The organism is Flavobacterium sp., from assembly GCF_036759525.1.
Classification (GTDB): domain Bacteria; phylum Bacteroidota; class Bacteroidia; order Flavobacteriales; family Flavobacteriaceae; genus Flavobacterium.
On record NZ_DAIOUN010000003.1, the window covers coordinates 214761 to 272431 of the forward strand.

The 57671-nt window shown below is 35.2% G+C and carries 52 protein-coding genes and 1 tRNA gene (1 of these 53 only partly in view); 32 read left to right on the forward strand and 21 right to left on the reverse strand.

Going from position 1 to position 57671, the window contains the following annotated elements; translation table 11 throughout:
* From V7M80_RS04090 to V7M80_RS04100, 3 genes are all read left to right on the forward strand, one after another.
* Positions 1 to 1662 (forward strand): class I tRNA ligase family protein (locus V7M80_RS04090; protein WP_333694213.1); only part of this gene is annotated, 1662 nt, incomplete at its 5' end.
* A 141-nt stretch (positions 1663 to 1803) separates the two neighbouring features.
* Positions 1804 to 2478 (forward strand): hypothetical protein, encoded by a 675-nt coding sequence (locus tag V7M80_RS04095; RefSeq protein WP_333694214.1) that lies wholly within the window; start codon positions 1804 to 1806, stop codon positions 2476 to 2478.
* Between the two features lie 79 nt (positions 2479 to 2557).
* On the forward strand, positions 2558 to 3253 hold the full coding sequence (locus V7M80_RS04100) for a zinc metallopeptidase (protein WP_333694216.1): 696 nt from the start codon (positions 2558 to 2560) through the stop codon (positions 3251 to 3253).
* 108 nt (positions 3254 to 3361) lie between these two features.
* Here V7M80_RS04100 and V7M80_RS04105 read toward each other — a convergent pair whose 3' ends face one another.
* On the reverse strand, positions 3362 to 3832 hold the full coding sequence (locus tag V7M80_RS04105; RefSeq protein ID WP_333694217.1) for an Lrp/AsnC family transcriptional regulator: 471 nt from the start codon (positions 3830 to 3832) through the stop codon (positions 3362 to 3364).
* A 190-nt stretch (positions 3833 to 4022) separates the two neighbouring features.
* Between V7M80_RS04105 and V7M80_RS04110 the strand changes: the two genes are divergently transcribed.
* Positions 4023 to 4610, forward strand: a complete 588-nt coding sequence (locus V7M80_RS04110) for a hypothetical protein (RefSeq protein WP_333694219.1) — start codon at positions 4023 to 4025, stop codon at positions 4608 to 4610.
* A gap of 2 nt (positions 4611 to 4612) precedes the next feature.
* Here V7M80_RS04110 and V7M80_RS04115 read toward each other — a convergent pair whose 3' ends face one another.
* Positions 4613 to 5983 (reverse strand): saccharopine dehydrogenase family protein, encoded by a 1371-nt coding sequence (locus V7M80_RS04115; protein WP_333694220.1) that lies wholly within the window; start codon positions 5981 to 5983, stop codon positions 4613 to 4615.
* Positions 5984 to 6103: 120 nt separating this feature from the next.
* Between V7M80_RS04115 and V7M80_RS04120 the strand changes: the two genes are divergently transcribed.
* Both V7M80_RS04120 and pckA read left to right on the forward strand, forming a co-directional pair.
* Positions 6104 to 6490 (forward strand): DUF423 domain-containing protein, encoded by a 387-nt coding sequence (locus tag V7M80_RS04120; RefSeq protein ID WP_333694222.1) that lies wholly within the window; start codon positions 6104 to 6106, stop codon positions 6488 to 6490.
* 78 nt (positions 6491 to 6568) lie between these two features.
* Positions 6569 to 8194 carry a phosphoenolpyruvate carboxykinase (ATP) gene (pckA, locus tag V7M80_RS04125; RefSeq protein WP_333694224.1) on the forward strand — a complete coding sequence of 542 codons (1626 nt, stop codon included), beginning with the start codon at positions 6569 to 6571 and terminating at the stop codon, positions 8192 to 8194.
* A gap of 76 nt (positions 8195 to 8270) precedes the next feature.
* On the opposite strand, the gene V7M80_RS04130 is transcribed toward pckA, so the two are convergent.
* Both V7M80_RS04130 and V7M80_RS04135 read right to left on the reverse strand, forming a co-directional pair.
* Positions 8271 to 9020 carry a uroporphyrinogen-III synthase gene (locus V7M80_RS04130; protein WP_333694225.1) on the reverse strand — a complete coding sequence of 250 codons (750 nt, stop codon included), beginning with the start codon at positions 9018 to 9020 and terminating at the stop codon, positions 8271 to 8273.
* Between the two features lie 19 nt (positions 9021 to 9039).
* Positions 9040 to 9702 carry a DUF4271 domain-containing protein gene (locus tag V7M80_RS04135; protein ID WP_333694227.1) on the reverse strand — a complete coding sequence of 221 codons (663 nt, stop codon included), beginning with the start codon at positions 9700 to 9702 and terminating at the stop codon, positions 9040 to 9042.
* A 105-nt stretch (positions 9703 to 9807) separates the two neighbouring features.
* Here V7M80_RS04135 and V7M80_RS04140 point away from each other — a divergent pair, with 105 nt between their 5' ends.
* From V7M80_RS04140 to V7M80_RS04150, 3 genes are read left to right on the forward strand one after another with little or no spacing between them, the layout of a single operon-like run.
* Positions 9808 to 10533: a polyprenol monophosphomannose synthase gene (locus V7M80_RS04140; protein ID WP_333694229.1), complete on the forward strand. Its 726-nt coding sequence runs from the start codon at positions 9808 to 9810 to the stop codon at positions 10531 to 10533.
* Between the two features lie 9 nt (positions 10534 to 10542).
* Positions 10543 to 11880 (forward strand): dihydroorotase, encoded by a 1338-nt coding sequence (locus tag V7M80_RS04145; RefSeq protein WP_333694231.1) that lies wholly within the window; start codon positions 10543 to 10545, stop codon positions 11878 to 11880.
* 4 nt (positions 11881 to 11884) lie between these two features.
* Positions 11885 to 12313: a DUF4296 domain-containing protein gene (locus V7M80_RS04150; protein WP_333694233.1), complete on the forward strand. Its 429-nt coding sequence runs from the start codon at positions 11885 to 11887 to the stop codon at positions 12311 to 12313.
* Here V7M80_RS04150 and V7M80_RS04155 read toward each other — a convergent pair.
* Positions 12297 to 13304, reverse strand: a complete 1008-nt coding sequence (locus tag V7M80_RS04155) for an NAD-dependent epimerase/dehydratase family protein (RefSeq protein ID WP_333694234.1) — start codon at positions 13302 to 13304, stop codon at positions 12297 to 12299. The genes V7M80_RS04150 and V7M80_RS04155 overlap by 17 nt on opposite strands.
* A 75-nt stretch (positions 13305 to 13379) precedes the next feature.
* Between V7M80_RS04155 and tyrS the strand changes: the two genes are divergently transcribed.
* Complete coding sequence (gene tyrS / locus V7M80_RS04160) at positions 13380 to 14687, forward strand: tyrosine--tRNA ligase (protein ID WP_333694236.1); 1308 nt, start codon at positions 13380 to 13382, stop codon at positions 14685 to 14687.
* Positions 14688 to 14772: 85 nt separating this feature from the next.
* Here tyrS and V7M80_RS04165 read toward each other — a convergent pair whose 3' ends face one another.
* From V7M80_RS04165 to V7M80_RS04190, 6 genes are all read right to left on the reverse strand, one after another.
* Positions 14773 to 15753, reverse strand: a complete 981-nt coding sequence (locus V7M80_RS04165; protein WP_333694238.1) for a LuxE/PaaK family acyltransferase — start codon at positions 15751 to 15753, stop codon at positions 14773 to 14775.
* A 68-nt stretch (positions 15754 to 15821) separates the two neighbouring features.
* Positions 15822 to 17570, reverse strand: a complete 1749-nt coding sequence (locus tag V7M80_RS04170; protein ID WP_333694239.1) for a T9SS type A sorting domain-containing protein — start codon at positions 17568 to 17570, stop codon at positions 15822 to 15824.
* 100 nt (positions 17571 to 17670) lie between these two features.
* Complete coding sequence (locus V7M80_RS04175) at positions 17671 to 18015, reverse strand: T9SS type A sorting domain-containing protein (RefSeq protein ID WP_333694240.1); 345 nt, start codon at positions 18013 to 18015, stop codon at positions 17671 to 17673.
* Between the two features lie 74 nt (positions 18016 to 18089).
* Complete coding sequence (locus V7M80_RS04180) at positions 18090 to 18659, reverse strand: hypothetical protein (protein ID WP_333694242.1); 570 nt, start codon at positions 18657 to 18659, stop codon at positions 18090 to 18092.
* Between the two features lie 69 nt (positions 18660 to 18728).
* Positions 18729 to 20138, reverse strand: coding sequence for a hypothetical protein (locus V7M80_RS04185; protein ID WP_333694244.1), 1410 nt, complete (start codon positions 20136 to 20138; stop codon positions 18729 to 18731).
* A 41-nt stretch (positions 20139 to 20179) separates the two neighbouring features.
* Complete coding sequence (locus V7M80_RS04190) at positions 20180 to 22981, reverse strand: TonB-dependent receptor (RefSeq protein WP_333694246.1); 2802 nt, start codon at positions 22979 to 22981, stop codon at positions 20180 to 20182.
* 183 nt (positions 22982 to 23164) lie between these two features.
* On the opposite strand from V7M80_RS04190, the gene V7M80_RS04195 reads away from it, so the two are divergent.
* Together V7M80_RS04195 and V7M80_RS04200 are read left to right on the forward strand one after the other, a co-directional pair.
* Positions 23165 to 23848 carry a response regulator transcription factor gene (locus V7M80_RS04195; protein WP_333694247.1) on the forward strand — a complete coding sequence of 228 codons (684 nt, stop codon included), beginning with the start codon at positions 23165 to 23167 and terminating at the stop codon, positions 23846 to 23848.
* A 63-nt stretch (positions 23849 to 23911) separates the two neighbouring features.
* Positions 23912 to 24955, forward strand: coding sequence for a sensor histidine kinase (locus V7M80_RS04200; protein WP_333694249.1), 1044 nt, complete (start codon positions 23912 to 23914; stop codon positions 24953 to 24955).
* A gap of 1 nt (position 24956) precedes the next feature.
* Here V7M80_RS04200 and V7M80_RS04205 read toward each other — a convergent pair whose 3' ends face one another.
* A complete protein-coding gene (locus V7M80_RS04205; RefSeq protein ID WP_333694250.1) occupies positions 24957 to 25985 on the reverse strand; it encodes a LacI family DNA-binding transcriptional regulator in 1029 nt (342 codons plus the stop codon).
* Between the two features lie 153 nt (positions 25986 to 26138).
* Here V7M80_RS04205 and V7M80_RS04210 point away from each other — a divergent pair, with 153 nt between their 5' ends.
* The 5 genes from V7M80_RS04210 (at position 26139) to V7M80_RS04230 (ending at position 32733) form a co-directional block, all read left to right on the forward strand.
* On the forward strand, positions 26139 to 28775 hold the full coding sequence (locus V7M80_RS04210) for a TonB-dependent receptor (protein WP_333694252.1): 2637 nt from the start codon (positions 26139 to 26141) through the stop codon (positions 28773 to 28775).
* A gap of 120 nt (positions 28776 to 28895) precedes the next feature.
* On the forward strand, positions 28896 to 29243 hold the full coding sequence (locus V7M80_RS04215; RefSeq protein WP_333694253.1) for a glutaredoxin family protein: 348 nt from the start codon (positions 28896 to 28898) through the stop codon (positions 29241 to 29243).
* Positions 29244 to 29295: 52 nt separating this feature from the next.
* Positions 29296 to 30630, forward strand: coding sequence for an MFS transporter (locus tag V7M80_RS04220; protein ID WP_333694348.1), 1335 nt, complete (start codon positions 29296 to 29298; stop codon positions 30628 to 30630).
* Positions 30627 to 31802: a glycoside hydrolase 100 family protein gene (locus tag V7M80_RS04225; protein ID WP_333694254.1), complete on the forward strand. Its 1176-nt coding sequence runs from the start codon at positions 30627 to 30629 to the stop codon at positions 31800 to 31802. The genes V7M80_RS04220 and V7M80_RS04225 overlap by 4 nt, the downstream gene beginning before the upstream one ends.
* A 1-nt stretch (position 31803) precedes the next feature.
* The gene (locus V7M80_RS04230) at positions 31804 to 32733 is read left to right on the forward strand and encodes a carbohydrate kinase family protein (protein ID WP_333694256.1); all 930 of its coding nucleotides are present in this window, start codon (positions 31804 to 31806) and stop codon (positions 32731 to 32733) included.
* On the opposite strand, the gene V7M80_RS04235 is transcribed toward V7M80_RS04230, so the two are convergent.
* A complete protein-coding gene (locus tag V7M80_RS04235; protein ID WP_333694258.1) occupies positions 32714 to 33796 on the reverse strand; it encodes a glycosyltransferase in 1083 nt (360 codons plus the stop codon). The genes V7M80_RS04230 and V7M80_RS04235 overlap by 20 nt on opposite strands.
* A gap of 86 nt (positions 33797 to 33882) precedes the next feature.
* Here V7M80_RS04235 and trmB point away from each other — a divergent pair, with 86 nt between their 5' ends.
* From trmB to V7M80_RS04250, 3 genes are read left to right on the forward strand one after another with little or no spacing between them, the layout of a single operon-like run.
* Positions 33883 to 34557 carry a tRNA (guanosine(46)-N7)-methyltransferase TrmB gene (gene trmB, locus V7M80_RS04240; RefSeq protein ID WP_333694260.1) on the forward strand — a complete coding sequence of 225 codons (675 nt, stop codon included), beginning with the start codon at positions 33883 to 33885 and terminating at the stop codon, positions 34555 to 34557.
* A gap of 40 nt (positions 34558 to 34597) precedes the next feature.
* Complete coding sequence (locus tag V7M80_RS04245) at positions 34598 to 35230, forward strand: LysE family transporter (protein ID WP_333694261.1); 633 nt, start codon at positions 34598 to 34600, stop codon at positions 35228 to 35230.
* Between the two features lie 9 nt (positions 35231 to 35239).
* A complete protein-coding gene (locus tag V7M80_RS04250) occupies positions 35240 to 35563 on the forward strand; it encodes an MGMT family protein (protein WP_333694262.1) in 324 nt (107 codons plus the stop codon).
* Positions 35564 to 35596: 33 nt separating this feature from the next.
* On the opposite strand, the gene V7M80_RS04255 is transcribed toward V7M80_RS04250, so the two are convergent.
* Positions 35597 to 36937 (reverse strand): Fic family protein, encoded by a 1341-nt coding sequence (locus V7M80_RS04255; protein WP_333694263.1) that lies wholly within the window; start codon positions 36935 to 36937, stop codon positions 35597 to 35599.
* 349 nt (positions 36938 to 37286) lie between these two features.
* Here V7M80_RS04255 and V7M80_RS04260 point away from each other — a divergent pair, with 349 nt between their 5' ends.
* From V7M80_RS04260 to V7M80_RS04275, 4 genes are all read left to right on the forward strand, one after another.
* Entirely contained in the window at positions 37287 to 38432 is a 1146-nt protein-coding gene (locus V7M80_RS04260) for an Mrp/NBP35 family ATP-binding protein (RefSeq protein WP_333694264.1), read from the forward strand.
* Positions 38432 to 38671: a NifU family protein gene (locus V7M80_RS04265; protein WP_026712115.1), complete on the forward strand. Its 240-nt coding sequence runs from the start codon at positions 38432 to 38434 to the stop codon at positions 38669 to 38671. Before V7M80_RS04260 ends, V7M80_RS04265 begins: the two co-directional genes overlap by 1 nt.
* Before the next feature lie 283 nt (positions 38672 to 38954).
* A complete protein-coding gene (locus tag V7M80_RS04270; protein WP_333694266.1) occupies positions 38955 to 40013 on the forward strand; it encodes an NAD(P)/FAD-dependent oxidoreductase in 1059 nt (352 codons plus the stop codon).
* A 71-nt stretch (positions 40014 to 40084) separates the two neighbouring features.
* A complete protein-coding gene (locus tag V7M80_RS04275) occupies positions 40085 to 40417 on the forward strand; it encodes a ferredoxin (RefSeq protein ID WP_333694267.1) in 333 nt (110 codons plus the stop codon).
* Between the two features lie 72 nt (positions 40418 to 40489).
* Here the strand turns inward: V7M80_RS04275 and V7M80_RS04280 are convergent, their stop codons facing one another.
* From V7M80_RS04280 to V7M80_RS04310, 7 genes are all read right to left on the reverse strand, one after another.
* On the reverse strand, positions 40490 to 42535 hold the full coding sequence (locus V7M80_RS04280; protein ID WP_333694269.1) for a T9SS type A sorting domain-containing protein: 2046 nt from the start codon (positions 42533 to 42535) through the stop codon (positions 40490 to 40492).
* Positions 42536 to 42645: 110 nt separating this feature from the next.
* Positions 42646 to 43347: an SGNH/GDSL hydrolase family protein gene (locus V7M80_RS04285; RefSeq protein ID WP_333694270.1), complete on the reverse strand. Its 702-nt coding sequence runs from the start codon at positions 43345 to 43347 to the stop codon at positions 42646 to 42648.
* 19 nt (positions 43348 to 43366) lie between these two features.
* Positions 43367 to 44149, reverse strand: a complete 783-nt coding sequence (locus V7M80_RS04290; protein ID WP_333694272.1) for a DUF3050 domain-containing protein — start codon at positions 44147 to 44149, stop codon at positions 43367 to 43369.
* A gap of 118 nt (positions 44150 to 44267) precedes the next feature.
* A complete protein-coding gene (locus V7M80_RS04295) occupies positions 44268 to 45446 on the reverse strand; it encodes an acyl-CoA dehydrogenase family protein (protein WP_333694274.1) in 1179 nt (392 codons plus the stop codon).
* Positions 45447 to 45568: 122 nt separating this feature from the next.
* Positions 45569 to 46276: a tRNA1(Val) (adenine(37)-N6)-methyltransferase gene (locus V7M80_RS04300; protein ID WP_333694276.1), complete on the reverse strand. Its 708-nt coding sequence runs from the start codon at positions 46274 to 46276 to the stop codon at positions 45569 to 45571.
* Positions 46277 to 46355: 79 nt separating this feature from the next.
* Positions 46356 to 46880, reverse strand: coding sequence for a ribosome maturation factor RimM (gene rimM, locus V7M80_RS04305; RefSeq protein ID WP_333694277.1), 525 nt, complete (start codon positions 46878 to 46880; stop codon positions 46356 to 46358).
* Between the two features lie 12 nt (positions 46881 to 46892).
* The gene (locus V7M80_RS04310) at positions 46893 to 47456 is read right to left on the reverse strand and encodes a 30S ribosomal protein S16 (protein WP_333694279.1); all 564 of its coding nucleotides are present in this window, start codon (positions 47454 to 47456) and stop codon (positions 46893 to 46895) included.
* Positions 47457 to 47666: 210 nt separating this feature from the next.
* Between V7M80_RS04310 and V7M80_RS04315 the strand changes: the two genes are divergently transcribed.
* The 8 genes from V7M80_RS04315 to V7M80_RS04350 form a co-directional block, all read left to right on the forward strand.
* The gene (locus V7M80_RS04315; RefSeq protein WP_333694281.1) at positions 47667 to 48149 is read left to right on the forward strand and encodes a DUF6252 family protein; all 483 of its coding nucleotides are present in this window, start codon (positions 47667 to 47669) and stop codon (positions 48147 to 48149) included.
* Between the two features lie 133 nt (positions 48150 to 48282).
* Complete coding sequence (locus tag V7M80_RS04320; protein ID WP_333694282.1) at positions 48283 to 48636, forward strand: RNA recognition motif domain-containing protein; 354 nt, start codon at positions 48283 to 48285, stop codon at positions 48634 to 48636.
* Positions 48637 to 48808: 172 nt separating this feature from the next.
* Positions 48809 to 53326, forward strand: a complete 4518-nt coding sequence (gene dnaE, locus V7M80_RS04325) for a DNA polymerase III subunit alpha (RefSeq protein WP_333694283.1) — start codon at positions 48809 to 48811, stop codon at positions 53324 to 53326.
* 124 nt (positions 53327 to 53450) lie between these two features.
* Positions 53451 to 53768, forward strand: a complete 318-nt coding sequence (gene trxA / locus V7M80_RS04330) for a thioredoxin (protein ID WP_333694285.1) — start codon at positions 53451 to 53453, stop codon at positions 53766 to 53768.
* A 139-nt stretch (positions 53769 to 53907) separates the two neighbouring features.
* The gene (locus V7M80_RS04335) at positions 53908 to 56061 is read left to right on the forward strand and encodes a prolyl oligopeptidase family serine peptidase (protein WP_333694287.1); all 2154 of its coding nucleotides are present in this window, start codon (positions 53908 to 53910) and stop codon (positions 56059 to 56061) included.
* Between the two features lie 113 nt (positions 56062 to 56174).
* A complete protein-coding gene (locus V7M80_RS04340) occupies positions 56175 to 57101 on the forward strand; it encodes a DUF58 domain-containing protein (protein WP_333694288.1) in 927 nt (308 codons plus the stop codon).
* An 86-nt stretch (positions 57102 to 57187) separates the two neighbouring features.
* Positions 57188 to 57261, forward strand: a tRNA-Asp gene (locus tag V7M80_RS04345).
* Between the two features lie 379 nt (positions 57262 to 57640).
* A protein-coding gene (locus V7M80_RS04350; RefSeq protein ID WP_333694289.1) for a pseudouridine synthase crosses the window boundary here: on the forward strand, positions 57641 to 57671 show its 5' end (the start). 542 nt of this gene lie beyond the right edge of the window; the window shows 31 of its 573 coding nt (coding positions 1–31); its start codon is at positions 57641 to 57643; the stop codon falls past the right edge of the window.

Consider the following 57671-nt stretch of genomic DNA (forward strand, 5'->3'; position numbering starts at 1 on the left):
AACTCCGATTTCTTAAACGGATTGGATTATAAAGAAGGAACTAAAAAAGCCATCGAAGCCTTAGAAAAAATTGGTCAAGGTAAAGGAAAAACCAATTACCGTTTGCGTGATGCGGTTTTCTCTCGCCAACGCTATTGGGGCGAACCGTTTCCGGTTTATTATGTGAATGGTTTACCACAAATGATTGATGCAAAACATCTTCCTATCATTTTACCAGAAGTAGAGAAGTATTTACCAACGGAAGACGGACAACCGCCGTTAGGAAATGCTACGCATTGGGCTTGGGATGTTGAAAAGTTGTCGGTTGTCAGTTGTCAGTTGATAGATAATGTAAAAGTTTTTCCGTTGGAATTGAATACGATGCCGGGTTGGGCAGGTTCATCCTGGTATTGGATGCGTTACATGGATGCTCATAACGAAAACGAATTTGCCAGCCAAGAGGCCTTAAACTATTGGGAAAATGTAGATTTATACATTGGGGGTAGCGAACACGCCACCGGCCATTTATTGTACTCCCGTTTTTGGAATAAATTCCTAAAAGACCGCGGCTTCATTACACCCGAAGAACCCTTTAAAAAATTGATTAATCAGGGGATGATTTTGGGGGAAAGTGCTTTTGTTTTTGTTTTGCAAACAAAAATTGGTGAAGAAAACGCATTTGAACAAGTTTTGTTAGATTATGAAACTTATAAAAAGTTCATAAATGGTGGCCCAATAAATATTTTACCAGAAAAATTATTTAAGTTTTTAGATGAAAGATTATCTTCATTTGAGAATTTCAATGATAGATTAAAAGGTTTAGAAAGAAGATTTGTATGTTATAAATCTGCCATAGATGTTAACTACGTGAATTTAAAAAATGAGATTAATTTAATTGAATTATCTCAAGATGAAAGATATAAATTAATTTATGACGCATCATATTTCGATGGGAATGAAGTTATTCAAACAAATGACATTACTGTTATTCGCGAAGTCGAAAAAATGTCCAAATCCAAATACAACGTCGTTAACCCCGACGATATTTGCAATCAATACGGTGCCGATACCTTGCGTTTATATGAAATGTTCCTCGGGCCGTTAGAGCAAGCCAAACCATGGAATACCGCCGGAATTACCGGAGTTTCCGGTTTCCTAAAAAAATTATGGCGATTGTATTTTGACGATAACGGTTTGATTGTCACCAACGATGAGCCAACGGCTGAAATGTACAAATCGTTACACAAAACCATCAAAAAAGTAACAGAAGACATCGAGAATTTCTCGTTCAATACTTCGGTTTCGCAGTTTATGATTTGTGTAAACGAATTGGCTCAGTTGAAATGCAACCACCGAAAAATTTTAGAACCGTTGGCTATTTTGGTTTCGCCATATGCACCGCACATTGCTGAAGAATTGTGGAGTCAATTGGGTCACGAAGGCTCAATTTCAACCGTTGCGTTCCCTATTTTTGAAGAGAAATATTTGATAGAATCCGAAAAAGAATATCCGGTTTCGTTCAACGGGAAAATGCGATTTACCATCAAATTACCGTTGGATTTAACCGCTGCACAAATTGAAGAAATCGTCATGGCAGACGAGCGAACGCAAGCTCAATTGCAAGGCAGAACGCCCAATAAGGTGATTATTGTACCTGGGAAGATTATTAACTTGGTGGGATAGTCCAGTCTTTAAAATGAATGCCACAAATGGAATTTAGGTTCGATTTGTGGCATTTTTTTTGATACAAATTATAATAATTTCCTAAAATATTCTACAAAGCAAAAGATTCCTATTAAATTTAAAACTTAAAAACATCAAAACATGAAAAAAATAGTACTTGCATTAGTTGTTTTGTCTTTTATAAAGGTTTCAGCTCAAGAAGAAACTCAGCCAAAAGACACAGTTTGTTCCTCAAAAGTAGTAGTCAATATGAGGCTCGGATTTTCGGTTTTAGCCAACAATTCATTTAATTTAAACCAAAAACTAAAAAGTCAAAACCTAACCGAACTTAATGAAACACTTCCTGCTTTTATGTTGGGTTTTGAATTTTTTGGAGAAAAAATGTCGGGCGATTTGGAATTTGGATTTATCTATGCCAATCCGGATAAAAATAGTGTCGAGGTTTTACAACGCGGTTTCGATACACGAGCTAGAGTACATTATAACGTGGTCAACCAAGAAAAGTTTGCCTTTACAACCGGATTGTCTTTAGCCTTTACCGGAAATGACATTGATATATATTCTAAAAGCAACACAATAGATTTAAATAATCTCAATCCCGAAACCAATAGCGGTCATATTAGTATTAGAAATCAAATGTTTTATGCCGGTCCATCGGTTTCTGTCTACCTATTCCGTAAATCTTTTCCAATTCGACTCAATGCCGGATATGAATTTGCTTTAACCAGAGGCAGATACAAATCAGATTTCGGGTCTGTAATAAACAACATCAATGAAAACGGAAATAACCGTTTGGTGTTTGGACTTGTGTTCTAGAGATTATGTCAAATTGGCATTTCCTAATTTTGGCTCACAATTTGATACTTTTTAGGTATATTTATAAAAAATAGAAAAAATGATTGGATATTATATTTTAATTGGAGTTATCGCATTAGTAAGTTGGTTGGTAAGCAATCAATTGAAGCGAAAATTTGACTTTTATTCGAAAGTGCAATTGCGAAACGGGATGAGCGGTGCAGAAATTGCTCAACGCATGCTTGAAGATCACGGAATTTATGACGTAAAAGTTATTTCGACTCCGGGACGATTAACAGATCACTACAATCCGGTAGATAAAACGGTTAATTTAAGCGAGGCGGTTTACAATCAACGTAATGCGGCGGCTGCCGCTGTTGCTGCTCATGAGGTAGGTCACGCGGTTCAACATGCTACAGCCTATGAGTGGTTAACCATGCGTTCCAAATTGGTTCCTGTTGTTAGTGTTTCATCCGGAATGTCTCAATGGTTAGTAATTGGAGGTTTGATATTAGGAGCAGCTTCCGGCAGTGCGTTAGGATTTTATATTGCTGTAGCCGGTTTAATTTTAATGGCTCTGGCCACTACATTTAGTTTTATTACTTTGCCTGTTGAGTATGATGCAAGTAACAGAGCATTAGCTTGGTTAAAAAAAGCCAATATGGTAGGGCAACAAGAATATGCCGGAGCAGAAGATTCCCTTAAATGGGCCGCCAGAACCTATTTGGTAGCTGCTATTGGAGCTTTGGCTTCGTTGTTGTACTGGGCTCTTCAAGTGTTTGGGTCCCGAGACTAATTAGAAATAAAAAAATAGAATCCGTTACGAAAGTGACGGATTTTTTTGTTTAAAAGAGAAGTAGTTTGAAAGAAGGTCAAAAAATTAATCTAAACTTGAAACCTGAAACTACAACTGAATTTGTCTTTCAATCTGTTGTTCCAATGAAATAAAAGTTTCAGTTCTGGAAACACCATCAATAGGTTGAATTTTTTTGTTGAGTAGTTGCATCAAATGTTCGTTATCTCTACAAATAATTTTAATGAGAATACTCCAATTTCCGGTAGTGTAATGACATTCTAAAACTTCCGGTATTTTTTTTAATTCTCTTACGGCTTCCGAATTACTTGACGCTTTTTCCAGATATATCCCAATAAAAGCCATGGTTTTATAACCTAAAACTTTTGGATTGATAATAAATTTAGATCCCGATATTACTTGGGCTTCTTCTAGTTTTTTCAATCGTTGGTGTATAGCAGCTCCCGAAATTCCTATTTTATGTGCAATTTGCAATACGGGTTTTCGGGCGTCTTCCATTAAATATCGGAGAATTTCTTTGTCTATACCATCTATTTCAATTTGAAGTGAATTGATTTTCATGCTTTTATTTTTATATCAAAAATAAAAAAATTAGTGTAATTTGTAATATTTTTTTAGTTTTTGCTTTTGATATGTAAGAAACGATATGGTTAAGGAGTGTTAATCTTTCTATTTTTTAGGAATCTACCAATTAAAAAATTAAATTTGTTTACAGACTCTTTTTCAATCAATCAACTAAATCAATCGAATTATGAAATTTACATTTGTCCTTTTTCTGTTTTTCTTGATGTGTGTTCCTCAAGCAGAAATTTATAAAGCATCGGCACAAGAAAGACTTTCCAACCAATTTGATGCCGTTTTTCAAAATTCTAATAATTTTCAGGAATATAAAGTAGTAAAAAGGGATGAATTGGAGATGTTGAAGAGGAGTAGTTTAGATTCGGTTGCAAGTCTCAAAATAAAAATAGAGGACATTCAGAAAGAGTTGCAAATTCAGACTCAATTGACAATGCAAATCAAAGATTCATTAAAGGTAAAATCGGAAGAACTTCAAAAACTACTTTTAGCTCAAGATTCTATTTCGTTTCTGGGAAAACCCATTTCAAAATCTAATTATTCTCTTTTGATGTGGAGTTTAGTTTTAATTTTAGTAGTGCTTTTAACGGTTTACATTTTTAGGTTTTCTAGTGCCAAACGCATCTCAAACGATGCGGTAGAAAATTATACCAAATTGGAATCAGAATTTGATTCCTATAAGCAAAAAGCCTTAGAAAAAGAACAAAAATTAGGGCGTCAACTTCAAGACGAAATCAACAAACACAAGGATGCTTCAAAATAAAATTAACTACCTACGTTGTTGGGGTTGTAACCCATATAAGGAACGTTTTTCTCATGAAATACTACGCCAAAACTTTCCAATTCTTTAAGAATGGGTTGGTAAACCTCTTTTTGAATAGGTAGTTGTACGCCTGGTGTTGTAATAGTTCCATTTAGTATATGTAAAGTTGCCATAGCCAGGGGAAGACCCACTGTTTTTGCCATTGCGGTGTAGGTTTGATCTTCACCAATACAAACCATAGTACTGTCAATTTGTTTCTTCTCACCGTTAATTTCGTAGCCAAATTTGTGATACATGACAATCATATCTTTATCTTCCGGTTGAAGAGCCCATTTTTCGGCTAGAATTTTTTCAAGTATTTGAGCCGGACTGGCATTGGCAATCCCAACTTTTTTTGAAGCATTGAATAAATCCAATTCTACAAATTTATCCCAAATGACATCGTCTTGGTCTATTTTAAGGTAGTGTCTGAGTTTTAACTCAACAGAATCTGTTGGGTGATAGGCTAAGAATGAATTGGTAAAGTCGCGGTAAGACATGTCTTCCGAGTTTTCCATAGTATAACTGTCATCTGTCATTCCTAATTGTACCAGCATATCCCAAGCTTTTGAATACCCCACTCTTCTAAGGGTGCCACGATACATGGTTTGAATAGCATCTAGACCATAAATACTTCTGTATTTTAGAGAGTCGCGATTGGCATATCCTTCAAAGCGACCATAGCCTTCAACTTCTAAGAATTCGGTTCTACGGAAAAGTTTGTTGTAGGGAATGTATTTGTATTTGCCTTCTTGTATAAATTTTGATACACCACCTTGTCCCGCTAATACTACATTTCTCGGGTTCCATGAAAATTTATAATTCCACAAATTGGTATCGCTTTCCGGAGCCACCAATCCACCGCAAAACGACTCAAATTGAATCATTTTTCCCCCTTTTTCTCTTATTTCATCAATTACTTTCATGGCACTCATGTGATCAATGCCTGGGTCTAACCCAATTTCATTCATAAAAATGAGTCCGTTTTCGATAGCAAGATCGTTGAGTTCTTGCATTTTTGGGCTTATATAGGAGGCTGTAACCAGATGTTTTTGAAAAGCAATACAATCTAAAGCAATTTCAATATGAAGATGAGCCGGTAGCATTGAGATTACTATCGAAGCTTTTTGAATTTCCTTCTGACGATTTTCTACGTTTGCTATGTCCAACTGAATGGCTGTAGCATTGGGATGATTTTGGGTCTTTTTTTGAGCTAATTCTAAAGATAGATCGGCAATAACCAAATGCAAATTTTCAGCAGTAGATTTGTTTAAAAGATATTGAATTAATGACGATGCCGATCTACCGGCTCCAAAAATTAGAATCGTTCTCATAAGAATATTAAAAAATCACACGAAAGTAATGAAATGTTATATTTCTAACAAATTTAACTGTGTTAATTCGATTGATGATTTGTAATTAAATCTGTAGCTTTGTTTTTTTAAATACAAAAAATGAAAGATAAGATTGTATTAATAGGACTCTTCCTGGGTTTAACTTCTATAATTTTTGGAGCTTTTGGGGCACATGCTTTAAAATCGGTTTTAACCGAGTCTCAATTGCAAAGTTTTGAAGTAGGGATTCGTTATCAAATGTATCACGCACTTTTTTTACTTTTTATAGGTAAATATGCAGGAATTTCTGAAGCCGCACAAAAGTATATTTCTTGGGGTGTTATTTTGGGAGTTGTTCTGTTTTCGGGGTCTATTTACTTGTTGGCACTTTCTCAGGTAATTGGCATTGATTTTTCGTTCTTAGGACCTGTAACTCCTATTGGAGGATTCTTATTAATTGGGTCTTGGTTTCTTTTGTTTTTAAATTTTTTTAAACAAAAAAGATAAAAATATTTTAAAACGGCAATGATTCAGAATTAATTTTTACTTTTGCCAAATATTAAAACACAACTAAACGGTAAATTTATGGAGACTTACACCCCATTTACGAAAACGATTTCGTTAGAAAAATACGGAATCAAAAATACCCAAGAAATTATATACAATCCCTCTTTTGAATTTTTGTATAATGAAGAACTGAGTTCTCATTTGGAAGGATACGAAAAAGGGCAGCTATCAGAGCTGGGAGCTGTTAATGTCATGACGGGTGAGTTTACCGGAAGATCTCCCAAAGACAAGTATATTGTAGAAGATGATGTGACAAGAGAAACCATTTGGTGGAATTCTCCTAAAGCACCTAATGACAACAAGCCGATTTCACAAACTACTTGGAACGCTTTAAAGGATACAACAGTAAGTCAACTTTCCGGAAAAAGATTATTTGTGGTTGATGCGTTTTGTGGGGCCAATGAGAATACACGTTTGAAAGTGCGTTTTATTATGGAAGTAGCTTGGCAAGCTCATTTTGTAAAGAACATGTTTATTCGTCCAACAGAACAAGAATTAGAAAACTTTGGAGAACCCGATTTTGTGGTTATGAATGGCTCCAAAACTTCTTTCAAAGACTTTGCCGCACACGGATTAAATTCAGAGGTTTATATTGCTTTTAATTTAACCGAAAAAGTACAAATCATAGGCGGTACATGGTATGGTGGAGAGATGAAAAAAGGACTTTTTTCAATGATGAACTACTACTTGCCCCTGCAAGGAATTGCTTCTATGCACTGCTCGGCAAACAAAGGGAAGGATGGAGAAGTAGCTGTTTTCTTTGGCTTGTCCGGAACAGGAAAAACCACTTTATCAACCGATCCCAAGCGTGAATTAATTGGTGATGATGAACACGGCTGGGATGACGAAGGCGTTTTCAATTTTGAAGGCGGATGTTATGCAAAAACGATAGATTTAAGTAAAGAAAACGAACCGGATATTTATGGGGCTATCAAAAGAGACGCCTTGTTGGAAAATGTAACCCTAGACGCCCAAGGAAAAATTGATTTTAAAGATGGCTCTGTTACTCAAAACACACGTGTTTCCTATCCTATCTATCACATTCAAAATATTGTGAAACCGGTTTCAAAGGCAGGTCATGCTACCAAAGTAATTTTCTTGACTGCAGATGCTTTTGGAGTTATGCCACCGGTTTCAAAACTAACTCCAGAGCAAACAAAATATTATTTTCTATCCGGATTTACAGCTAAATTAGCCGGAACAGAAAGGGGTGTTACAGAGCCTCAACCTACGTTCTCAGCTTGTTTTGGTAAAGCCTTTTTGTCTTTACATCCAACCAAATATGGTGAGGAATTGGTGAAAAAGATGGAGCAACATAACGCAACGGCCTATATGGTAAACACGGGCTGGAATGGAACCGGGAAGCGTATTTCAATCAAAGATACAAGAGCAATAATAGATGCTATTTTAGACGGATCAATCGAAAAAGCCGAAACTCAAATTATTCCTATTTTTAATTTTGAAGTGCCTACAGCTTTACATGATGTGGCTTCCGAGATATTAGATCCTAGAAATACCTATTCTAATCCGGAAGAATGGACAGCAAAAGCTACTAATTTGGCGGGCTTGTTTGTTAAAAATTTCGTTCAATATACAGATAATGAAGAAGGTCAGAATTTAGTAAAATCCGGACCTCAATTGTAATTTTTATACTAACTAACCAAACGAAAAGAGTCCCACGTTTTTGAGGGACTCTTTTTTATTTTGTAAAATTCAAAAATTATTTGTCTTTGTTATTTTTGGCAATATATTTTTCCAAGGCCATTGTCATAGATGGAGCCTCCGGCGAAGGAGCCATGATGTCTACACGTAGTCCGTGCTCTAAAGCTTCTTTTTGAGTAGTACTACCAAAAACAGCTATTCGGGTGTTGTTTTGTTGAAAATCTGGGAAATTCTTAAACAAGGATTTAATTCCGGTTGGACTGAAAAATGCGAGTACGTCATAATATACATCTGCCAAATCTGACAAATCGCTCATTACTGTTCGGTAAAATATTCCTTGAGTCCAATCTACTTTTAAATTGTTTAAAGTTTGCGGAACATCAAAGTTTAGTTGGTCTGAAGCAGGCAATAAAAATTTTTCGTCTTTGTATTTTTTTATCAAAGGAGAAAGATCTACAAAATCTTTTTGACCCACATATATTTTTCGTTTTCGATAAACCACATATTTCTGTAAATAATAAGCTACCGCTTCAGATTGACAAAAATATTTAAGATCTTCAGGTACTTTGTAACGCATTTCTTCAGCCACTCTAAAAAAGTGATCTACCGCATTTTTACTGGTAAGTATAATGGCGGTAAAATGATTTAAATCTATCTTTTGAGATCTTATTTCTTTAACGGGAACACCTTCGACATGAATAAAGGGTCTGAAATCGATTTTTACTTTATGCTTCTGAACGAGCTCAAAGTATGGAGAATTTTCTACTTTTGGTTCTGGTTGCGACACCAAAATTGTTTTCACTTTCATATCGGAATTGTTGTAAACACTATCGTTTGGTAAACCAATAATACATAAAGAAATAGGGTGCTATTTCAAGGGCACAAAGATACAAAATAAAATAAAACAACTTACTAAATAGTAAATTTTGATACGATTTTAATGACAAGAGATAAGTAAATCCGTTAAAAATCAGTACAAAAGCTAAAATTCCATAGAGTAATATTTCTGAAGAAAAGGAATTGTAATAAAGTAAAACATTAATGGGTAACAATATTAATCCTAAAAGCGTTCTGTAACTTACTTTTTGAAGGTTGAATTGCTCTGTAAAATCTTCAATGTTAAATGATGTGGCAATTATTTTCTCTATAAGATATTTAGAAAGAACAAATACACCTAGTAAAGTTATGATTTGGATGAATTTAATTCCATCCGTTTTTGATCCCAAGCCTACGAAATCTAAAAGAATCAATATAAAAAAACTAAAAGATATCAATTGAACTACAAAAAGTGAAATGGTAAACCAACTCATAATGTGAGAAGGATCTTTGTAAATTTTTATATACTTATCGGTAGCAATTAATCGGATGAATTCACTAAAGCGAGCTTCAAAAAAAGTTTTGGTTACAACAACCAATACCAAACATAGAACAAACAATACTGTTGCCCAATCTTTACTTTCTATTATTCTGGGTTCTAAAATGTAATCCATAATCGCGATGTAAAAGTACCAATTTTTATAGATTCGTGTATATTATAATTTTATTATGATGCAACATTTATAAAAAGTTTACTTTTGTTGTGAAATTGTTTTTTTATGAATCACGGATTAGTTGTAATTCCTACTTACAATGAAATAGAAAATATTGAAGCCATAATAAGAGCCGTATTCAGTTTGGATACGCCTTTTCATATTTTGGTGGTTGATGATAATTCACCGGACAAAACCTATCTCAAGGTAGAAGAGTTACAGCACGAATTTCCCGACAGCTTGTTTTTGGAAAACAGAAAAAGCAAATCGGGTTTAGGCACAGCCTATGTTCACGGATTTAAATGGGGATTAAGCAAAGGGTATAATTACCTCTTTGAAATGGATGCCGATTTTTCTCATAACCCTCAAGATTTGATAAAACTTTACAATGCGTGTGCTCAAGAGGGTGCTTACATGGCTATAGGATCAAGATACAGCAAAGGGGTTAATGTAGTTAATTGGCCTTTAAGCAGGGTTTTGTTATCTTATTTTGCTTCTATTTATGTAAAGTTTATAACCGGAATGAAAATTCACGATGCTACTGCAGGATTTATTTGTTACAAACGGGAAGTTTTGGAATCTATAAATTTGTCTAAAATAAAATTTGTAGGTTATGCTTTCCAAATTGAAATGAAATACAGAACGTATTGCAAAGGATTTAAAATTGTTGAGGTTCCTATTATTTTCACCGATAGAACCAAAGGCGAATCCAAAATGAGTAATGCTATAATTAAAGAAGCCGTTTTTGGCGTAATATCTTTAAGAATTAAAAGATTGTTTAATAGGTTGTAATTTTTTCACATGAAACGAATTTTAATCAAAAATGCCAGAATTGTAAATGAAGGGAAGATTTTTGAGGGTGATGTATTAATTGAAAATGAATTAATTGCCGAAATTGCCTCAAGTATAAGTGCCAAACCAGAAGTTCAGGTTATTGATGCCGAAGGTAGTTATTTATTGCCCGGAGCAATAGATGACCAAGTTCATTTTAGAGAGCCGGGACTTACTCACAAAGGAACCATTGCTTCCGAATCAAAAGCGGCAATTGCCGGGGGTATTACCTCTTTTATTGAGCAACCCAATACAGTTCCTAATGCGGTTACTCAAGAGCTGCTGGAAGATAAGTACGCAATTGCCTCACAATCGTCTTATGCCAATTATTCATTTATGATGGGAGGCACGAATGATAATTTGGAAGAGATATTAAAAACTAATCCTCGAAATGTTGCCGGATTAAAATTGTTCTTAGGTTCTTCAACCGGAGACATGCTGGTTGATAGTTCGGATTCTCTAGAAAAAATATTCTCCTCTACAAAGTTATTAATAGCTGTTCATAGTGAAGATGAAGGTACTGTAAAAGGGAACCTGGAAAAATTCAAAGAAATCTATGGAGACGACATTCCAGTTAAATTTCATCCTGAAATTAGAAGTGTAGAAGCCTGTTATAAATCTACTGTAAAAGTGATAGATTTAGCTAAAAGAACAGGTGCAAGATTGCATGTATTTCATATTTCTACTGCCAAAGAGTTAGATTTATTTACCAACAAAATTCCGTTAGAAGAAAAACAAATTACTGCAGAAGTTTGTATTCATCATTTGTGGTTTTCAGATGCAGATTATGAAACAAAAGGAAATTTCATCAAATGGAATCCGGCTGTAAAATCGGCAGCAGATCGTGAGGCTTTATGGAAAGCTTTGTTGGATGACCGTATTGATGTTATCGCTACCGATCATGCACCTCATACTCTAGAAGAAAAGAAACAAGTTTATACAAAAGCACCTTCTGGAGGTCCATTAGTGCAACATGCTGTTGTTGCCATGTTTGAAGCTCATCATCAAGGGAAAATTTCGATTGAGAAAATCGTGGATAAAATGGCTCATAATCCGGCTAAATTATTCAAAATTGAAAAACGTGGATTTATAAGAGAAGGTTATTACGCCGATTTAGTTTTGGTCAATCCGGCTATGCCATGGACTGTTAAAAAGGAAAATATTTTGTATCAATGCAAATGGTCTCCTTTTGAAGGAACAAACTTTAAATCGAGAGTAACTCATACTTTTGTAAACGGACAATTGGTTTATCAAAATGGAAAGGTAAATGAGATTAAAGCGGGTAAAAGATTACTTTTTGAAAGATAAAAAAATGAAAAATAAAGTTTGCCTTTTCGTATTTCTTTTTGGATTGATTTCTTGTGATTCTAAATACATTGAAAAACCTGAAAATTTAATTCAGGAAGACCAAATGATTGAAATTATTTACGATTTAAGCGTGTTGGAGGCCATTAAATCCAGTAATCCGGTATTGTTAGAAAACAACCAGATTGATCCCTATACTTACATTTACAAGAAATACAAAATAGACAGTTTGCAATTTGCCCAAAGCAATGCTTATTACGCTTCAAATTTGAAAAAATACCGCAAGATGTATAGCGAAGTTGAGCAAATGATTCAAGATAAAAAAATCGAGGCAGATAGCTTATTGCAAAAAGAAAACAGTCGGTTTGAGAAACCTTTAGTCAAATCAAAAGATTCATTGGTAAACCCCAAAAAAATCCTTACTTCAGAGAAGTAAGATAAGCATTTCCTACTTCTTCAAGGGTATGAGATATGGGGATGAATTCGAAACCAAGGGCAGCTTTTATTTTGGTATTACTATATTGAGTTTCCGTATGAAGAGATTGTGCTAAAGCTCTAGAAAAAGTTCTCTTTTGGAAAAATAAAGTACAAAATAGCCAATCCAATCTCCATCCAATCGCGGTGAGCCATTGCGGTGCATACCATTTGGGATTTCTAGATTTTAAAACTTTTGCTCCCATTGCAATGAATTCTTTAAAGCTCATGTTTTCTGAGATTAAACAAAATCGCTCGCCGGAAATAGAACTTTGCATCAATAAATGCATACACATTACAACATCTTTTACAGAAACAAATCCGCTCCAACCTTGGGTGTAAAACGGTAGACCTTTGTGTATCCCTTTGATTATTTTAGCACTTTCGCTATCCCAAAAATCAGCACCCAAAATCACACCCGGATTTACCACTACACAATCTAAACCCTCCTGTTGTGCACGCCAAATTTCCATTTCTGCTCCATATTTTGAAATAGCATAATCACTGTGTGGTTTTTCAGGATTCCATTCGGTATCTTCATTTATAATCGTTTCATATTCTGCCAAATCGCCTAAAGCGGCTATCGAACTTACATAGCAAAATTTCTTTATGCCAAAAGCAAGAGCACAGTTTACCATGTTGGCAGTACCTTCAATATTGGTTTTTCGCAAAGCATCTTCATCAGAAGCATCAAAAGAAATCAATGCCGCACAATGGTACACTTTTTCAATGTTTTGATAGGCTATTTCAAGTGAAGGAATGTCATTTACGGTTCCTTGAACCCAATCAATTTGAAAAAACAAGGCGTCTTGGTTGCAATTTTTGAAGAATTTGCGAGTTTTAAGGATACTTTTTTCTGAACGAAACAAAGCTTTCACCTTTTCTCCATTTTGAAGCAAATGAAGTAATAAATGAGCTCCAACCAATCCTGTTCCGCCTGTAACTAAATTCATAAAAACAAAGATAAATGTTTCTTGACCACATTTTCAAATTATCGAATTAAAACTATCTTTGCCAAAAATAACAGCATGAAAAATTTAGTTGAAGAATTACGTTGGAGAGGTTTGTTTCACGATATGATGCCCGGAACAGAAGAACAATTGTTGAAAGAATCTACCACTGCTTATATTGGATTTGACCCAACAGCCGACTCCTTACACATTGGAAGTATGGTGCAAATCATCTTATTGGTACATTTGAAAAATTTTGGTCACCGACCAATTGCTTTAGTGGGTGGTGCTACCGGTATGATTGGCGACCCTTCCGGAAAATCGGATGAGCGAAACTTATTAGACGAAGCTACTTTAAACAAAAATGTAGAAGGAATTAAAGGCGTTTTGTCACGTTTTTTAGATTTTAATTCTACAGAAGCAAATGCTCCAATTCTAGTAAACAATTACGATTGGATGAAAGACTTTTCATTTATCGATTTTGCTCGAGATGTGGGAAAAAGAATCACTGTTAATTATATGATGGCTAAAGATTCGGTAAAGAAACGTTTTTCCGGTGAAGGCGAAGGGATGTCGTTTACCGAGTTTACTTACCAATTAATTCAAGGCTACGATTTTTATCATTTGCACAAACATTACGGTTGTAAATTGCAAATGGGCGGTTCTGATCAATGGGGAAATATTACCACCGGAACAGAATTGGTACGTCGATTGAATGTAAATACCGATGATGAAGGTGCAAAAGCTTTTGCTTTAACAACGCCTTTAATTACCAAAGCCGATGGTTCTAAATTTGGAAAATCGGAAGGTGGAAATGTTTGGTTAACTGCAGATAAAACATCGCCCTATAAGTTCTACCAATTTTGGTTTAATTCTTCTGACGAAGATGCGGAAAAATACATCAAAATCTTCACCTTTTTAGATAAAGCAACAATTGAAGAATTGATTGAAAAGCATAGACAAGAACCGCATTTGCGTTTGCTGCAAAAGAAATTGGCAGAAGAAATCACTGTATTTGTACATTCAAGAGAAGAATTTGAAAAAGCAGTAAAAGCGTCTTCAATTTTGTTTGGAAATTCTACTTCAGAAGATTTAAAAGGATTGGATTCGAAAACCTTTTTAGATGTTTTTGACGGAATTACTCAAGCGGAAATTTCAAAAGAAGAATTAAAAAACGGAATAAGCATTGTGGATGCCTTGGCCGGTAAATCCGGTTTTATGTCTTCCAATGGTGAAGCGAGAAGAGCTTTGAAGGAAAATTCCATTTCGGTAAACCGAGAAAAAGTAACAGAAGAATTTTCGCTTTCTGCCCATGATTTAATCAATGATGAATTTGTATTGCTGCAACGCGGAAAAAAAACCTATTTTATTTTACGAGCGGTTTAACTTGACTCGAGACGAAGCCGAATAGAGCAAAGCTAAACTTGAAACGAGCCCAAAGGGCGACTGGCGAAGCAAACTTGAAATAACTTTAAATCACCATCAAGTTACACCCTCGAATATCACTCGCATCAAAACGTCCCAACACTTCAAACGAATGGTTGGGATATTTTTTGCCTAAATCTTGCGTTGCAATAAACGAGCAAGAATTGATATTGGCTAAATCTATCACGTTGATACCGCCAGTTTTTCCATCCTCCACATACGTCATTGCATCTTCGGTATCTCGAATGAGTATGGACATCCAAGGTGGACATTCAAAAATGCCTTTTCCTAGTGAATAGGCTTGCGATAACAATTCGGTCATGCCATATTCGGAATGAATACTGGGCACACCAAATCCCTTACATAAAATACCATGTAACTCTTCTCGGATGATTTCTTTTCGTTTACCCTTCATGCCTCCGGTTTCCATTACAATGGTATTTTTCAATTGAAAAGATTGTTTTTCAACCATATCCAAAAGAGCATACGTTACACCAATTAAAAGTACATTCTTACCGGATGAGTCTAGTTTAATAAGTTTCTGAATTAACTCATCATAATTGTTCAAATAAAAACCACTCTCCGGATGATTGGAACCTTCAATCAAATCGTTGACCATATAGATTAATGAAGAACCCTCTCGTTCTAAATAGGAGGGGAGTAAGGCCAAAATCACATAATCTTCTATGTTGCCATAGAATTGAGAAAAAGCATTACGGAAGCTTTGTTCGTATAATGTAGTATCGGTAACCAAATGTTTACTGGTTATACTTCCGGTTGTCCCGCTACTGCTAAACGTTTTCTGAATCGGGTTTGTTGAACTTACAATTTCATGACTTTTAAAGAACTGAATCGGTAAAAACGGAATATCAGTGATGGTTTTTACATTCGATTTGTCTTTTTTTAATAACGTACAAAAATCCTGATATACTATATTGTTGTCAAACTGATGCCGAAAAACTTTGAGTGCGATTTTCTCAAATTCTTTCTGACTTCGTATAAAAAATATATCGGGACAGGGATTCATGGATGCAAAAGTAATAATAAAAAAAGCACCAACTTTCGTTGATGCTTTTAAAATATTTATAAAAATTGTTACTCAACAACGATTTTACGTGTTGCTGTTTTTCCTTCTTCAGTGATTTTAACAATATATAAACCTTTAGTAAGAGCAGATACATTTACAGCATTTGTTTCTGTAGTAGTAGCAAGAACTTGTTTGCCTAAAAGGTCAAATATTTGAACCGATTTAGTAGTGTTTAATTCAGTATTGATATACAATACACCATTAGATACCGGGTTTGGATAAACTTGTAATCCGGCAATTTCATTAGAACGAACAGAAAGCAATTGTTCTAAAGTAGTGCTGATTCTTAATTCATCAAATTGGATAGTTGGGGTGTTCGCACCACCATCTTGTCTTAAAATAAAACCACCAAGATTAGCAATTGTAGTTGCAGGTCCTTCAGCTGGTGTACTAGTTAAAGTGGCTGGAGTTGAAGCGTTAAATGTACTCAAGTTTGGATTAATCCAACATTTTAATAGGTTAGTTCCAAAGTCATAACCCATAATTACCAATACCACATCACCTACATTTCTAAGAGTTGGGTCGTAGTTTGTAGTAGTGCTAGCATTGTCAAAACCAATTTGGTATTGAGTATCGGCTTTACGCACAAATAATCTAGCTCTGAAATTAGTTCTTGTTTCTTCAGTTAAAGAAGCAAAATAAGTAGATGCACCTTCTGTAGTAACGTTAGTCATATCTGTTACGTTAAACAACATAGCAGCAAATAATGTGCCTGTAGAAACCGTTGTAAAAGGAGTGTGTGGATCAATTCCTGCTCCTGAGAATGAAACTGAGTTTCCTGCTGTTGGAACACCAGGATAGGTCAAACTTCCACTAACTGTTGTTACTTCATCACCCGAATTTAAGTTTGTCCATCTTTGTTGAGCACCAAGAGCACTACCTACAGCGTAATCAAAACTTTCTACATAAGGAAGTGTATTAACCGGTTTACAAGCAGGTGATGTTATATTTCTTGAAAGGTTGCAAGTTCCACCAGTAATCGTAACTGTTATGTTTGTATTTTCTGTCACACCACTTATCGTTATGGTGCCATTTGCTGAAGTAGATGGATTATTACCTCCTACAGTTCCTGCAGTTGTAGACACGGTATATGTTGCATTACCACCTCCAGTAAAAGGAATAGAAACAGTATAAGGGTCTAAAGCAAGAGTTGATGCATCACATAAAGCAGTTAATGTGCCCAATTCTAGTGTGCAACTAGCGGAAACGTTTGAAAGAGCAATATCATCCAAACGGAACTGGATAGTTGAACTGGTTTGACTGAAACGAATTCTTAAGTTTGTTGTTGAAGGAATCTGACCACCACCAATTGTTACAAGAGCCCAAGTAGCTCCACCACTACGGGTATAGGTAAGAGGAGTATAATCGGTTCCATTTGTACTAACTTCAACAGCCAATTCTGTAGTAGCCCCAGCGGTACTTTTATAGTGACCAAAAGATAATTCTAAGTTTGCACTGTTGTATGCAGAGGTATTAATTCCCTCAATTAAAAAGAAACGATCAGTATTATTTGTTATAAAAACATTACCTCCGCCTGAAGCACCTGTGTATCCTGTTGATACAGTAGTTGCTCTTACGTCAGCAGTACCAGAGTAAAGTATGGGTGAGCTGTTTTGAAATGTGGCGGGTGCTGTTCCGGCAACATAAGCTGGAATTAAAGTAGTTCCTGTTGGAACCCCAACATTTTCTGAATAAAAAGTTTGAGCCATAGCCAAACTTGATACAGTCAAAAGTAATAAAGTGTAAAGTTTTCTCATTTTTATAAAATTTATTGTACAAAGATAGGAACAATAAATAAGTTATAAAAGCGAAGCTTATTAAAAAAATGTAAAATTAAGATAAGAATAGAAAAGCTAACTATTTAATAATCAGTTTTCGGGTAGCAGTTGTTTCTCCTTCTTTTATGCGAATCATATAGATTCCGGGAGACAATGAAGAAACATTCAATTCTTTGGAGGTTAGGTTCGTTTGTAAAACAACTTTTCCTAATATGTCAAAAATAACAATTTCTTTATCAAGGCCCAATTTGGAGGTAATATACACTTTTCCGTTACTAACTGGATTGGGATAAAAAGAAAGACCCTCTATAGAATTCTCCTGAGATTTTTGCGGTTGCGAACTGCTTTTCACTTCTTGCGATGATGCTGTCAAGAAGGAAAAGGAAACCGCTAAGAGTATAATATAAAAGTAATTTTTCTTCATTAGTCCGATTTGGTTTTGTAAAAGTATAAAAAATATTTCAAATAGTATACCAAATTTTAGATTTATAAGTAAGTTTATTCGATAGATAATTCATTTTGGGTCACCCATTTCCTTTTTTTTGTATCAAAATAAGTGAATTCGTCTGGAAATTCTATATAGAATTCTGGCTGAGAGTTTTGAGTGTAGTATTTTGTTAAATCTTCGCCTTTTATGGATTTTGCAAACAAGAGTTTGGTTTTTTCTAGTAATTCCGGTTCTTCCATTTTCCAAGTTCTGAATATTTCTTCATACTGAATAATTGCACCTTGACTGTCTTTTTTTAATTTTCCTACTGTAGCCGTTTTTTTTAATTTCAAACTTGGGGCTATTTTAGAAAGGGCAAAAAAGTGCTCTTCTGTTTTAGGATTGATGTAGTAAAAAATCAATTCCATATTTTGGGCTTGATTTTGGTATTCACTGTCAAACCGTTTTTCAAATTTGGTTTCATGAGTGGCTTTTTTGGCCAATTTACCCACATATCTTGAAACGGAATATTTAAAATCCTCAATCTCTTGCTTGTTGAGATAAGTTTGCGGTTCCATTTCTGATGACTTTGAACACGAAAATAGAATCAAAAAAACGAAAAACGAAAAAATAGATTTCATAATTAAAAATTGTAAAAAAAGAGCTTAATCAAAAGATCAAGCTCTTTGTTGTAAAATTATAAAAAATAATTAATAAGCTTTCATAATCGGGTTGAATTCAGACCAACTGTCTGTCCAGTCTGTAGAACCAAAAGCACCTCTGTAGGTTGTTGGTGTAAAGAATGGATCGGATAATTTGGGGTGAGAAAAGGATGCTCCTGTTGTAAGAGAACCTGATGTAACTGTAAAAGTAGGATTTTGAGTATATCCGGTACTGGTGTTTGTGCCAAAGAAAATATTTTGATTTAATCCTAATTGACCATACACAGCTGCAAAATCAGTATTGGTAATGGTTTCGTTTGTGGCGTTCCACAAAGTTTCTACATTAGAGGCTGTAGCAGTCATTCCAGAACCTATTGAAAAAGTTGTTGCAGGTGCAACCATTACGTTATTCAATAAAACTCCTGTTCCGTTGTTATAGTTGTCATAAACCGATTGTTGATTCATTCTCAATCCTCTTGGCATACCAACAAATACTGAATTGGCAATAGTTAATGCGGTTCTTCTTCTTAAATCCAAAGCGTGTTGGTAATTCCCGTTAATAGACTGGCTGTTTGTTAATCTTGGCCCGATTCCGGTAATGTTTGAAAATACTCCGGTTGTTAAAAGTGTAGTCAAATTGTCATTCGGACCGTTATCTGTTTCAAATATATTAGAACCGGATTGATCGGCATAACTTCCATAACGAATAGACATACCAAATTGAACTTTTCCGGTGAAACCATAATCTACGTCAAAGCAATCGTCCCACATTCCAAAAGCAATAAGATACTTGGAATTCACAGAACCACCAAACCATTCAAATCCATCGTCACCACCCCATGAAACTTGGCAGTAATCCATAATAGTTCCGCTTCCAACACCACCCAATGTGATTGAGTTGGTTTCGTTGTTAGGGGTTAATTCAATTCCGGCAAATTCTACACGTACGTATCTCAAAATTCCCGAGTTGTCATTTGTGTCTGTTCCACCAAAAACAACAGTTGGAGTTACTCCTTCGATTACCGGATCGGCTTGGTTAACTGGTGCTTTTCCAAGAATAACCAATCCACCCCAATCACCTCGGTCTCTAGAACCTACCGGAAGTGCCGATGTAAATACAATGGGTTCATTTGCTGTACCGTCTGCAATAATTTTCCCACCTCTATCAATAATTAAGGTACCTTTGGTTCCTTTGTCACCAAAAATTAATGTTCCGGGTTCAATAGTTAAAACTTGATTTTCTCTAACAAAAACTTGACCTTTTAATAAATATTTGTTGTTTTTGGTTAAAGTTTGAGTAGATAAGTTTCCTATAAGTTCTACATATTCAACTCCGGGTTGGTTGCCACCTCCATTTTCTACTATAATGGTAATAGGGGGTACGTCGTCATAGCTACAAGCAGTGATAATCAATAATGAGAATACCAAGCTAGATAATTTAATAAGATTGTTTTTCATGATTATTCGTTTAATTTTAATTGTGTTATTGTTTAGTTTTTTTAAAAAGAGTACGTTACATTAAAGGTAAATAGAGTACCGCGTCTGAAAACTGAAGTAGGATTATCTATTCTTTTTTCAATTTTTTCGTCACGGTTTGAATCTTCAAAAAATTGATATTTTGCATTTAATAAATCTTGGATACCAATTTTGAAAGTGGTTTTTTGAATTTTCTTAGAGAAAGTCAAATCAATGTTGTCACGAGAAAGTTCATAAATAGTTGGGAAGATATTATCTCCTACCGAGAAAATACGATTTCCAAATCGGTTGTAAATGACATTGACACCAAAACCTTTTTCATCTTCATAACCCAAAGCGGCATTAATAATGTAAGGCGATTGTCCTTGCAATTCTCTTTTTTGTGCTTGGGAGGTAACATCAGAACCTAAGTCAACTTCTGAAACGATATAAGATGCATTTATATTGGTAGAAAGTCTTTGAATAAATGGGATTGAAGAAACTTCTTTGAACGATTTTCTCAATTCCAATTCCAAACCGTAACTAAAAGCGTTATCTGCATTTGCATACTTAAATTGCGGTTGTTCTGTAGTAATTTCGGTTACGTTTTCTATAGGGTTTTTAAATTTTTTGTAAAAGGCACCTAAGCTCATAGTTTCACCTTTGGTAGGGTAAAATTCGTATCTAAAATCCAAATTATCTATTGCTGCGGTTTTTAAGTTTTCGCTACCTCTACGGCCGGCTTCGTTTTCAAAATCGTAAAAAACAAAGGGAGCAATTTCTCTAAATTCTGGACGATTAACTGTTTTGGCGTAGGCCAATCTCAAGATAGAACGTTCACTCAAATTGTAGGTCACATTCAAAGATGGTAAAACACTTGTAACCGGATTTTCTATGGCTATGGGCTCCGTTTCATTGCTGGAATTTAACTTCAGGATGTTATGTTCTACACGTAATCCCCCAGTAAAGTTGAATTTGTACACCGGAACTTCTGCAAATGCATAGCCGGCCAATAAAAAGTTACTGGAATCATAAGAATCAATTGCTCGAGTTCCTTCGTTAAAAACCCATCCGTTATTTGGATTTACGTTTACAGAATTAAAAATTTCTGTTAAGGGTAGTTGTTTTAATTCATTTCGGTTTTCAACAACATAACCCGGTAATAAATAAGAGAAGTATCGGGCATCAAAATTACGTTGTCTGTAATCGGTTAAATATCCGGTTTTGAGTACAATACTTCCAATCTCTTCGTCATTTTTAATTCTTTCAATAGTATGAGTATAGTTGAATGAATTGTTTAAAGAATATTCGCTTAAGAATCCAAAGTATCTACCGGTATCAAATAAGTTTGAAGAAGCGGGATCAATCATTTCAAATGGAGCATTGGGACTATCTGCAGGCTGAATGGTTCGGAATCTTCTTAAATCCGGTTCAGATTCAAAAATATAATTTCCACCAATGGTCCAATCTATTTTGTTGGTACTGTTTAATTTGTGTTCACCTTCAAATTGACCTATGTAAATAGAACGGGCTTTGTAACCCAAAAGATAATTTTTAAATAGATCTTCTCCTCTTTGTAAAAAGTTGCTACCGTTTCTCAAAATGGTTTCATTTTCACCAATTTGATTGAAAAGGTTTTTAAATTTTAAAGTATTGTTTGAATTGATTTTCCAAATCCAGTTGGATAATACAGTAATTCTATTTTCTTTTTTATAGGTGTCATCTCGGTAGTCAAACCAAACGGGAGGTCTTGTTTCACCCTCGTTTAATGAAGTGTAACGGGTAAACCTTCTTTGGTAATATTGATAACCCTCAGAATAACTTAAAGCACTAACAGTGGTAAGTTTCATTCCGTTTTCAAATTTAATGTTTCTACCTAAGCTAAATCCGATTCCATTATCAAACATAGCCGAAGATCGGTTTGGATTAAAATTGTTTTTCAATCGTTGTGAGGCAGCCGCATTAACTCCGGGTAAATCGTTAATTTGTGTTTTACTGGGAAATCCTCTTGGAAGGGCTCTGTAGGTAAGGTCAAAACCTAAGAAATCGGTTTCAGAACCTTCACTTTGAAAGTAGTCTTCAAAAGTAGTGTTGGCTCGATAGCCTAAACTAAAGCCAAGTTTGGTAAATTCTGCACTGTTTTCTGAGGTAGTAATTGAAATTACACCTCCGGAAAAATCACCGGGTTTATCTGCCGATGCGGTTTTGTAAATTACAATTTTATCTATAGCATCGGTAGGAATTAAATCAAAAGAAAAGGTTCTTTTATCTACTTCTGTACTGGGAGCTATAGAGTTATTAATTAAAACGTTGTTATATCTTTCGCTTAGACCTCGAATCATAACAAATTTTCCATCTACAATGGTTACACCAGGTACACGTTGAACGGCTTCGGCGGCATTACCATCTGTTCCTTTACTCATTTGTTCTGCCGAAATAGCACTTACTACTTGTTTGGCTTCTTTCATTTCGGTCATTAAGGCAACTTCGGTGTTTCTTCTCACACTAGTAGCAACAACTACATCTTGTAACATTACGCCTTCTCCGCTGGTCAAAGCACGGTTTATGGTAACAGTTTGACCCGATTTAATAGTTATGGGAATTTCTACGGTTTGATAGCCCAAAAAGCTCAAAACCAAAGTGTAGTTTCCCGGATCAACTTGTAAAGAATAGGTTCCTTTCTCACTGGTAGTAGTACCAATTGAGGTGCCTTTAATCATAACATTGGCAAAAGGAAGGGGTTCGTTATTCATGTCTTTATCTGTAATTGTACCCGATACAGTTCCTTTTTGTGCAAAAGAAATCGTAACAGTGAGCAATGTCATAAAAACCAAAAAATGTTTCATGCTGTGTTGTGTTTAAATTTCGTTGCAAAGAAAGATTTAACATGTAAAGAAGCAGTTAGTGACATGTTACCTTTCTGTATTAAATATGTTATGAAAATGTTACAACATTAAATAATCGTTAACACCGTAAAACATTTTGTATTATCTTTACCTTTACAACCCAATAACACATTAAATCTGTTTATGAAAAAGAAGGACATTAAAATCTTACTGGTTGATGATGAGCAAGATATACTTGAAATTGTAGGTTATAATTTGTCACAAGAGGGGTATCAAGTTATCACGGCTACAAATGGTAAAGAAGCCGTAAGCAAAGCCAAAAAAGAAATCCCACATTTGATTATAATGGATGTAATGATGCCTGAAATGGATGGTATGGAAGCTTGTGAGCATATTAGAAGAATACCGGAGTTAACCAATGTTATAATAACTTTTTTGACTGCTAGAAGTGAGGATTATTCACAAGTTGCCGGTTTTGAAGCCGGAGCTGATGATTACATCTCCAAGCCTATAAAACCTAAGGTTTTGGTTAGTAAAGTAAAAGCTTTACTCAGACGCCTAAAAGAAGAAGAAGTTCAGGGAGATGTTTTAAACGTTGGCGGGATAGAAGTAAACCGAGAAGAATATAAAATTGTTCAAAACGGAACCGAAATTGTATTGCCAAGAAAAGAATTTGAATTGTTTTATCTCTTGGCTTCCAAACCCGGAAAAGTTTTTAAAAGAGAGGAAATTTTAGATAAAGTATGGGGTAATGAAGTGGTTGTTGGAGGCCGTACTATAGATGTACACATAAGAAAACTCAGAGAAAAAATTGGAGACGATGTTTTCAAAACTATAAAAGGTGTGGGATACAAATTAGAAGTTTAAGATAGAATACTTCATTTGAAAATAATGTATCTTTGAAACTTATATCGCCTCTGGCTGTTTTCAATGGCTTTAAAATTTAAAAAAACATACAAATTTGCCCTTAAATCGGCACTTTATGTTTCCCTGTTTTCAATGGGGTTTTTATTTATTCTTACTTATTTGTTTTACCAAATCAATGGGTTTTTTATATTGCTTTTTGGTTTTTCTGTTTTTCTGTTTTGTTTTTTTGTGATTCAATACCGTGTTGAGCGTTTCATTTATCGTAGAGTAAAAAAAATCTATGACGATGTATCTCTTTTGGATTCAACCACATTAAGAAGTCAGCCTATAACTACAGATATGGCGACTCTTACCAAAGAAGTGAAAAAATTTGCCACCGATAAAAAATTGGAAATAGAAACTTTAAAAGTTCGTGAAGAATACCGTAGAGAGTTTTTAGGAAATGTATCGCACGAGTTAAAAACACCATTGTTTACTGTTCAAGGTTATATTTCAACACTTTTGGATGGAGCCATGAGCGATAAAACGCTTCGTAAAAAATACCTTGAAAGAGCCGAAAAAGGAGTGGAACGATTAATTTACATCGTTAAAGATTTGGATATGATTACCAAATTGGAAACCGGTGATTTGAATTTAGAATATTCTAATTTTGATATTGTTGAATTGGTTAAAAATGTTTTTGATTTACTCGAAATGAGAGCAAATAAAAAGAACATTACGCTAACATTTGACATGAAATACAACCAACCCATTTGGGTTTATGCCGATAGGGAAAAGATTCAACAAGTTGTAACCAATTTGGTTATGAATTCCATAAAATATGGTAAGGTTGATGGAACTACCGAAGTAAGTATAGAGAATTTAATCAAAAACAAAATTATTGTTCGCATTACAGATAATGGAGAAGGAATTCAAAAACAACACATTCCTCGTCTTTTTGAACGTTTTTATCGCGTAGATAAAAGCGGTGCCCGTTCCGAAGGCGGTTCCGGTTTAGGTTTGGCTATTGTAAAACATATTATAGAAGGGCATAACGAGAAAATTTATGTAGAAAGCCAGTTTGGTTTGGGCTCAGAATTTTCATTTACGCTCGAAAAGCAGAAATAATTTATTTACGAGTAGATTCTCTTACAATCACTTCTGTGTCTAAAACAATTTTTTCAATTACTTTGGGCTGATCTTCTTTTACCGCTTTTATTTCTTTTACTAACAAATTAAATGCACTTACTCCCATTTCATAACTGGGTTGGTCAATTGTACTTAACTTGGGTTGAATAACTTGTGACATAAACCAATTGCTAAAACCTATTACAGCAATCTGTTGCGGCACTTTAATGTTTTTTTCGTTTAAATAGGCCAAAACTCCCACAGCTACCAAATCTGTTATGACAAAAATACCATCAACATCGGGGTGATTTTCACAAATTTCTTTTGCAAATGCGTACCCTTCTTCAAATGATACGCGAACACAAGTGTAAACCAAATTTTTATCAAATGGGATTTGGTTCTTTTCCAACGCTTTTTTATATCCCAAAAAACGGTCTATGGCATTTTGTGGATTCACCGGGCCACGTATATGGGCTATTTTTCTGCATCCTACAGAAATCAAATGTTCAACTGCAGCTGATGCCGCTTTTTGGTCATCAATAATCACTTTGGAACACGGAATAATTTTCGATATCTTATCAAACATCACAAACGGAATGTTGCGATGAATAATTTCTCGTATATGGTCATCATCATTTGATTCGTTAGATAAAGACATTATGATTCCGTCTACTCTTTTATTAATCAACAGTTGAACTTGCTTTTTTTCTAATTCTAACGATTCATTTGATTGAAGAATAATAACTAAATATTCATTTTTTTCAGCCTCTGCAATGATTCCGTTTATAACACTCGAAAAAAAATGATGAACTACCTCAGGTATAATCAATCCGATTGTTTTGGATTCTTTGGTTCGCAGATTTACCGCAAAAGAATTGGGTGTGTATTGCAGTTGTTTAGCCAATTCCAAAACACGCTCGCGTGTTTTAGGGCTCACATCAGAATAGTTTTTTAAAGCTTTTGAAACCGTGGTAATAGAAATATTTAATTTCTCAGCTATTACCTTTAATGTAGTCTCCTTTTCTTTCATGTTACAAATATGGAAAAAAATACAATATAAAGTATCGAAAACGTTTTCGGTAATTTCGAAAACGTTTTCGATACTAAATGTTTAATTAATTAATAATATAAAAAATAGATTCGTAAAAAATATCACTTAATTTTATTAACTAATCAAAACAAAATGAAAACAAAATTACTATTTCAAAAAGTTGCTTTTCTTTTTCTTTGTTTTTGTTCGTTTCCCATTTTAGCTCAATCCGGATCCATCAATGGTATTGTAAAAGACAATACCGGCAATGTTTTACCGGGTGTAAATATTGTGGTAGAAGGAACATCAAAGGGAACTTCATCTGATATGGATGGGGTTTTCCAACTTTCAAATTTAGAAAATGGAAGCCTTACATTAGTAGCGTCATTTATAGGCTACAAAACAAAAAAACAGGTTGTAACAGTAAATGGTTCAACCAAAATAGAAGTCATTTTAGTTGAAGATGCCACACAACTGGATGATGTAGTTGTTACAGGGGTAATCAATCCGAGGTCAAAACTTCAATCGAGTGTGTCAATCAGTTCGGTATCAACCACTCAAATTGAACAAGCAGCTCCTAGAGCAACAGCGGAGATTTTCCGTTCAATACCGGGTATTAAATCAGAATCAACAGGAGGTGAAGGGAATGCCAATATCACCATTAGAGGTATTCCAGTAGCATCAGGTGGAGCTAAATTTCTTCAAATTCATGAAGATGGATTACCGGTAATGCAATTTGGTGATGTAGCTTTTGGAAATGCCGATATTTTTGTTCGTGCCGACCAAACTATCTCAAGAATAGAAGCCATTCGAGGAGGTTCTGCGTCCACCTTAGCTAGTAATTCTCCTGCCGGTATTATTAACTTCATTAGTAAAAACGGTAAGACTGAAGGCGGTTCTTTGATGCAGTCTTTTGGTGTCGACTTTGATAATTACCGTACCGATTTTGAATATGGTTCTCCCATTGGAAATGGATTATTCTTCCACGTTGGTGGTTTTTATCGTCAAGGGGAAGGCCCAAGAAATGCCGGATATACTGCAAATCTTGGAGGTCAGTTAAAAGCAAACATAACCAAAGAATTTGAAAACGGTTTTGTTCGTTTGTATTTCAAACATTTAAATGATAGAGCCATTGGTTATTTGCCAATGCCGGTTAGAGTTAGTGGAACAAATGCAAACCCAAATTGGAGTTCATTACCTAATTTTGATATTTTATCAGATACCCAACACAGTGCTTTGTTTCTAGATAACTTAACTGTGGGTCAAGACGGACAAAGAAGAAGAAGTAATATGGCTGATGGTATGCGTCCAATAGCTACTTCGTTTGGTGGTGAACTTTCTTTTGATATTGGAAACGGTTGGAAAATTGAGGATCGATTCAGACAAAATTTCCACAGAGGACGATTTGTTTCTCCTTTTCCTGCACAAGTTCAAACAGCTTCTGCTTTTGCAACAGAATTTGGTGTGCCAAATTTAACCTATGCAAACGGTGCCCAAGCCGGTACAAACGTGAACGGAAATGATTTAGTGATGAGAATTCACACCTTTGATACCGAAATCAACAACTTCAATAATTTCACGAATGATTTAAAATTATCTAAAAAGTTTGGAGATTTCGATTTAACATTAGGATATTATAAGGCCTTTCAAACCCTTTCGATGTCTTGGTTATGGAATTCCTATTTAATGGAAGTAAAAGGGGATAATGCCGCTTTGTTGAATGCAGGTTCTAATTCAGTAAACGGATTGTATGCTTACGGAGTTCCTTTCTGGGGGAATTGCTGTACCCGAAACTATGATACCAATTACGACATTACAGCTCCTTATGTTGCCGGTCAATACAAAATTAACGATAAAGTAAATGTAGATGTTAGTTTACGTTTTGACAGCGGAAAAGTAAGAGGTACCTATGCAGGTGCTACCCAATCTGCTAACTTAGATGTTGATAATAATGGCTCAATCGAAGGACCCGAAACGAGTGTTTCAGTTATAGATAATGCCAATCGTTTACCTGTGAATTACGATTTTGATTACGTTTCTTATTCTATCGGGGGTAATTATATGTTGGCCGAAAATCAATCTCTTTTCGCACGATACAGTCGTGGAGGTAGAGCCAATGCGGATAGATTATTGTTTGGAGCCAATATTTTGCCTTCGGGTGCTGCCGTTTCCGGGTTAAGTGCCGATATGGTAAATCAAGCAGAAATTGGGTATAAAAGAAGAGGTACAAACCATACTTTTTATGCAACCGGTTTTTATGCTTTGACTTCTGAACAAAATTGGGATTTTGCTCCTGCCGGAATTCGTCAAATTCAGAGAGAATATACAGCTTATGGTTTAGAGTTAGAAGGAAGTTATACTGTAAATAAATTCAATTTTAATGGAAGTGTAACTTGGACAAAAGCTGAAATTTCTAAAGATGTTATCAATCCTCTTGTTGAAGGCAACACGCCAAGACGCCAAGCTGATTTTATTTACAATGCTGTAGCCGCTTATAAGTTTGGTGCAGATGGAAAACATAATGTTGGGCTTTCCTTTATTGGAACCACAAAATCTTTTGCACAAGATAATAATGAATTAATTATGCCGGGATATGTGTACTTCAATCCGTTTGTAAACGTAGAGCTTACCAAAGGATTAACGGCTTCCTTGAACATAAATAACATTTTCAATACCATTGGAATTACAGAAGTAGAAGAAGGAAGTATTGTTGAAAATTCAGATAATATTGTTAGAGCACGTTCAATCAATGGAAGAACAACTTCATTAACATTATCTTACAGATTTTAAGAGTTACCTTAGTTTCCTATTTATTTGTTTTAGAGAAAAGTTCCTTGATCCTATTCGGATTGGGGAACTTTACAAATAAATGTAAATTTATATTGAGATTTTTTATCTATGAAATTAAAAATGAGTCCCCTAAATCAAAGTTTTTTTGTCTTTCTTTTTTTGATAGTAACAAGTTTAGCTTTTTCTCAAAATAATAAAGTTCAGAATCAAAAAGAGGTTATTATAATTTATGGCAGCGACACCTGTCATTATTGTGTAGATACCAAAAAATATGCAGAAGAACATCAGTTGAAGTTTATTTATTTCGATATTGATAAAGATGAAAAAGCTTTAAAAGAAATGCTCTCAAAACTCCGCCAAAATAATATTAGCACTGCAAACTTAAATTTACCTGTGGTAGATAAAAACGGATTGGTTTTTACAAACGAAATTGATTTTAGCTCTTTTTTAAAAAAATTAATAGAATAAAAACACTAGCATGATACAAAAAGGTAAAATGAACTTTTGGCAAATCTGGAATATGAATTTCGGTTTTTTCGGTATTCAATTCAGTTTTGGGTTGCAACAAAGTAACATGAGTGCGATCTATAAATTTTTAGGTGCCGACGAAGCCAGTTTACCCATGCTTTGGCTGGCAGGACCCGTAACGGGACTTTTGGTTCAACCTATTATTGGTGCCATTAGTGATGGAACCTGGTCGCCTAAATTCGGTAGAAGAAAACCTTTCTTTTTGATAGGGGCTTTAATTGCCAGTTTAGCACTTGTAGTAATGCCTTTTTCAACTACTATTTTTATGGCCGCCAGTTTGTTATGGATTTTAGATGCGGCCAATAATATTGCTATGGAACCCTATCGGGCTTTTGTGGCAGATAGATTACCCAAAGAACAACATTCTATCGGGTTTTTAATGCAGAGTTTTTTCACCGGTTTAGGAATTACTTTGGCTAATTTTACTCCGGCTATATTGGTTTCATTAGGAATTTTAGCGATTACCGATAAATTTGAAAATGGAATTCCAACCTATACCTACTGGGCCTTTTTTATTGGAGCTTTTGCTTCGGTAGTCACGATTTTAATATCCGTATTTACCACTAAAGAAATTCCGCCTACACCCGAAGAACTAAACGAACTTTTAGAAAAGAAAAAAACACCGGTGGTTCAACGAACGTTTACCGAGATAAAAGAAGCGTTTATTAATATGCCGTTGACCATGAAACAGTTAATTCCGGTAAAATTTTTTACCTGGTATGCCATGTTTTGTTATTGGCAATATATCACTTCTACGTTATCGATATCCTTATACAATACAACAGACCAAGCTAGTGAAGGTTTTTCTAAAGCTCAATTGTTAACCGGAAGTTTAAACGGAACCTATAATATCATTTGCTTTGTAGTGGCTTTTGCATTAGTGCCATTAGCTTTAAAAATCGGTGCAAAAGGCGTTCATTTTTTGGCTTTAAATTTAGGAGGCATAGGCGTGTTTTCTATTCCCTATTTGAATGATACTACTTTATTGTTTCATTTGTATAATCCGTTTGGAGAATCAATCGCAATCACCACATTATTTCTTTATCCTGTTGGTCTGGGTATTGCTTGGGCTTCTATGTTGGCTATGCCATATCAACTTTTAGCCGGTTCTATTCCTAAAGAAAAAACGGGTGTTTACATGGGGATTTTTAACATGTTTATAGTTATTCCAATGGCTATACAAGTTGTCTCCATGCAGTTTTTTGTTTATGATTGGCTCGGTCAAAATCCGGTGAATGTGATTCGTTTAGCAGGAATATTTTTGATTATTGGTGGAGTTTTAACGCTTTTAATTAAAGTGAAAAACAAAAACGAATTAATTTCATGAGTTCATTTGTATACCATAAAGCAATAGAATTATTACACAAAGTTTCCTCTCCTCAGGGATTTGAAGCTTCAGCTAATGATGTGTCCAATTACAAACGTGTTTGGGCACGTGATGGCGTCATTTGTGGATTAGCAGCTTTGGCTTCTAACGATGAAGAATTAATCGCTACATTTCAAAAAACCCTTCAAACATTAGCCGCTCATCAACATGCAAACGGAACAATTCCATCCAATGTTTATTTTTCCGAAAAAGGAACTGAGGTGAGTTATGGTGGATTAGCCGGAAGAGTTGATGCGGTTACGTGGTTTATCATTGGCGTTTGCCAATTGGCACATTACAAAAATGATAGTGAAATAGTAAAATCATATTCCAAACAAATTGAAAAAGCCATTCATCTTTTAGATTGTTGGGAATTCAATAACAATCATTTGATGTATGTTCCCATTTCAGGGAATTGGGCCGATGAATACATCACAGAAGGCTATGTTTTATACGATCAGTTATTGCGAATTTGGGCTTTAAAAAGCTACAATCATTTTGTTCAAAGTGAAGAAATAACACTCAAAATAAATTCGATTAGTGAAAAAATAGAACATAATTTTTTACCTAATTCAAAAAGTGAAAAAGTGCATCCAAAAGCATATCAAGAAGCACAAATAAGGGAGTTTATGCCTTGCTCTTTTTCACCCGCCGGATACAAAATGTATTTTGATGCTTTTGCACATGCATTGGCTGTTTTATTGAAAGTAGGTAATCCTGATTTTCAAAAAACAACAATGTGTTATGCAGAAAAAATCAAAGGAAACTTACCCTTGCAATTGGTGCCTGCTTTTTGGCCGCCCATACAACATACCGATTGGGAATGGAATATTTTAAAAAGTAACTGTAAATATGAATTTAGAAACCAACCGTATGAATTTCATAATGGCGGGAGTTGGCCCATGGTGAATGGTTTTTATGGGTTAGCCTTACACCATTTGGGATTAAATCAAGAATGTGAAAATATATTGAGTGCGTTAAACCAAGCAAATGCACTATCAGATTTTGGGTTTTACGAAAATTTTAATTCCAAAACAGGAGAGCCCAATGGCGTTCGTTTTTGTGCTTGGAGTGCTGCCGCAACTATTTTGGTAGAAAAAACAATGGAAGAAAATTTCAAATTAATATTTTAAAGTGGAAAAAAAGATTGACATACTTTCAGTGGGAGAGGTTTTAATTGATTTTATTGGTCATGAAATAAATACTTCGATAAACCGAACCAAAGATTACCACCGTTTTTTGGGAGGCTCACCCACCAATGTGGCGGTAAATGCCTCGCGTTTAGGATTGAATGCGGTGCTTGTGGCTACTTGTGGACAAGATGGTTTAGGCGATTATATCATCAGAAAATTGAAAGCAAACGGCGTCCAAACGGACTGTGTTTTCAAATCGGAAGATAAACCAACTTCGGTTATTTTTGTTTCAAAATCTACTGAAACTCCCGATTTTATTCCCTACAGAGAAGCAGATTGCGAAATTTATCCTTCCCAAATTTCGGATGAGTTGCTTTTGTCAGCCAAAATTTTTCATACTACTTGCTTTGCTTTAAGCAGAAATCCAGCCAGGGAAACCATTTTAGAACGTGCTGAACGTGCCAAAGAATTAGGATTAAAATTGAGCATTGATTTGAATTTTTCTGAACGAATTTGGCCCAACCGACCGGAAGCTATTGATATAATCAAAGGTTATTTAGCCACAGATCCATTAGTGAAAATCAGTGAAGACGATTGTTATCGATTGTTTGCCGCAATGAAATCGGAAGACTATATTTTTGATTTTTTTCATGCTATGGGAGCTCAAACCATTTGTTTAACCAAAGGGAAAAAAGGAGTCGTTTTATCGGACAAAGAAAAAGGACTTATTTTTCAAGATGCTTTGCCGGTCAAAGAAATTAAAGACGCCACCGGTGCCGGAGATGCGTTTTGGACCGGTTTTCTTTACGCTCAACTTCACCAAAGGTCTTTAGTTGAAAGTATTACGATTGCTCAAAAATTGGCCGGAATTAAATTGCAAAACGTGGGAAGATTGCCCGATGGTATAAACATCAGACAATTGATTGTTTGATACTTTTGTCGAAAAGCAAAAACAATTGTTTCCAATTTATTTCCGTTTTAAAGTGATGTAAACCTTTGTATAAGTCTACTTCATACAAATTTTCTATAACAAATTTTTCTTGTTTAGCATAAGGGATTAACCCGTCTCGTTTGTATTTTTTAGCCAAATATTCTTGCTCAAATTGTCCAGGTGTAGGAATAAAAAAACATTTTTTGCCCAATTTGGCCAAATCCATAACCGTAGTATATCCGGAACGACAAAGCACCAATTCACTTTCGTTAAACGTTTGTTCTAATTGAGCAGAAGTCATAAAATTATAAAAAGTTATATGGTCAATTTGTTCCAATTTTTGTTCGGGTTCAATTACACCACACACAAAAACAACTTCGCCTTTATAGCGTTTAATTTCCTCTTTTAAATGTACTTCCAGCATCGTTCGTTGCGGTTCTGGACCTGAAAGGATGACCATTAAATCGTATTTTTTGGGTACTTCTTTTTTATTTAGTCGGCTTAACGGCCCAATGTAATTGATTTTGAAATGCGGATTTTTCAAATGCCCTAATTTCCCGGTAAGATTTGGAATTTCGGGTACATCCGGAACCCAACATTCATCATATTTTTTTATGATGTATTGATGTAGTTTACTGGTAATCCAACTCGTATTTCCGGTTAATACATTCAATTGATGGGTAATAAAAACAGAAGGTACTTTTTTAGAATAAATTCCCAATCGGTTATCAGAAATAATGCCGGCTAAACCATATTCTTTCACCCATTTTTTTACCATTTTTCGTTCCAAATAAATGGCTTCCATCATTTTTGGACTGTTTTTAATCAGTTTCCATTTAAAAAAAGCCCCTTTTTTGGCATATTCAATTTGATAGGAGGGTAATTCCAAAAAAATTAATTCCGGAAATTCTTTTTGTAAAATGTGTAAAGCCACCCCATCAGAAGCTATAACCGGTTCAAAGTTGTTTTCGAGCAATGCCTTGATTATGGGAATGCATCGTGTAGCATGACCTAAACCCCAATTTAAGGGTGCCACTAATATTTTAGGTTTGAGCGTTTCCAAGTCTTAATAACTCATTTAATAACTGTAAAAGTAGTATTATTTTTGATTGGGTATATTTCCCTAATTTTACCAAAAAATTAAATTAAGTGGGAAGCAAGAATAAATTAAAACGTTTTAAAGAAAACGAAACCTTTCAAAATGTGATTGAACCAACCCGTGAAGAAGTCGTTTCGGGCGATTTCAAATGGAAAGGAAATTGGAATAAAGATTTTTTTAAAAACGATAATCCAATTGTTTTAGAATTAGGTTGTGGTAAAGGCGAATATTCGGTGGGTTTAGCCGAACGTTACCCAAACAAAAATTTTATTGGAATCGATATCAAAGGAGCCCGATTTTGGCGTGGTGCCAAAACGGCTGTTGAAACCGGTTTGAACAATGTAGGCTTTCTTCGCACACAAATTGAATTAATCGAATATTGTTTTGCCGAAAATGAAGTAGATGAAATTTGGATAACCTTTCCGGATCCGCAAATCAAATACAAACGAACCAAACACCGAATGACCAATACCCAATTTTTACAACGCTACAAAAAAGTATTGAAAAAAGACGGAATCATTCACTTGAAAACGGATAGCGAATTCATGCACGGTTATACGCTCGGATTGTTGCACGGAGAAGGTCACGAAGTCATATATGCCAACCATAATGTGTATCGAAATGAAGGTTCGCCGGAAGTGGTGACAGCCATTCAAACATTTTACGAAAAGCAATATTTAGAAATTAACAAAGCAATAACATATATACAATTTAAGATAAAGTAAACAACCCATTACCTATTACCTTTTACCCATTACCATAAAAATGAACTTCACCCTTCCCATCCTTCTCGGCCTTTCAGCTGCAGCCATCGGAACAACTCCACCCGGATTGCTCAACATGACTGCCGCCAAAGTGAGTATGCGTGACGGAAGAAACCGAGCTCTGTGGTTTGCGTTTGGAGCTTCAATTATAGTTTTTTTTCAAACGTTAATAGCTGTTTTATTTGCTCGTTTTATAGATCGAAGAGCCGATATTAGTGCTGTTTTACAAGAAATAGGGTTGGTGATTTTTACCGTTTTAACATTATATTTTCTTTGGATAGCCCAAAAACCCAAAACCAACAAAAAGAAAGAAGAAATTAAAATGCGAAGTAAATCCAGTCGTTTCTTTTTGGGAATGTTGTTGTCTTCGCTCAATTTATTTCCGGTTCCGTATTATGTTTTTATCAGTATAACGTTAGGCTCGTATGGGTATTTTGAATTTGATACCTTTTTTATTTATACTTTTTCTATAGCCACAGCTATTGCCGCTTTCTTAGTATTTTTTGGGTATATTTCTTTTTTTAAATCGAAAGAAAAGAAAGATACATTTTTGTCCAGAAACATCAATTATATTATTGGTTCCTTAACCGGTTTTGTGGCTTTGATTACCTTATTTAAAATTTTCACACGATAATATTTTGAGATGGAAGATAATTTCTTTGAAAAAGTGTATGCCATCGCTAGACAAATTCCGTACGGAAAGGTAACTTCTTACGGTGCTATTGCTAAAGCATTAGGGACCGCTCGCTCTGCCCGAATGGTAGGTTGGGCGATGAATGCTTCACATAACAGAGATGACGTTCCGGCTCACCGAGTGGTCAATCGAAAAGGAATACTTTCCGGAAAACATCATTTTCAAGGCACAAATTTGATGCAGCAATTGCTAGAAAGTGAAGGAATTGAAGTGGTTGATAATCAAATTGTAGATTTTGAGAAGGTTTTTTGGGAGCCAAAGGTAAATTTGTAATTATTTCCTAATTTTTCAAAAATTTACAAATAATTACATAAATGTTGATTTAAATTTTTCTCCTTTCCAATAATTAAAAGATTTTTTGTTGATACTTACTTTCTTTAAATAATTCTTTTCAACCAATTCTTCTATGTCTGTTCTTGCGGTTTGATTTGTAATTTTGAATATATTTTCAATTTCTTTTACCGTAAAAAAGCGATTTTCATCTTCTTCTAACCAAAATAAAATTTGTGCTTGTCTTTCATTTATATTGGGAAGCTTTAAAAATTTTGAAAGTTTATTTTCTTCTTTTTTCTTTTTTGCGATATAACTTTTTAAATCTTCAAAGGCTTGGGTTAAAACTTTTACTTGATAATGAATAAAATACGAAACATCCATATCATCAATTTCAGTATAAATATATGCTTTTTCATAATGTGTTTTCGTTTTTAATATTACTCTGGAAATAGATAAATATTCAGTCAACCAATAACCATTTTTCAATAAATACCAATAGAAAAGTGCTCGTGCTGTTCTTCCGTTGCCATCAACAAATGGATGAATAAAACCAATTAGAAAATGAAGAATGGATGCTTTTACAATTGGATGAATAAATCTTTCCTTTGGATTATTGTTGAAAAAATCACAAAATGATTTCATCAGTTCATCGAGTTCTTCGTAAGATGGAGGTGTATGAACAATTTCTCCAGTGATTTGATTCATAACCATCACATCGTTTGAAATTCTGAATTTGCCAATATTTTTTTTCTCTAACGTGTTTTCGGTAACTAGTTTATGAATTTCAAATAGTTTTTCAATAGTTAAATCATTCTCTTTTTGTTCGCTTATATATTGAATTGTCTTGTAATTATTCAAAATCATTTGTTCCGATTTGTTGGAAGGTTTTCTTCCTTTTCGAAGCATTTCTTTGGCTTTAATTCTTGTGGTAGTTGCTCCTTCAATCATTGATGAAAAAATACTTTCTTCCATCAAAGCATTAGAAAGATATTTATGTTTATCTAAATCAGAAAGCAGTTGTTCTTTTTGAATTCCAGCCCCAAAGTTGAAATCTAAATAGTGAAGTTTTTGTTGTAAATATTCATTCACATTAAATTTAAATCGAATTGAAATATTTTTTTTAAAATTTCCAAAGTAAACTTTCGTGTTTTTCAAATGCCGCATTGTTTTTGTAGCAATCCAAAGTTTTCTGGTAAATTCATTTTGTTCAATTTCATAATGGTCAGGTTTTTTAATGTACTTTATTTTGTCCCAATACGGATATTCAGATTCAATTTTATTAAAGTCTGGAAACTCCAACATTATTAATGTGTCAAGTAATTTCACAGCATTGATTTTGTCACTAAATTCAAAATGTGGAGCTTTTTCTATCATTATTTCCTAATTTTTTAAAAATTTACAAAAACAAAATTACAGTTTTATTTGTAATTATTTCCTAATTTTTACAAAATTTACAAATAATTTCAAAAATACAACACTATATCAAGAAATTAAACTGATAATTATAAATACAGTAAACCGAGACTGAATACTGCAACTGATTATTGTGACTGTGAACTGTGACTGAACACTGCGAACTAAAAACACTATCCCTCCATAAACATTTTCAATTCTTTAACTACTGTTTCTCTGTTTTTCGTATTATCTTTGCAATCTAAATTCAGTTTAAATAAACTGATTTTTATTAACTCAAAAATGCCCAAATTTTGGGGTGTGGTAAATTATGAAACTCGACAGAAAAGAAATACTCAAAGCTTTAGAAACTATTTCTGTAGCTGGTGAAGGAAAAAATATGGTGGAAAGCGGGGCTGTACAAAATGTACTCACTTTTGGCGATGAAGTGGTGGTAGATTTACTTTTGTCAACACCGGCATTGCACATCAAAAAAAGAGCAGAGGTAGACATCATCAAAACCATTCATGATTTGGTGTATGAAAAAGCCAAAGTAAAAGTAAACATCAAAGTAGAAGCTCCAGAAAAACCGGAAAATCCTAACTTAATCAAAGGAAAACCCATTCCCGGAATCAGCAATATCGTTGCAGTGGCATCCGGAAAAGGAGGTGTTGGAAAATCAACCGTAACCGCCAATTTAGCCGTAACGTTAGCCAAAATGGGATTCAATGTTGGGGTGCTTGATGCAGACATTTACGGTCCATCTATGCCCATCATGTTTGATGTGGAAAACGCCAAACCCATATCGGTTGAGGTAGATGGAAAATCAAAAATGAAACCCGTAGAAAGTTACGAAGTAAAAATTCTCTCCATCGGATTTTTCACCAAACCCGACCAAGCGGTTATCTGGCGTGGTCCTATGGCTGCCAAAGCTTTAAACCAAATGATTTTTGATGCCGATTGGGGTCAACTCGACTTTCTATTAATCGATTTACCTCCCGGAACCGGCGATATTCACCTTTCTATCATGCAATCGCTTCCTATTACCGGTGCTGTTGTCGTGAGCACGCCTCAAGCCGTAGCGTTGGCCGATGCTAAAAAGGGAGTTTCCATGTTCAAGTCAGATGCTATCAGTGTTCCGGTTTTAGGAATTATTGAAAACATGGCCTATTTCACACCGGAAGAACTACCAAACAACAAATATTATATCTTTGGAAAAGAAGGTGCCAAAAACCTAGCCGAAGATTTGCAAGTGCCCGTTTTAGGTGAGATTCCACTTGTGCAAAGCATCCGTGAAGCAGGTGATTACGGTCGTCCTGCTGCCTTGCAAATAGCTACTCCGTTAGAAACGGCTTTCGAAGAAATTGCCCGTAACGTTGTTCAAGAAGTAGTCGAACGAAACGAAACTTTACCACCAACCGAAGCAATAAAAATAACCACCATGGCTGGCTGTTCAGCTGTAAAAGGGAAAAAATAATGACAAAAGAAGAAATCAAAATCGGAATAGAAAATGCGTTGAATGAAATTCGACCCTTTCTCGAATCAGACGGAGGAAATATTTCATTGGTTGATATCATCGAAGACAAACACGTTAAAGTACGTCTTGAAGGAGCTTGCGTAGCCTGTAGTGTCAATCAAATGACTTTGAAAGCCGGTGTAGAAACCACTATCAAAAAATACGTTCCTCAAATTGAAACGGTTGAGAACGTAGCTTAAATTTTTTCGGCGTGAACGGGCTATTCGCTGCAAGTCCTCGCCCAAAAAACCAATTTTTTAAGGTCTCAAAAGAGCTTCCGTTGGTCGCTTATTGAGCCCAAGAAAAAACTAGCTTTTTTGTGCTCCGGGCTTTCCGCTGCTATCCCTCACGCAAATCGTGCCAACTGACAAATATCATATACAAAAGAAAAAAGAACAACTATTTTCGCAACGTAAAACCTAAAAACTCAGTTCCTCAGATTCTCAGCAACTCAGAATCTTAGCAACTCAGCAACTTAAAAGAATGATACAAACCGATATACTCATAATTGGAGCCGGGCCTACCGGACTTTTCGCTGTTTTTGAAGCCGGATTATTAAAGTTGAAATGTCATATCATAGATGCTCTTCCGCAACCTGGAGGACAATTAGCCGAATTATATCCTAAAAAACCAATCTACGACATACCGGGTTATCCTGAAGTGTTGGCGGGTGATTTGGTTAACAATTTGATGGAACAAATCAAACAATTTCAACCAGGATTTACTTTGGGGGAAACTGCAGAAACCATTGACAAACAAGAGGATGGTAGTTTTATTGTGACTACCAACAAAGGAACACAACATCAAGCTAAAGCCATTGCTATTGCCGGAGGTTTGGGGACGTTTGAACCCAGAAAGCCTATTCTTAAAGATCTTGAATTCTACGAATTAGAAGATCGAGGAGTTGACTATTTTGTAAAAGATCCTGAAAAATATCGTGGTAAGAAAATCGTAATTTCCGGTGGAGGAGATTCAGCTTTAGATTGGAGTATTTTTCTTTCTGATGTTGCCTCGGAAGTAACCTTAGTACATCGCAGAAACGAATTCCGTGGAGCATTAGATTCGGTTGAAAAAGTACAAGAATTAAAAAATGCTGGAAAAATAAAATTGATTACTCCCGCCGAAGTAATTGGATTCAAAGGCTCAGAACGCATTGAATCGGTTGACATAGAAATCAATGGAGCACGCATGAATGTAGAAACCGATTATTTTATTCCGCTTTTTGGTTTAACTCCAAAACTAGGAGCAATCGCCAATTGGGGATTGGAAATCGAAAAAAATGCCATCAAGGTGAATAATGCTTTAGATTATCAAACGAATATCGAAGGAATTTATGCCATTGGCGATGTAAATATTTATCCCGGAAAATTAAAGCTCATTTTATGCGGTTTTCACGAAGCTACTTTAATGTGTCAAAGTGTGTACAATCGATTAAATCCCGGAAAAAAATATGTGTTGAAATACACCACCGTTTCCGGTGTAGATGGTTTTGACGGTACAAGAAAGGAAGCCGAAAAAGCAGTTGTTAAATCGATAGAATAAATTATTTTTGTTCAAGTTTCAGGTTTCAAGTTGATTGTAAACCTGAAACTTGAAACCTGAAACAAAAAACTATGTCACAAGACATCACCATCAAAATCACTGATCGAAACGGGGTAATACACGAAGTGCAAGCCCCGACCGATATGAACATGAACATCATGGAACTCATTCGTGCGTATGAACTAGCTGAAGAAGGTACCGTTGGGGTGTGTGGTGGCATGGCCATGTGTGCTTCATGTCAATGTTATGTGTTGAATGACGTTATTTCACTAGAACGAAATCCGGATGAAGAAGCCATGTTATGGGAAGCCTATCACGTAAAAGAAAATTCCCGTTTAGGTTGTCAAATTCCTATTACGCCTGAAATTGAAGGTCTAGAGATTGAGATAGCACCAGAACAATAAATAATTTAAAAAAAATCTATAAAAAAAGCGGAAACATTTGTTTCCGCTTTTTTAGTTCTATAACTTAAAGTTTTAATTTTTGATGAACTCTAAAGTTTTAGAGTAATTATCGTTTGAAAGTTTTATAAAATAAACTCCATTTGAGAAATTAGAAGTATCTAATGAAATTTCAGTTGAAGTTATTTTTTTAGTCGAAATAACTTGACCTAACATGTTATACACGGTGTAGGTTGTTGGAGTTTCGATTTGATTTGAAATATGAACATTCAATAGACCTGAAGTTGGGTTAGGATATAACACCACGGTTCCAAACGCCTCGTTAGAACCTACACTTAGTAGATTTGTACTGAAGGTTACAGTTTCAGTTGTTCCAAATTCTCCACCTTCAGCAATGATTTGTCCGGAGTTGGTTAATAATCTGTAATAACCAAGACCCCAATCACAACAAATTCCGTCTCCTTCAGTATCATTGATAGTAAATGCATAACATGTATTGGTTCCTGCAGTTACATTTTGTGTTATGAGTGCAGGCAACGAACCCGAATTAGAATAAGGGCCACCAGAAGCTACAATAGCTCCGGTAGTAAGGTTGGTAAGGTTCCATGTAGTTTCACTTCCATATCGGTCTCTTTGTAATTGTATTGTAATTTGAGTTGCCACAAAATTTGAAGTTGTTTTGAAAGCAATAGAGGAAGCATCATTTGGGCTATATTGGTCTGGATTCCCATTTATAGAAGTAATTGAAATATTGAATACATTGTCTCCTGAAGCCGCAGTTAAATTTGGTAATGAAAAATTAGCAGTTCCGTTTACAGCCAAAGAGCCACTCCAATTGTAAGTTTGATTGGTTCCGCCATTAATATTGTAAGTGATAACTGCTGAAGTCATCGTTACCGTTCCTGTATTAGTTAAGGTTAAAGAAGGGGTGAAAATTGTTGAACAACTCAATAAATTCAAGCTGTTTACTCTTAATCTTCCGTTAAACTGGTAAGATTGACCCACATTACATACATTTGCATTTAACCCTACTCTTCGGGGTGAATTTAAAGCTACCGCTCTCATTCTTGTTTTTTGATCTTGGGTAAAGATATTCATACAGTAGTCGTCACTGTAATCCATATAGTTGTTTACCATGTCAAGTCCTGGAGCAGACGGGCAAGAGTCTGAACCTATTTGACAAAAATAATGTTCTGTACTGGCTGCAGGGGTATCCGGACAATAATCTTGGAAACTGTCTGTAGCATTAACTGTACAGCTGCTGTTATCTCCCCAAATATGACGCAATCCAAAACAATGGCCAATTTCATGTGTTGTAGTTCTTCCTTTGTCAAGGTCAGTAAAGTAAGAACCTGGTGCAAGAGTTGAAGTACCAAAACATCTCCAGTCGATAATTACTCCATCCGTTTGAGCAGGACCACCTATAGCATTAATTCCACCAAGTCCAGAGGCATCAGGAAATTGAGCAAAACCTAAAACGCCATCCAAATCTCCACCAAATTCACATACCCAAATATTAAAATATCGATTTGGGTCCCATTGTGTTTGGGGTTTCAATAGGGTTTCAACATTGTTGTATCCCCATATAGTACCTCCTAAATTTACACGGTTAATACCGGTAGTAACTCCACCATCCGGATTTGTTCTGGCTAAACAAAATTCAATTTCCACATCAGCTCCAACTGGATCAGAGTTGAATCCCGGTGTTCCCATCATACGTCTAAAATCTTGATTTAGTACTGTAATTTGAGATTGAACACGGGTGTCAGAAATATTTCTACCGGTGCCTACTGCCTGACCACTGTGGATAACGTGAACTACAACGGGTATAGTAATTACATTATTTACATTGCGTCCTTGTTCTCTTTGTCGTTTGATCTCTTGAATTTTTGGTGCAATCCAATTCTCAAATGCTTCCGTATTAGCTCTATCCGGATGTTTTTCTTGCAAATAGGCTTCATATTCGGTACTGGCACATCTAACATGACCTGTTACTGGGTTTACGCTTTGGATTGTTTTTCCAAAAACTTTTCTACCTTCTGTTGATTTGCCTTGGGCAAATAATAGAAAGGGCATTAAAATTGCCAAGTAAGGCAAAAATTTTAAAGTAATGATTTTCATAAGGTTAGTTTATTATAAAAAATTTCCTCTACAATGAGGAGTGGTTTAAATTAGGGGTGAAAGGTATGTATTTTTAAAAAAATGACAAAGAAATGTTATATTTTTTTAAATCAATCTATTAGGTTTTTAACATAGGGTAAAATTAGAGACGTAATTCTGCTGTAAGCTTGCGTTGAAAGATGTAAGCCATCTGATGCAATTAGTTCAGGATTAGTCAAACCCGTTCGACTCAAAGAAGTGATGTCTAGGAATTGAATGTTGTTGCTTTCACAATAGTTTTGTGTGAAGGCATTGTATTGGTCAATTTCAGTTGAAATTTGGGGAGAGTTTGAGTTTCCTTGCCCAAAAGGTGTGTAGGCATAGTCTGGTATAGAAAGAACAAAAACACGATTTCGATTCCCATCTACAGCTAAGATAGCCTCTTCAATAAGTTGAGGAAATTCGGTTTCATATGTAGAAAATGGGAGGTTTTGGTACTGGTTGTTTACTCCAATCAATAAGGTAACAAAATCATATTTTAAATTTTGATTTCTTGAAGCGATTGCAGTTTTCAATTGTGTAGTTGTCCAACCGGTTTCTGCAATTAACGTTGAAGTAAAAATATCAAAAGGACGAAAGTTTTGCGTTAAACTATCTTTTAATTGTTCCGGGAAACGGCATGAATTGCATACCCCTTGTCCTTTGGTATAACTGTCTCCTAGTGCCAGATATCTTAATCTAATAGCCTTTGCATCTTTTTTTGAATTGTCGTCAGATGAACATTGTACAAATACCATCAAAACAATTATTATTACTAAAAATCTTGCTTTCATGGTCTGTTAGGGTTGCAAATTAGATACACATTTCTTTAGTAGTAATTTTTTCGGCTATTGCATCCCATAGTCCGATTCTTTTTTCAAGAGCTTGTATGGAAATGGCTTCCACTTCTTCCCATTTTTGAGCAGAATCACCACATAATTCTTCAATCATTTGCATGGCCATTGGGCCGTGTTCATCTCCATCTAATTCAATATGTCTTTCAAAATAGTAAATCAATTTAGACAAATCGGTTTCCGGAAAATTAGCCTGAAAATTTTTCAAAATGGCCGTAAACATATCCGGAATTAAGTCTTCTCTCCCAAAAGTAAATGCTGCAGCAATTTCATGAGGTTTTCCTTGTTCAATTACTTGAAATGTAAAGTTGAGAAATTCTTTTACATTGGGATGTAAATTGCTTTTTTTGATTGATACAAATATGTTTTGGGTTGCAATCACATTTTCTAAAAACGATTGAATCGATAGAGTATCAGCTCCGCAAGCTTCCATTGCTTCGATATACATTTCATAGTGACTTTGCCTTCTTCCGTCTAAGGTCAAATCGGTTTCTTCTGCCAAAACAATTTCATTGATTAAATAGCGGGTTTCCGGATTTCCAACCGGTAACCAAGGCGTTGTGGCACAAGTTAATTTGATTTGAAGAGCTTTTAACAACGACATAAAATCCCAAACCGCATATACATGGTATTCTTGAAATTGTCTTAAATCTTCAATCGTTCGAATATTTTGGTATAAGGAATGTTTTAAAAGCTGTTCGCGTTGGGAATTAATTTTCTGATTTATGTTTTCAATGTTCATGGCAATTTTAGTTTAGATACGAAAAATGAAAAGCAACCGGTTTCCAATTTCTTAAACAAAATTAAAAAAGCTTCCCCGAATGAAGAAGCTTTTTGTATTGATTTTAATTATTGTTTAATTATTTAAACGCAGGTATTCCAGTAATATCAGCACCTGTAATCAACAAATGAATATCGTGAGTACCTTCATAGGTAATTACAGATTCTAAATTCATACTGTGACGCATAATCGAATATTCTCCCGTAATACCCATTCCACCAAGCATTTGACGTGCTTCACGAGCAATATTGATAGCCATATCTACATTGTTTCTTTTGGCCATAGATATTTGAGCCGTTGTGGCTTTTCCTTCATTTCTAAGCACACCTAGTCTCCAAGTTAACAATTGAGCTTTGGTGATTTCAGTAATCATTTCGGCTAATTTTTTTTGTTGCAATTGGAATGCAGCAATGGGTTTGTCAAATTGGATTCTTTCTTTTGCATAACGCAAGGCGGTATCATAGCAATCCATTGCAGCACCGATGGCTCCCCATGCAATGCCGTAACGAGCCGAATCCAAACACATCATTGGAGCACCCAATCCGGATTTACCCGGTAATAAGTTTTCTTTTGGCACTTTTACATTATCAAAAATCAATTCACCGGTAGCTGAAGCTCTTAACGACCATTTATTATGTGTTTCGGGGGTAGAAAAACCTTCCATACCACGTTCTACAATTAATCCGTGAATTCTTCCTTCTTCATTTTTTGCCCATACTACTGCAATATCTGCAAAGGGTGCATTGGAAATCCACATTTTGGCTCCATTCAACAAATAATGATCGCCCATGTCTTTGAAGTTGGTTACCATGCCACTTGGGTTTGAACCGTAATCCGGCTCGGTTAACCCGAAACAACCCATAAATTCACCGGTAGCCAATTTAGGCAAGTATTTCATGCGTTGCTCTTCATTACCAAATTTCCAAATTGGATACATCACCAAAGAGGATTGAACAGATGAAGTAGAGCGAACTCCAGAATCACCTCTTTCAATTTCTTGCATGATTAAACCATACGAAATTTGGTCTAAACCGGCACCGCCATATTCTTCAGGGATATACGGACCAAATCCACCAATTTCACCTAATCCTTTGATGATTTGATTGGGAAATTCTGCACGTTGAGCATACTCTTCGATAATTGGAGAAACTTCTCTTTTTACCCAAGCACGAGCGGCATCACGCACCAACTTATGTTCATCGGTTAACAAATCGTCAAGTAAATAATAATCAGGTGATTGAAATAAATCTGGTTTCATTTTTATGTGATTAGTGATTAGTGAATAGCAGTTAATCCGTCAAACTACTATAACGTTTGCAAAAGTAAATAAAGAAATGTAACAAATCAATGAACGATTGTTATATTTTTAAGAAAACAAACTTACATCTTCAAATAAAAATCTTTTGTCAACTCGATGTATGCATCAGTATAATCATGACGATTGATTTCAATAATTAGTTCATCTGCCTCTAAAACAGGCAATTCATAACGCTTAAAAGCCAATAAACTCCGTTTAATTTCGGTGTTGGGAGTCCCTTTTACGCGAGTTACTTTTACAGGAAAAAGCTCAACTTCGGCACACAATCCGATGAATTTTTCTTCTTCTTTGTAAGGAATGATTACGGCAAAGATTCCGTTTTCGGAAAGGAGTAAGTTAGTGGCTTCAACCAAATCTTCAAAAGGCATTGCGTCTTGAAATCGAGCTAAATCACGTGGTGAATTTTTGGTTTTATAATCTTCGGAATAAAAAGGAGGATTAGAAATAATTAAATCGTACTCATCTTCCGGATCTTCCACAAACTCATCCAAACCGGCGTGAAAACAAAACAGTCTATCGCCCCAAGGCGAATTTTCAAAATTTTCAACACATTGTTCGTAGGCATCTTCGTCTATTTCTAGTGCATCAATTTGCTCGGCATGGCTCCGTTGGGCAATCATTAAAGATAAAATTCCGGTTCCGGCACCAATATCTAATACGGAAAAAGGATGGTTGTCAATTGGGCACCAAGCACCCAACAAAACACTATCAGTGCCCACTTTCATCGCACATCGGTCTTGTTGAATGGAGAATTGTTTGAATTGAAACAAGGGGATTGTCGGTTTTTGAATGATGAATTTTGATTTCAGTTTGCTGTAAACTGCGACAGTCAAGTACGACTAAAAACTTCTAAAGATACATCTCCACCAAGCCTTCGGGTAAATCCATGACCACTTTTTTGTGTGTTCTATCTACTTCAATAAGAAAAGCATCAATCATAGGGATTAGCATTTCAATACCATTATTCATAACCTCAAAAAGAGGTTGAGCAGTAGAATCATTTACAGAAACAATAGTACCAACAATTCCTAAACGTTTATCTTCAATTTCAAAACCAATTACCTCGTGGTAATAAAATTGATTCCCTTCTAGTTTTGGTAAAAATGAAAGAGGAAGATAAAGCTCGCAGCCTAAGACTTCGTCTGCTTGTTCTTCGTTGTCAATATCTTCAAACTTTACACGAAGAAAGTCATTTTTATGTAAAGCACTGTTTTCTATAAAAAATGGAACCAAATTTTTGTTTATTTCAACAAAAACTGATTCCATATTTTCATATAATTCGGGTTCGTCAGTGTCTAAGTAGACCAACAATTCACCCTTAAAACTAAATTTTTTAGCGATTTTGCCAAGATAGAAACAATCCTCTTTACGCATTATCGCAATAAATTAAGCTTCTGTTTGTTCATTCGTTTCTTCAGTTGCCGGTGCATCTTCTGCAACAACATCACTTACTTCTTCTGAAACTTCTTCAGCAGTTTCTTCTGCAACTTTGGCAGCTTCTGCTTCAGCTAATGCAGCAATACGTTTTTCATTAGCCGCTTTTTCAGCTTTTAAAGCTTCAGCTTTAGCTTTAGCTTGTTCTTTTGATAAACCGTCTTTTTTAGCATTTACTTTGTTTGCTTTTTCCTCCAACCAAGCAGCCAACTTAGCATCTGCCTGCTCTTGAGTCAAAGCTCCTTTTCTAACACCTCCGTCTAAGTGATGCTTTAACAAAGCTCCTTTGTACGATAAGATAGCTCTTGCAGTATCAGAAGGTTGAGCCCCATTGTGTAACCATTGAACAGCGTTGTCCAAGTTTAAATCAATAGTAGCTGGGTTGGTGTTTGGATTGTAAGTTCCTAATTTTTCTAAGAATTTACCATCTCTTTTGGCTCTTGAATCAGCAGCCACAATCCAGAAAAAAGGTTTTCCTTTTTTACCGTGTCTTTGTAATCTAATTTTTACTGGCATAATCGTATGATTAAATTGTGAGGTACTCGACCTCTGTTAATTAAGGGTGCAAATTTATAAAAAAAAATCACATGTGTGACCAAATGAGTGAAAAAAGTAAATATTTATTTGAATTCCGATTTAATTCAGTTTTTAACACTGCTAAATGTCAATTTATTTCAAAGAAAAGTTATTTTTGTTCTCTATTAAAATATATCAATTTCAATCCCCATGAAAAAAATACTATCCTTATTGGTTATTGTGCTGCTTTTTGGTTCTTGTGAAGAAGATGTAGTATACAATAATCCTTCGGTCCAAGGTAAATTAGATAATGTGTTTTGGCGGGCTATAGATTCTAAGGCGGTTTTAGGTACAGACGGTTCTTTAACTTTAACGGCATCGGCTCGAAGACAAAAAATGACATTGAGAGTTCCGTCAACTAATTTGGGCGTGTATCAATTGGGTAACAGTACTATTCGTTATGCTAGTTTTTTATTTACTTACGAAACGGATGAGCTTTTTTATCACACCGGGAATAATATAGGTGGTGACGGTCAAATTGAAATTACAGAATTTGATGCCGAGAATGGAACCGTTTCCGGGAATTTTCGTTTCAATGCCATAAATATTGAAAACAATCCTTTGGGGGGTGAAATCCTTAATTTTAACCGCGGTGTTTTTTATAAAGTGCCTGTAACGGGAGTATCAGACTAGTTTTCTTAAACCTAAATATACCAACCACGCCTAGGCGTGGTTTTTTTATAAAATATTTTTTTGAAATAAATAGGTCATTTATAGTAGTTTGCCATTTTAATAGTCTACCTTTGTTGTAATTAATATTTTTTTTATGAACATTTTTGTAGGAAGCCTTCCTTGGAGTATTGAGGAAGCAGATTTAAGAGAGTCTTTCGAGGCTTATGGAGCTGTAGACTCTGTTAAAGTAGTAACCGATAAATTTACGGGAAGAAGTAAAGGATTCGGTTTTGTTGAAATGCCAAATGACGAAGAAGGTCAAAAAGCTATCGACGAACTAAATGGTGCAACAGTTCAAGGACGTGCTATTGTAGTAAATAAATCGGAACCAAGACCGGAAGGCGAAAGAAAAAGTTTCAACAACAACCGTTCAGGTGGTTTTGGAGGAAACAATCGCGGTGGCGGATATAACGGTGGTGGAAACAACCGTGGTGGAGGAAGATACTAGTAGTATTTTTTGATAATGTAAAAGACCGTATTTTTTAGTACGGTCTTTTTTTTGTTAATAACTAAAATTGAAAATCTCTGTCGTAAACTCTATTTTTGAAATAGAATTAGGGATAGATTTTAACTCGTTACTCAGGACTATTCACTAAGTACTATTCACAAATCACTTTCGCATGTTTTTAATATTTGATACCGAAACCACAGGTTTGCCAAAACGTTGGGATGCTCCACTAACAGATACTGACAATTGGCCAAGATGTGTTCAAATTGCGTGGCAATTGCATGATGCTATGGGGAATTTACTCGAGCATCAGGATTATCTTGTACAGCCCAACGGGTTCAATATTCCCTACGATGCTGAAAGAATTCATGGAATTTCTACCGAATTAGCTGAGCGAGAAGGAGTGCCATTACATGAGGTTCTCGAAAAATTCAATACGGCTCTTGGAAAGGCTAAATTTGTTGTAGGCCAAAATGTGGGTTTTGATTTAAATATTATGGGCTGTGAGTTTCACAGATTCCAAATGGAAACGATTCTAAATGCTCTACCTGTTCTTGATACTTGTACCGAAGTTACGGCAGATTTGTTAAAGTTACCCGGAGGAAGAGGCGGTAAATATAAGTTGCCCACACTTACTGAACTCCATGAATTTCTTTTTAATGAACCATTTGCAGAAGCTCATAACGCAACTGCCGATGTTGAGGCTACCACACGTTGTTTTTTGGAGCTAATTAAAAGAGAAATTTTCACCAAAGAAGAACTCGATGTCTCTCCAGATTATTTCAAAAATTTCAACGAACACAATCCAAAAGAAATTCAACTTATTGGGTTAAATCATATCAATTTAAAGGCTGCATCTGAGGCTATACGTGCTCAATTGCAACAAATTCAGAACAACAATACCTCTATTGATAAAAAGCAAAATCAGGAGGTGTTGGTAGATGTAGATTTTGTTCACCTTCACAATCACACCCAATTTTCTGTTTTACAGTCAACAATTTCGGTAGCCGATTTGGTTAAAGCAGCCGTAAAAAACAAAATGCCTGCAGTTGCCATGACCGATATGGGGAACATGATGGGTGCTTTTCACTTTGTTCGAGATGTTCTTTATCACAATAAATCAGCCGAAGCCAAAAATAAAACAGCAATAGAAGCCGGAGAAATTCCTACAGAAACGATAATTAAGCCTATAGTGGGATGTGAATTTTATGTGTGTGAAAACCATAAAGACAAAACCCGAAAAGACAACGGATATCAGGTTGTTTTTTTGGCTAAGAATAAAAGAGGCTATCATAATTTAGCCAAAATGTCCTCAATTGGATATACGGATGGCTTTTACTATGTGCCTCGTATTGATAAGGAAGTTATACAAAAGTATAAAGAAGATTTGATTGTTTTGTCAGGAAGTTTGTCCGGAGAAATTCCGAATAAAATTTTAAATATTGGTGAAAATCAAGCGGAAGAAGCTCTAATCTGGTGGAAAAGTCAATTTGGAGACGATTTCTATATTGAATTAATGCGTCACAATCAAGAAGACGAAAATCGTGTAAATGCATCGTTATTAGCATTGGCTCAAAAGCATAATGTGAAAATTGTTGCCACAAATAATGTTTTTTACATTGATAAAAATGACGCAAATGCCCATGATATCTTACTTTGTGTACGAGATGGAGAGAAACAGGCAACCCCAATAGGTCGGGGTCGAGGTTATAGGTATGGTTTGCCCAATCAAGAATATTATTTTAAATCGGGTGAAGAAATGAAAAAACTCTTCGCCGATTTACCTCAAGCCATTATTAATACAAATGAAATTGTAGAAAAAATAGAAATCTATGATTTAGCAAGGGGAGTTTTACTTCCTAAATTTGATATTCCGGATGAGTTTATTGTCCCCGAAGATGAAGTAGATGGAGGAAAAAGAGGAGAAAATTTATACTTGCGACATCTTACATTTGAAGGAGCCAAAAAGCGATATGGAAATATAACTCCGGAAATTGAAGAACGTCTTGATTTTGAATTAAAAACGATTGAAAATACAGGTTATCCGGGTTATTTTTTGATTGTTCAAGATTTTATAAAAGCAGCTCGGGATATGGATGTGTCTGTAGGACCGGGTCGAGGTTCGGCTGCTGGTTCAGTTGTGGCTTATTGTTTGTGGATTACCAACATTGATCCGTTAGAATACGATTTGCTTTTTGAGCGTTTTTTAAACCCGGATAGGGTTTCCATGCCTGATATCGATATTGATTTTGATGATGAAGGTCGTGGCCGAGTAATGCAATATGTGATTGATAAATATGGTGCCAATCAGGTAGCACAGATTATTACCTACGGTAAAATGGCTACCAAATCCTCACTTAGAGACACGGCTCGAGTATTGGATTTACCTCTTTTTGAAGCCGATAAATTAGCCAAACTTATCCCCGGAATGATGCCCGGAAAATGGAGTTTAGCTCGTTTTTTATCAGATTCAATCGAGGAGGTCAAAAAGGCAGTTCGCTCGGATGAATTTGACAATATTAAAGAATTAATTGCTATAGCCAATGAAGGCGATTTGGCAGGCGAAACCATTCAGCAAGCCAAGGTTTTAGAAGGGTCATTGCGAAATACCGGAATTCATGCTTGTGGGGTAATTATTACTCCAGATGATATAACCAACTTTGTTCCGGTTTCAACGGCTAAAGATTCTGAGTTGTATGTAACTCAATTTGACAACTCAGTGGTAGAAAGTGCCGGATTGTTGAAGATGGACTTTTTGGGTTTAAAAACGCTTACCTTAATTAAAGATACGGTTAAGCTAATAAAATACCGTACCGGTAAAGAATTAGATCCCGATGCTTTTCCAATTGATGATGTTAAAACCTATGAGTTGTTTCAACGAGGAGAAACAGTGGGGATTTTTCAATACGAATCGGTAGGTATGCAAAAATACTTACGCGATTTAAAACCAACCGTTTTTGGGGATTTAATTGCTATGAATGCACTCTATCGTCCCGGACCTCTTGAATATATACCTTCTTTTGTTAGAAGAAAAAATGGAGAAGAAGAAATTACCTATGATTTAGATGCTTGCGAAGAATACTTAGCCGAAACCTACGGAATCACCGTTTACCAAGAGCAGGTAATGTTGCTTTCGCAAAAGCTAGCCGGATTTTCTAAAGGTGATGCAGACGTGCTTCGAAAAGCGATGGGTAAAAAGCAAAAAGATGTCTTAGATAAAATGAAGTCTAAATTTATCGATCAAGCAGTGGCCAAAGGGCATGATGCTCAAAAGCTTGATAAGATTTGGACCGATTGGGAAGCTTTTGCAAGTTATGCTTTTAATAAATCGCATTCCACATGTTACGCCTGGATTGGGTATCAAACGGCTTACCTTAAAGCTCATTATCCGGCAGAATATATGGCAGCTGTTCTTTCAAACAACATGAACGATATCAAACAGGTTTCGTTTTTCATGGAAGAGTGCAAACGAATGGGAATGAAAGTATTAAGTCCGGATGTAAATGAATCGTTTTATAAATTTACGGTAAATGATGACGGGGCTATCCGCTTTGGTATGGGAGCCATAAAAGGGGTTGGAGCAGGAGCCGTAGAAACCATTGTTCAAAACAGGCTAAAAGATGGAAAATACAAATCTATTTTTGATTTGGCAAAACGTATCGATTTGCGTGCTGCCAATAAAAAAGCCTTTGAAAATTTAGCTCTAGCAGGAGGGTTCGATTGCTTTACATCTACCCATAGAGCTCAATATTTCCACCATGATGGCGACGCTATTACGTTTTTAGAAAAGGCTATGCGATACGGAGCAAAGTTTCAGGAAAACGAAAATTCAGCTCAGGTAAGTTTATTTGGAGAAGCAAGTGAAGTTCAAATTGCAGAGCCTCAAGTACCACCTTGTGAGGAGTGGAGCACGATGGAAAAATTGGCCAAAGAAAAAGAAGTAGTTGGAATTTATATATCCGGACATCCCTTAGATGATTTTCGTTTTGAAATGAAATATTTTTGCAATACCAAACTTGAAGCCCTCAAACAATTGGAGCTTTATGTAAACAAAACCCTTTCATTTGCTGGAATTGTAACCAATATTCAACATCGAACAGCCAAAAACGGAAAAGGTTGGGCTACTTTTGTTTTAGAGGGATATGAGGAAAGTTTTGAGTTCCGAATTTTCGATGAAGAATATTTGAAATATCGTCACTTTTTGATTCAAAATCAATTCGTTTATTTTAAGGTATTGGTTAAAGAGGGTTGGGTGAATCGCGAAACCGGAAAAAAATCAGATCCAAGAATTCAATTTACAGATGCCAAATTATTGGCCGATGTTTTGCCGCAATTTGCTAAAAAGTTGACGATTTTGATTGATATAAAAGAATTACATCAGAATTTTATTACCGGATTACACGAGATTTTCAAAACTTATCAAGGGGATAATTCGGTTACTTTTGAAGTTTTAGAATTAGAACGTATTAAAAAAGAAGTAACTTTAAAACCGCTTGAGATCACCCCGGTAGATCTTGAGGAATCAGAGGGTGAATTAGTAACAGAAATGGAATTAGATGTAGAAGATGCCGAAGAGGAAGTAAGGGTTTTAAACAAATTAGCCATGCCTAGCAGAAAGCTAAAAGTTAAAATTTCTAACGAGTTGTTAAGTAATCTTGAAAGCATGAAGGTGGATTTTAAATTGAATTGATAATCAATTCCAACAATACTTTTATAATCAAAACTAATTTTCAATTAACACGACTTTAAGTTTTAAATTTTTAAATTTGCATCATAAAACTTGAAACAAAGTTAAACCTTTAATAAAAAAACATATGGCATTAGCAATAACAGATGCTACTTTTGAAGAAGTAGTATTAAAATCAGACAAGCCGGTTTTAGTAGATTTTTGGGCAGCATGGTGTGGCCCTTGTAGAATGGTAGGTCCGGTAATTGATGAAATTTCAACCGAGTATGAAGGAAAAGCAGTCATTGGAAAAGTAGATGTAGATGCAAATCAAGAATTTGCCGCAAAATACGGAGTGAGAAATATTCCAACCGTTTTAGTTTTCCAAAATGGAGAAGTGGTAGGAAGACAAGTAGGTGTAGCTCCAAAGAAAAATTATACAGATGCTATTGATGCGTTGTTGTAATCAATCTTAAAAACACATTTCATACCCGGATTTAATCCGGGTTTTTTTATACTTTTTTCGCAAATTATATCAATGGATTTAATTTTGTAAATATGTTAAATAGTTATAAATTTGACATTAATTTATAAAAAATTAGACCATGTATTCATCAAAAAATATAATAATTACAGTATTTGCTTTGCTGAGTAATACTTTGTTTTCTCAATCCTATCCACCAACAAAAACGGGAAACGAAGTCGATGTTTTTCACGGGGTATCTTATCCTGATCCTTTACGTTGGATAGAAGACATGAAAAATCCTGAAGTAGAACAATGGTTTAAAAACCAGGCAGAATATACCAACCAAGTTTTTAGCAAAGTGAATGGCATTCAGGCTTTGGCAAAAGAATGGGGTAATTTAAGTTTAATTCAACAAGAAAAGTATAAAGATATTTATTTCAGGGGAGGCATTTATTTCTATAAAAAAACGCTACCCAATGAATCTGTCGGAAAAATTTACATGCGAAAAGGGAAAGAGGGTAGTGAAGAGCTGTTGTTTGATCCTACAACTTTTATTGCAGAAAAAACACTTTCAGTAACTGCAATCAAACCTAGTTTTGATGGGAAATACCTAGGGATTGGTTATGCTGAAATGGGAGCCGAAATTGGAAGTTTGATAATAATTGACGTTGTAAAGAAAAAGGTTTTACCGCAAAAATTTGAACCCAATTATAACGGAATTAGTGAATGGATGCCGGATAATTCAGGATTTTTGTGGCCTAAATTAGCTACATCTGATATGACTAGCCCCGAACTTTTTATGAATCTCAAAACGATGTTTCAATCAATAGATTTGACAAAACCAAGTGAAGATTTTTTCTCTAAAGCCAAAAATACAGAACTACCTATTGACGCTTCTGATTTTCCGGTAGCTTTTGCAACTGATGATATGCCAAATTATGTATTTGGAGGATTATTCTCCGTGCAAAATGAATTAAGAACATTTTACGCATTAAACGATAGCAAAACAAAAAAATCTTTAACTTGGAAAGTGCTATCTGAGGTGAAAGATGGTCTTGTCGGAACCATTGAATTTCATCAAGGAAAAGTTTTTGCGGTTTCTACCAAAGAAGCTTCAAATCTTAAATTGATTTCTACTTCATTAGAAAACCTTGATTGGGATAATGCGGAAATAATCATGCCTGAAAGAAAAGAAACTTTGCAAGAATTTGTAAAATGCAATGATTATCTGGTTGTGGTTTACAGTGATGGAATCAATTGTTCACTCTATAAATATAGTTTGATAACTAAAAAAGTGGAGAAAATTGAAACGCCATTATCGGGTACTTTTACTTTAAGTGTTGTAGATAGAAAAAAGAATGAAATAATGGTCAAAATTACAAGCTGGAATAAAGCACCAACAGCCTATGATTTGGATTTGGATAAAAACACATTTAAGCAAAGTATGTTCAGTAAACCATCAAATTATCCTAAAGCATTTGATGAATTAGTAGTGGAAGAAGTAGAAGTAAAAGGACATGATGGTGTAATGATACCTTTATCGCTAATATACAAAAAAGACATCAAAAAAAATGGCCAAAATGTGTGTGTGATGGAAGCTTACGGGGCTTATGGAATGAGTTCAAAACCTTCGTTTGATTTTATGTATAACACTTTGGCAACTAAAGGGGTAATTATTGCTATTCCACACGTTAGAGGTGGTGGTGAGAAAGGCTATGAATGGTACATGGGTGGACATAAATCTAACAAACCCAATACGTGGAAAGACTTTATTAGTTGTGGTGAATGGCTTATACAAAATGGTTATACTTCTCCTGCTAAATTGGGTGGTATGGGTACTTCTGCCGGTGGAATATTGATAACAAGAGCCATTACTGAACGACCGGATTTATTTGCAGCAGCAGTGTGTAATGTAGGGATTTCTAACGCTTTGCGAATGGAATTTACACCTAATGGAGCAAATAACACCAAAGAATTTGGTACAACTAACGATCCAACTGAATGTAAAGCACTATATGAAATGGATGGTGTGGCTCATATTATAAAAGGAGAAAAATATCCTGCTGTTTTGTGTGTTGCCGGATGGAATGACCCAAGAGTGATTCCGTGGCAACCTGCAAAATTTGCTGCCATGATGCAGTTGAATACTGCTACTACAAAGCCTGCTTTGCTTAAAGTAAATTTTGATAATGGTCATTTTACTGAGGATAAAAATGTAACCTATCAAGATTTTGCTCATCAATTCGGATTTGTTTTGTGGCAATGCGGTCATCCTGATTTTCAAATGAAATAGCTAAATAAGTTGGAATGTATTTAGTTTAAGGTTCAGTCGAAAGATTGAGCCTTTTTTGTTAAAATTATGAGGTAAATCAATCGCTTTTCAAATTTTCAAATTATCTTTGAGACATGAGGATTGATCAACAAAAAGAGATAATTTCCGGGTTTAAGCATTTAGAATTATTAGCCAATCAAGTGGTGGAAGGCTTTATTTCCGGTATGCACAAATCGCCATTTCATGGATTTTCAGCTGAATTTGCCGAGCATAAAGTGTATAACAAAGGTGAAAGCACCAAACACATCGATTGGAAATTATTTGCCAAAACCGATCGTTTATACACCAAACGATATGAAGAAGAAACTAATTTGCGTTGTCATTTGATTATCGATAATTCTTCTTCCATGCATTTTCCTCAATTGGAATCGGGACAGCCCTTTTATGAAAGTAAAATAGGTTTTTCGGTTTTAGCTTCTGCCGTTTTAATGAATTTGCTCAAAAAGCAACGGGATGCGGTAGGCTTAAGTGTTTTTTCAGACACCTATGAATATTATGCTCCCGAAAAAGGAAGTGATCGCCACCATCGGATGATTTTAAACAAATTAGAAGACCTTTTGGAAAATCCTAAAGTGGCTAAACCTACCGAAACAGTTACTTTTCTTCATCAAATTGCCGAAAAAATGCACCGTCGTTCGATGATAATTTTATTTACGGATATGTTTCAAAACGGTGAAGAAGAAAAATTGTTTACTGCTTTGCAACATTTAAAACACAACAAACATAAAGTAGTTTTGTTTCATGTTTTAGATCAAAAAAGAGAGTTAAATTTTGATTTTGATAACGCACCTCGAAAGTTTATTGATGTAGAATCGGGAGAAACGGTCAATTTATTTGCCGATAATATTAAAGAAGTATATGAAAAAAATGTGGATGCTTATTTCAAAAAAGTAGCGATGACGTGTGCTCAAAATAAAATAAAGTACGTTCCGGTTAATGTTGGTGCCAATTTTGAAAAAATACTCACTACATATTTGGTTGAAAAACAAATGTTTGGCTAGTGTTGTGGCTTTTGAATAAAAAAAAGTAAAAAAAATACTTGCAGATATAGAAATCAGTTGTATATTTGCAACCGCAATAAAGCGATGGTTTGGTAGTTCAGTTGGTTAGAATACATGCCTGTCACGCATGGGGTCGCGGGTTCGAGTCCCGTCCAGACCGCTAAAATTGGGAAAAATTTTAAAAGCACTTTGGTAACAAAGTGCTTTTTTGCCCAAAAAAGCATTGAAAATAGTTGTGTTGTTTTGGACGACCGAAAGGGAGTCCTGGTTTAGTAGTTAGACCAATGAAAAGCTTTTCACCTTTTGGTGAATGGCTTTTTTGCTTTATACGATTTTCAGTTTTATCGCTAATTATAAATTTAGTGGCTTTGCGTCTCAGCATGAGATAATTGTTTTCTCGCAAAGACGCAAAGTTCCAAATATTACGGTTTAGTTTTATTTACAAGAAAAATTAAAACCAATTTTGAAAATAAAAGTTCTCTTTTGAAATTTGAAAACAGTGACTGCAAACTGCGACTGTCAACTGAACACTCAAAAAAATGAAAAACCACCGCCACTTTTTACTCCACA

What these genes read in the sequence shown, in the direction of transcription:
- V7M80_RS04095 (WP_333694214.1), top strand. Translation starts at nt 1,804, where the DNA reads ATGAAAAAAATAGTACTTGCATTAGTTGTTTTGTCTTTTATAAAGGTT.
- V7M80_RS04100 (WP_333694216.1), top strand. Translation starts at nt 2,558, where the DNA reads ATGATTGGATATTATATTTTAATTGGAGTTATCGCATTAGTAAGTTGG.
- V7M80_RS04105 (WP_333694217.1), bottom strand. Translation starts at nt 3,832, where the DNA reads ATGAAAATCAATTCACTTCAAATTGAAATAGATGGTATAGACAAAGAA.
- V7M80_RS04110 (WP_333694219.1), top strand. Translation starts at nt 4,023, where the DNA reads ATGAAATTTACATTTGTCCTTTTTCTGTTTTTCTTGATGTGTGTTCCT.
- V7M80_RS04115 (WP_333694220.1), bottom strand. Translation starts at nt 5,983, where the DNA reads ATGAGAACGATTCTAATTTTTGGAGCCGGTAGATCGGCATCGTCATTA.
- V7M80_RS04120 (WP_333694222.1), top strand. Translation starts at nt 6,104, where the DNA reads ATGAAAGATAAGATTGTATTAATAGGACTCTTCCTGGGTTTAACTTCT.
- pckA (WP_333694224.1), top strand. Translation starts at nt 6,569, where the DNA reads ATGGAGACTTACACCCCATTTACGAAAACGATTTCGTTAGAAAAATAC.
- V7M80_RS04130 (WP_333694225.1), bottom strand. Translation starts at nt 9,020, where the DNA reads ATGAAAGTGAAAACAATTTTGGTGTCGCAACCAGAACCAAAAGTAGAA.
- V7M80_RS04135 (WP_333694227.1), bottom strand. Translation starts at nt 9,702, where the DNA reads ATGGATTACATTTTAGAACCCAGAATAATAGAAAGTAAAGATTGGGCA.
- V7M80_RS04140 (WP_333694229.1), top strand. Translation starts at nt 9,808, where the DNA reads ATGAATCACGGATTAGTTGTAATTCCTACTTACAATGAAATAGAAAAT.
- V7M80_RS04145 (WP_333694231.1), top strand. Translation starts at nt 10,543, where the DNA reads ATGAAACGAATTTTAATCAAAAATGCCAGAATTGTAAATGAAGGGAAG.
- V7M80_RS04150 (WP_333694233.1), top strand. Translation starts at nt 11,885, where the DNA reads ATGAAAAATAAAGTTTGCCTTTTCGTATTTCTTTTTGGATTGATTTCT.
- V7M80_RS04155 (WP_333694234.1), bottom strand. Translation starts at nt 13,304, where the DNA reads ATGAATTTAGTTACAGGCGGAACAGGATTGGTTGGAGCTCATTTATTA.
- tyrS (WP_333694236.1), top strand. Translation starts at nt 13,380, where the DNA reads ATGAAAAATTTAGTTGAAGAATTACGTTGGAGAGGTTTGTTTCACGAT.
- V7M80_RS04165 (WP_333694238.1), bottom strand. Translation starts at nt 15,753, where the DNA reads ATGAATCCCTGTCCCGATATATTTTTTATACGAAGTCAGAAAGAATTT.
- V7M80_RS04170 (WP_333694239.1), bottom strand. Translation starts at nt 17,570, where the DNA reads ATGAGAAAACTTTACACTTTATTACTTTTGACTGTATCAAGTTTGGCT.
- V7M80_RS04175 (WP_333694240.1), bottom strand. Translation starts at nt 18,015, where the DNA reads ATGAAGAAAAATTACTTTTATATTATACTCTTAGCGGTTTCCTTTTCC.
- V7M80_RS04180 (WP_333694242.1), bottom strand. Translation starts at nt 18,659, where the DNA reads ATGAAATCTATTTTTTCGTTTTTCGTTTTTTTGATTCTATTTTCGTGT.
- V7M80_RS04185 (WP_333694244.1), bottom strand. Translation starts at nt 20,138, where the DNA reads ATGAAAAACAATCTTATTAAATTATCTAGCTTGGTATTCTCATTATTG.
- V7M80_RS04190 (WP_333694246.1), bottom strand. Translation starts at nt 22,981, where the DNA reads ATGAAACATTTTTTGGTTTTTATGACATTGCTCACTGTTACGATTTCT.
- V7M80_RS04195 (WP_333694247.1), top strand. Translation starts at nt 23,165, where the DNA reads ATGAAAAAGAAGGACATTAAAATCTTACTGGTTGATGATGAGCAAGAT.
- V7M80_RS04200 (WP_333694249.1), top strand. Translation starts at nt 23,912, where the DNA reads ATGGCTTTAAAATTTAAAAAAACATACAAATTTGCCCTTAAATCGGCA.
- V7M80_RS04205 (WP_333694250.1), bottom strand. Translation starts at nt 25,985, where the DNA reads ATGAAAGAAAAGGAGACTACATTAAAGGTAATAGCTGAGAAATTAAAT.
- V7M80_RS04210 (WP_333694252.1), top strand. Translation starts at nt 26,139, where the DNA reads ATGAAAACAAAATTACTATTTCAAAAAGTTGCTTTTCTTTTTCTTTGT.
- V7M80_RS04215 (WP_333694253.1), top strand. Translation starts at nt 28,896, where the DNA reads ATGAGTCCCCTAAATCAAAGTTTTTTTGTCTTTCTTTTTTTGATAGTA.
- V7M80_RS04220 (WP_333694348.1), top strand. Translation starts at nt 29,296, where the DNA reads ATGAATTTCGGTTTTTTCGGTATTCAATTCAGTTTTGGGTTGCAACAA.
- V7M80_RS04225 (WP_333694254.1), top strand. Translation starts at nt 30,627, where the DNA reads ATGAGTTCATTTGTATACCATAAAGCAATAGAATTATTACACAAAGTT.
- V7M80_RS04245 (WP_333694261.1), top strand. Translation starts at nt 34,598, where the DNA reads ATGAACTTCACCCTTCCCATCCTTCTCGGCCTTTCAGCTGCAGCCATC.
- V7M80_RS04250 (WP_333694262.1), top strand. Translation starts at nt 35,240, where the DNA reads ATGGAAGATAATTTCTTTGAAAAAGTGTATGCCATCGCTAGACAAATT.
- V7M80_RS04255 (WP_333694263.1), bottom strand. Translation starts at nt 36,937, where the DNA reads ATGATAGAAAAAGCTCCACATTTTGAATTTAGTGACAAAATCAATGCT.
- V7M80_RS04260 (WP_333694264.1), top strand. Translation starts at nt 37,287, where the DNA reads ATGAAACTCGACAGAAAAGAAATACTCAAAGCTTTAGAAACTATTTCT.
- V7M80_RS04265 (WP_026712115.1), top strand. Translation starts at nt 38,432, where the DNA reads ATGACAAAAGAAGAAATCAAAATCGGAATAGAAAATGCGTTGAATGAA.
- V7M80_RS04270 (WP_333694266.1), top strand. Translation starts at nt 38,955, where the DNA reads ATGATACAAACCGATATACTCATAATTGGAGCCGGGCCTACCGGACTT.
- V7M80_RS04275 (WP_333694267.1), top strand. Translation starts at nt 40,085, where the DNA reads ATGTCACAAGACATCACCATCAAAATCACTGATCGAAACGGGGTAATA.
- V7M80_RS04280 (WP_333694269.1), bottom strand. Translation starts at nt 42,535, where the DNA reads ATGAAAATCATTACTTTAAAATTTTTGCCTTACTTGGCAATTTTAATG.
- V7M80_RS04285 (WP_333694270.1), bottom strand. Translation starts at nt 43,347, where the DNA reads ATGAAAGCAAGATTTTTAGTAATAATAATTGTTTTGATGGTATTTGTA.
- V7M80_RS04290 (WP_333694272.1), bottom strand. Translation starts at nt 44,149, where the DNA reads ATGAACATTGAAAACATAAATCAGAAAATTAATTCCCAACGCGAACAG.
- V7M80_RS04295 (WP_333694274.1), bottom strand. Translation starts at nt 45,446, where the DNA reads ATGAAACCAGATTTATTTCAATCACCTGATTATTATTTACTTGACGAT.
- rimM (WP_333694277.1), bottom strand. Translation starts at nt 46,880, where the DNA reads ATGCGTAAAGAGGATTGTTTCTATCTTGGCAAAATCGCTAAAAAATTT.
- V7M80_RS04310 (WP_333694279.1), bottom strand. Translation starts at nt 47,456, where the DNA reads ATGCCAGTAAAAATTAGATTACAAAGACACGGTAAAAAAGGAAAACCT.
- V7M80_RS04315 (WP_333694281.1), top strand. Translation starts at nt 47,667, where the DNA reads ATGAAAAAAATACTATCCTTATTGGTTATTGTGCTGCTTTTTGGTTCT.
- V7M80_RS04320 (WP_333694282.1), top strand. Translation starts at nt 48,283, where the DNA reads ATGAACATTTTTGTAGGAAGCCTTCCTTGGAGTATTGAGGAAGCAGAT.
- dnaE (WP_333694283.1), top strand. Translation starts at nt 48,809, where the DNA reads ATGTTTTTAATATTTGATACCGAAACCACAGGTTTGCCAAAACGTTGG.
- trxA (WP_333694285.1), top strand. Translation starts at nt 53,451, where the DNA reads ATGGCATTAGCAATAACAGATGCTACTTTTGAAGAAGTAGTATTAAAA.
- V7M80_RS04335 (WP_333694287.1), top strand. Translation starts at nt 53,908, where the DNA reads ATGTATTCATCAAAAAATATAATAATTACAGTATTTGCTTTGCTGAGT.
- V7M80_RS04340 (WP_333694288.1), top strand. Translation starts at nt 56,175, where the DNA reads ATGAGGATTGATCAACAAAAAGAGATAATTTCCGGGTTTAAGCATTTA.